The sequence below is a fragment of the Bradyrhizobium sp. USDA 4501 genome (genome assembly GCF_054062115.1).
The window spans coordinates 283,481-337,818 of record NZ_JBSSEX010000001.1; the positions used below are offsets into that span (position 1 = coordinate 283,481).

61 protein-coding genes and 2 pseudogenes (2 of these 63 running past the window's edge) are annotated in these 54,338 nt (G+C 61.3%); 24 read left to right on the plus strand and 39 right to left on the minus strand.

All coding sequences use genetic code 11. From position 1 onward, the window contains the following. From ACVWZM_RS01345 to ACVWZM_RS01360, 4 genes are all read right to left on the minus strand, one after another. A protein-coding gene (locus ACVWZM_RS01345; protein WP_456848477.1) for a nucleotidyltransferase family protein crosses the window boundary here: on the minus strand, positions 1–17 show its 5' portion. The gene continues 1,126 nt to the left of window position 1, outside the view; 17 of the gene's 1,143 nt are visible here — the first part of the coding sequence; its start codon is at positions 15–17; its stop codon lies off the left edge, out of view. A gap of 206 nt (positions 18–223) precedes the next feature. Beyond that, entirely contained in the window at positions 224–913 is a 690-nt protein-coding gene (locus ACVWZM_RS01350) for a DUF3363 domain-containing protein (protein ID WP_456856588.1), read from the minus strand. 21 nt (positions 914–934) lie between these two features. Next, positions 935–1,315 (minus strand): hypothetical protein, encoded by a 381-nt coding sequence (locus ACVWZM_RS01355; RefSeq protein ID WP_057017180.1) that lies wholly within the window; start codon positions 1,313–1,315, stop codon positions 935–937. Positions 1,316–1,331: 16 nt separating this feature from the next. Then, positions 1,332–2,090, minus strand: a complete 759-nt coding sequence (locus tag ACVWZM_RS01360) for a 4-hydroxyphenylacetate 3-hydroxylase C-terminal domain-containing protein (protein ID WP_456851527.1) — start codon at positions 2,088–2,090, stop codon at positions 1,332–1,334. Positions 2,091–2,130: 40 nt separating this feature from the next. Between ACVWZM_RS01360 and ACVWZM_RS01365 the strand changes: the two genes are divergently transcribed. Further along, positions 2,131–2,487 (plus strand): MarR family transcriptional regulator, encoded by a 357-nt coding sequence (locus ACVWZM_RS01365; RefSeq protein ID WP_456851529.1) that lies wholly within the window; start codon positions 2,131–2,133, stop codon positions 2,485–2,487. Beyond that, positions 2,484–2,735 (plus strand): hypothetical protein, encoded by a 252-nt coding sequence (locus ACVWZM_RS01370; RefSeq protein ID WP_456848473.1) that lies wholly within the window; start codon positions 2,484–2,486, stop codon positions 2,733–2,735. Before ACVWZM_RS01365 ends, ACVWZM_RS01370 begins: the two co-directional genes overlap by 4 nt. Positions 2,736–3,372: 637 nt before the next feature. Here ACVWZM_RS01370 and ACVWZM_RS01375 read toward each other — a convergent pair. Further along, a complete protein-coding gene (locus tag ACVWZM_RS01375) occupies positions 3,373–3,738 on the minus strand; it encodes a helix-turn-helix transcriptional regulator (protein ID WP_082653779.1) in 366 nt (121 codons plus the stop codon). Between the two features lie 473 nt (positions 3,739–4,211). Between ACVWZM_RS01375 and ACVWZM_RS01380 the strand changes: the two genes are divergently transcribed. Continuing rightward, positions 4,212–5,246, plus strand: coding sequence for a helix-turn-helix transcriptional regulator (locus ACVWZM_RS01380; protein ID WP_246786823.1), 1,035 nt, complete (start codon positions 4,212–4,214; stop codon positions 5,244–5,246). A gap of 224 nt (positions 5,247–5,470) precedes the next feature. Here ACVWZM_RS01380 and ACVWZM_RS01385 read toward each other — a convergent pair whose 3' ends face one another. The 3 genes from ACVWZM_RS01385 to ACVWZM_RS01395 form a co-directional block, all read right to left on the minus strand. Next, entirely contained in the window at positions 5,471–5,902 is a 432-nt protein-coding gene (locus ACVWZM_RS01385) for a hypothetical protein (RefSeq protein WP_168857393.1), read from the minus strand. A 61-nt stretch (positions 5,903–5,963) separates the two neighbouring features. Further along, a complete protein-coding gene (locus ACVWZM_RS01390) occupies positions 5,964–7,088 on the minus strand; it encodes an HlyD family secretion protein (protein ID WP_456815996.1) in 1,125 nt (374 codons plus the stop codon). Positions 7,089–7,199: 111 nt separating this feature from the next. Beyond that, complete coding sequence (locus tag ACVWZM_RS01395; protein ID WP_456856590.1) at positions 7,200–8,639, minus strand: DUF1254 domain-containing protein; 1,440 nt, start codon at positions 8,637–8,639, stop codon at positions 7,200–7,202. Positions 8,640–9,021: 382 nt separating this feature from the next. On the opposite strand from ACVWZM_RS01395, the gene ACVWZM_RS01400 reads away from it, so the two are divergent. Further along, positions 9,022–10,452 carry a DUF1254 domain-containing protein gene (locus tag ACVWZM_RS01400; protein WP_456851531.1) on the plus strand — a complete coding sequence of 477 codons (1,431 nt, stop codon included), beginning with the start codon at positions 9,022–9,024 and terminating at the stop codon, positions 10,450–10,452. Positions 10,453–10,650: 198 nt separating this feature from the next. Further along, positions 10,651–11,088, plus strand: a complete 438-nt coding sequence (locus ACVWZM_RS01405; RefSeq protein ID WP_076826362.1) for a DUF2721 domain-containing protein — start codon at positions 10,651–10,653, stop codon at positions 11,086–11,088. Positions 11,089–11,283: 195 nt separating this feature from the next. On the opposite strand, the gene ACVWZM_RS01410 is transcribed toward ACVWZM_RS01405, so the two are convergent. The 5 genes from ACVWZM_RS01410 to ACVWZM_RS01430 all read right to left on the minus strand — a co-directional run bounded on the left by ACVWZM_RS01410 (position 11,284) and on the right by ACVWZM_RS01430 (position 15,255). Next, positions 11,284–11,940 carry a hypothetical protein gene (locus ACVWZM_RS01410; RefSeq protein ID WP_194295334.1) on the minus strand — a complete coding sequence of 219 codons (657 nt, stop codon included), beginning with the start codon at positions 11,938–11,940 and terminating at the stop codon, positions 11,284–11,286. Positions 11,941–12,028: 88 nt separating this feature from the next. Continuing rightward, positions 12,029–12,775 carry an outer membrane protein gene (locus ACVWZM_RS01415; RefSeq protein WP_076826360.1) on the minus strand — a complete coding sequence of 249 codons (747 nt, stop codon included), beginning with the start codon at positions 12,773–12,775 and terminating at the stop codon, positions 12,029–12,031. A 129-nt stretch (positions 12,776–12,904) separates the two neighbouring features. Next, positions 12,905–13,813 (minus strand): helix-turn-helix domain-containing protein, encoded by a 909-nt coding sequence (locus ACVWZM_RS01420; RefSeq protein WP_456851533.1) that lies wholly within the window; start codon positions 13,811–13,813, stop codon positions 12,905–12,907. Between the two features lie 169 nt (positions 13,814–13,982). Continuing rightward, the gene (locus tag ACVWZM_RS01425) at positions 13,983–14,336 is read right to left on the minus strand and encodes an HdeA/HdeB family chaperone (RefSeq protein WP_076826357.1); all 354 of its coding nucleotides are present in this window, start codon (positions 14,334–14,336) and stop codon (positions 13,983–13,985) included. A 199-nt stretch (positions 14,337–14,535) separates the two neighbouring features. Continuing rightward, positions 14,536–15,255 carry an outer membrane protein gene (locus ACVWZM_RS01430; protein ID WP_456851535.1) on the minus strand — a complete coding sequence of 240 codons (720 nt, stop codon included), beginning with the start codon at positions 15,253–15,255 and terminating at the stop codon, positions 14,536–14,538. A gap of 48 nt (positions 15,256–15,303) precedes the next feature. Between ACVWZM_RS01430 and ACVWZM_RS01435 the strand changes: the two genes are divergently transcribed. Next, positions 15,304–15,531, plus strand: a complete 228-nt coding sequence (locus ACVWZM_RS01435; RefSeq protein WP_141340145.1) for a hypothetical protein — start codon at positions 15,304–15,306, stop codon at positions 15,529–15,531. 10 nt (positions 15,532–15,541) lie between these two features. Here the strand turns inward: ACVWZM_RS01435 and ACVWZM_RS01440 are convergent, their stop codons facing one another. The 4 genes from ACVWZM_RS01440 to ACVWZM_RS01455 all read right to left on the minus strand — a co-directional run bounded on the left by ACVWZM_RS01440 (position 15,542) and on the right by ACVWZM_RS01455 (position 18,372). Further along, entirely contained in the window at positions 15,542–16,483 is a 942-nt protein-coding gene (locus ACVWZM_RS01440; protein WP_456851537.1) for a hypothetical protein, read from the minus strand. Between the two features lie 228 nt (positions 16,484–16,711). Further along, entirely contained in the window at positions 16,712–17,014 is a 303-nt protein-coding gene (locus ACVWZM_RS01445; RefSeq protein WP_063790084.1) for a hypothetical protein, read from the minus strand. Between the two features lie 59 nt (positions 17,015–17,073). Continuing rightward, the gene (locus ACVWZM_RS01450) at positions 17,074–17,559 is read right to left on the minus strand and encodes a helix-turn-helix domain-containing protein (protein ID WP_316398792.1); all 486 of its coding nucleotides are present in this window, start codon (positions 17,557–17,559) and stop codon (positions 17,074–17,076) included. 402 nt (positions 17,560–17,961) lie between these two features. Beyond that, a complete protein-coding gene (locus ACVWZM_RS01455; protein WP_233475606.1) occupies positions 17,962–18,372 on the minus strand; it encodes a helix-turn-helix domain-containing protein in 411 nt (136 codons plus the stop codon). A 235-nt stretch (positions 18,373–18,607) separates the two neighbouring features. Here ACVWZM_RS01455 and ACVWZM_RS01460 point away from each other — a divergent pair, with 235 nt between their 5' ends. The 3 genes from ACVWZM_RS01460 to ACVWZM_RS01470 all read left to right on the plus strand — a co-directional run bounded on the left by ACVWZM_RS01460 (position 18,608) and on the right by ACVWZM_RS01470 (position 19,597). Then, positions 18,608–18,859 carry a hypothetical protein gene (locus tag ACVWZM_RS01460; RefSeq protein WP_456851539.1) on the plus strand — a complete coding sequence of 84 codons (252 nt, stop codon included), beginning with the start codon at positions 18,608–18,610 and terminating at the stop codon, positions 18,857–18,859. 338 nt (positions 18,860–19,197) lie between these two features. Further along, complete coding sequence (locus ACVWZM_RS01465) at positions 19,198–19,365, plus strand: hypothetical protein (RefSeq protein WP_456851541.1); 168 nt, start codon at positions 19,198–19,200, stop codon at positions 19,363–19,365. Between the two features lies 1 nt (position 19,366). After that, entirely contained in the window at positions 19,367–19,597 is a 231-nt protein-coding gene (locus ACVWZM_RS01470; RefSeq protein ID WP_316398789.1) for a helix-turn-helix transcriptional regulator, read from the plus strand. A 107-nt stretch (positions 19,598–19,704) separates the two neighbouring features. Here ACVWZM_RS01470 and ACVWZM_RS01475 read toward each other — a convergent pair whose 3' ends face one another. Then, entirely contained in the window at positions 19,705–20,190 is a 486-nt protein-coding gene (locus ACVWZM_RS01475) for a DUF992 domain-containing protein (RefSeq protein WP_256527889.1), read from the minus strand. A gap of 426 nt (positions 20,191–20,616) precedes the next feature. On the opposite strand from ACVWZM_RS01475, the gene ACVWZM_RS01480 reads away from it, so the two are divergent. Then, positions 20,617–21,399: a hypothetical protein gene (locus tag ACVWZM_RS01480; protein WP_456851543.1), complete on the plus strand. Its 783-nt coding sequence runs from the start codon at positions 20,617–20,619 to the stop codon at positions 21,397–21,399. A 735-nt stretch (positions 21,400–22,134) separates the two neighbouring features. Here ACVWZM_RS01480 and ACVWZM_RS01485 read toward each other — a convergent pair. From ACVWZM_RS01485 to ACVWZM_RS01495, 3 genes are all read right to left on the minus strand, one after another. Then, entirely contained in the window at positions 22,135–22,524 is a 390-nt protein-coding gene (locus ACVWZM_RS01485) for a cupin domain-containing protein (RefSeq protein WP_316398787.1), read from the minus strand. A 62-nt stretch (positions 22,525–22,586) separates the two neighbouring features. After that, positions 22,587–23,339, minus strand: a complete 753-nt coding sequence (locus tag ACVWZM_RS01490) for an SDR family oxidoreductase (protein WP_456851545.1) — start codon at positions 23,337–23,339, stop codon at positions 22,587–22,589. Positions 23,340–23,546: 207 nt separating this feature from the next. Continuing rightward, the gene (locus tag ACVWZM_RS01495; RefSeq protein WP_456851547.1) at positions 23,547–24,125 is read right to left on the minus strand and encodes a hypothetical protein; all 579 of its coding nucleotides are present in this window, start codon (positions 24,123–24,125) and stop codon (positions 23,547–23,549) included. A gap of 483 nt (positions 24,126–24,608) precedes the next feature. Here ACVWZM_RS01495 and ACVWZM_RS01500 point away from each other — a divergent pair, with 483 nt between their 5' ends. Next, entirely contained in the window at positions 24,609–25,472 is an 864-nt protein-coding gene (locus tag ACVWZM_RS01500) for a catalase (protein WP_456851549.1), read from the plus strand. 5 nt (positions 25,473–25,477) lie between these two features. Here the strand turns inward: ACVWZM_RS01500 and ACVWZM_RS01505 are convergent, their stop codons facing one another. Further along, positions 25,478–26,164 carry a helix-turn-helix domain-containing protein gene (locus tag ACVWZM_RS01505; protein WP_456851551.1) on the minus strand — a complete coding sequence of 229 codons (687 nt, stop codon included), beginning with the start codon at positions 26,162–26,164 and terminating at the stop codon, positions 25,478–25,480. A gap of 572 nt (positions 26,165–26,736) precedes the next feature. Here ACVWZM_RS01505 and ACVWZM_RS01510 point away from each other — a divergent pair. From ACVWZM_RS01510 to ACVWZM_RS01555, 10 genes and pseudogenes are all read left to right on the plus strand, one after another. Beyond that, on the plus strand, positions 26,737–27,690 hold the full coding sequence (locus tag ACVWZM_RS01510) for a helix-turn-helix transcriptional regulator (RefSeq protein WP_456848452.1): 954 nt from the start codon (positions 26,737–26,739) through the stop codon (positions 27,688–27,690). A gap of 56 nt (positions 27,691–27,746) precedes the next feature. After that, entirely contained in the window at positions 27,747–28,421 is a 675-nt protein-coding gene (locus tag ACVWZM_RS01515) for an SDR family NAD(P)-dependent oxidoreductase (RefSeq protein ID WP_456851553.1), read from the plus strand. 212 nt (positions 28,422–28,633) lie between these two features. Further along, positions 28,634–28,897, plus strand: coding sequence for a hypothetical protein (locus ACVWZM_RS01520; RefSeq protein ID WP_316398780.1), 264 nt, complete (start codon positions 28,634–28,636; stop codon positions 28,895–28,897). Between the two features lie 97 nt (positions 28,898–28,994). Next, positions 28,995–29,297 (plus strand): hypothetical protein, encoded by a 303-nt coding sequence (locus ACVWZM_RS01525; protein WP_456848448.1) that lies wholly within the window; start codon positions 28,995–28,997, stop codon positions 29,295–29,297. Between the two features lie 112 nt (positions 29,298–29,409). After that, a complete protein-coding gene (locus ACVWZM_RS01530) occupies positions 29,410–30,627 on the plus strand; it encodes an NAD(P)/FAD-dependent oxidoreductase (RefSeq protein WP_456851555.1) in 1,218 nt (405 codons plus the stop codon). A gap of 94 nt (positions 30,628–30,721) precedes the next feature. Further along, a complete protein-coding gene (locus tag ACVWZM_RS01535; protein ID WP_456851557.1) occupies positions 30,722–31,636 on the plus strand; it encodes an MBL fold metallo-hydrolase in 915 nt (304 codons plus the stop codon). 70 nt (positions 31,637–31,706) lie between these two features. Next, positions 31,707–32,507, plus strand: coding sequence for an acetoacetate decarboxylase (locus ACVWZM_RS01540; RefSeq protein ID WP_456851559.1), 801 nt, complete (start codon positions 31,707–31,709; stop codon positions 32,505–32,507). A 29-nt stretch (positions 32,508–32,536) separates the two neighbouring features. Further along, positions 32,537–33,712, plus strand: a complete 1,176-nt coding sequence (locus ACVWZM_RS01545) for a DUF3734 domain-containing protein (RefSeq protein WP_456851561.1) — start codon at positions 32,537–32,539, stop codon at positions 33,710–33,712. 27 nt (positions 33,713–33,739) lie between these two features. After that, a complete protein-coding gene (locus ACVWZM_RS01550; RefSeq protein WP_456851563.1) occupies positions 33,740–34,144 on the plus strand; it encodes a hypothetical protein in 405 nt (134 codons plus the stop codon). A 12-nt stretch (positions 34,145–34,156) separates the two neighbouring features. After that, positions 34,157–34,937, plus strand: a pseudogene (locus tag ACVWZM_RS01555) (3-hydroxybutyrate dehydrogenase). A 404-nt stretch (positions 34,938–35,341) separates the two neighbouring features. Here ACVWZM_RS01555 and ACVWZM_RS01560 read toward each other — a convergent pair. Further along, on the minus strand, positions 35,342–37,018 hold the full coding sequence (locus ACVWZM_RS01560; RefSeq protein WP_456851565.1) for a winged helix-turn-helix domain-containing tetratricopeptide repeat protein: 1,677 nt from the start codon (positions 37,016–37,018) through the stop codon (positions 35,342–35,344). A 223-nt stretch (positions 37,019–37,241) separates the two neighbouring features. Here ACVWZM_RS01560 and ACVWZM_RS01565 point away from each other — a divergent pair, with 223 nt between their 5' ends. Beyond that, positions 37,242–38,189 (plus strand): helix-turn-helix domain-containing protein, encoded by a 948-nt coding sequence (locus ACVWZM_RS01565; RefSeq protein ID WP_456848437.1) that lies wholly within the window; start codon positions 37,242–37,244, stop codon positions 38,187–38,189. A gap of 390 nt (positions 38,190–38,579) precedes the next feature. Continuing rightward, complete coding sequence (gene poxB / locus ACVWZM_RS01570) at positions 38,580–40,319, plus strand: ubiquinone-dependent pyruvate dehydrogenase (RefSeq protein ID WP_456848435.1); 1,740 nt, start codon at positions 38,580–38,582, stop codon at positions 40,317–40,319. Positions 40,320–40,833: 514 nt separating this feature from the next. Here the strand turns inward: poxB and ACVWZM_RS01575 are convergent. Further along, positions 40,834–41,832: a helix-turn-helix domain-containing protein gene (locus ACVWZM_RS01575; protein WP_456851567.1), complete on the minus strand. Its 999-nt coding sequence runs from the start codon at positions 41,830–41,832 to the stop codon at positions 40,834–40,836. 167 nt (positions 41,833–41,999) lie between these two features. After that, positions 42,000–42,602, minus strand: a complete 603-nt coding sequence (locus tag ACVWZM_RS01580; RefSeq protein ID WP_456848431.1) for a glutathione S-transferase — start codon at positions 42,600–42,602, stop codon at positions 42,000–42,002. A gap of 122 nt (positions 42,603–42,724) precedes the next feature. On the opposite strand from ACVWZM_RS01580, the gene ACVWZM_RS01585 reads away from it, so the two are divergent. Then, on the plus strand, positions 42,725–43,630 hold the full coding sequence (locus ACVWZM_RS01585; protein WP_229193104.1) for a LysR family transcriptional regulator: 906 nt from the start codon (positions 42,725–42,727) through the stop codon (positions 43,628–43,630). Between the two features lie 175 nt (positions 43,631–43,805). On the opposite strand, the pseudogene ACVWZM_RS01590 reads toward ACVWZM_RS01585, so the two are convergent. From ACVWZM_RS01590 to ACVWZM_RS01655, 14 genes and pseudogenes are all read right to left on the minus strand, one after another. Continuing rightward, a pseudogene (locus ACVWZM_RS01590) lies at positions 43,806–43,925 on the minus strand (nitronate monooxygenase); the annotation flags it as partial. A gap of 40 nt (positions 43,926–43,965) precedes the next feature. Further along, positions 43,966–44,325: a hypothetical protein gene (locus ACVWZM_RS01595; protein WP_456851570.1), complete on the minus strand. Its 360-nt coding sequence runs from the start codon at positions 44,323–44,325 to the stop codon at positions 43,966–43,968. A gap of 191 nt (positions 44,326–44,516) precedes the next feature. Next, entirely contained in the window at positions 44,517–44,750 is a 234-nt protein-coding gene (locus tag ACVWZM_RS01600; RefSeq protein ID WP_141340152.1) for a DUF6894 family protein, read from the minus strand. Beyond that, entirely contained in the window at positions 44,747–44,977 is a 231-nt protein-coding gene (locus ACVWZM_RS01605; protein ID WP_456851572.1) for a hypothetical protein, read from the minus strand. The genes ACVWZM_RS01600 and ACVWZM_RS01605 overlap by 4 nt, the downstream gene beginning before the upstream one ends. Positions 44,978–45,571: 594 nt before the next feature. Beyond that, positions 45,572–46,027 (minus strand): hypothetical protein, encoded by a 456-nt coding sequence (locus ACVWZM_RS01610; RefSeq protein WP_141340154.1) that lies wholly within the window; start codon positions 46,025–46,027, stop codon positions 45,572–45,574. Positions 46,028–46,032: 5 nt separating this feature from the next. After that, entirely contained in the window at positions 46,033–46,428 is a 396-nt protein-coding gene (locus tag ACVWZM_RS01615) for a cytochrome o ubiquinol oxidase subunit IV (protein WP_168857402.1), read from the minus strand. After that, positions 46,425–47,057 carry a cytochrome c oxidase subunit 3 gene (locus ACVWZM_RS01620; RefSeq protein WP_456851573.1) on the minus strand — a complete coding sequence of 211 codons (633 nt, stop codon included), beginning with the start codon at positions 47,055–47,057 and terminating at the stop codon, positions 46,425–46,427. Before ACVWZM_RS01620 ends, ACVWZM_RS01615 begins: the two co-directional genes overlap by 4 nt. Then, a complete protein-coding gene (cyoB, locus tag ACVWZM_RS01625) occupies positions 47,054–48,985 on the minus strand; it encodes a cytochrome o ubiquinol oxidase subunit I (RefSeq protein WP_456851575.1) in 1,932 nt (643 codons plus the stop codon). The genes ACVWZM_RS01620 and cyoB overlap by 4 nt, the downstream gene beginning before the upstream one ends. A gap of 54 nt (positions 48,986–49,039) precedes the next feature. Further along, on the minus strand, positions 49,040–49,915 hold the full coding sequence (cyoA, locus tag ACVWZM_RS01630; protein WP_229189007.1) for a ubiquinol oxidase subunit II: 876 nt from the start codon (positions 49,913–49,915) through the stop codon (positions 49,040–49,042). Position 49,916: 1 nt separating this feature from the next. Further along, entirely contained in the window at positions 49,917–50,948 is a 1,032-nt protein-coding gene (locus ACVWZM_RS01635) for a heme o synthase (RefSeq protein ID WP_456851577.1), read from the minus strand. Positions 50,949–50,993: 45 nt separating this feature from the next. Next, the gene (locus ACVWZM_RS01640) at positions 50,994–52,013 is read right to left on the minus strand and encodes a 3-hydroxyacyl-CoA dehydrogenase NAD-binding domain-containing protein (protein WP_456851579.1); all 1,020 of its coding nucleotides are present in this window, start codon (positions 52,011–52,013) and stop codon (positions 50,994–50,996) included. Between the two features lie 21 nt (positions 52,014–52,034). Continuing rightward, the gene (locus ACVWZM_RS01645) at positions 52,035–52,958 is read right to left on the minus strand and encodes a 3-hydroxyacyl-CoA dehydrogenase (RefSeq protein WP_456851581.1); all 924 of its coding nucleotides are present in this window, start codon (positions 52,956–52,958) and stop codon (positions 52,035–52,037) included. 53 nt (positions 52,959–53,011) lie between these two features. Beyond that, positions 53,012–53,794 carry an enoyl-CoA hydratase gene (locus ACVWZM_RS01650; protein WP_456851583.1) on the minus strand — a complete coding sequence of 261 codons (783 nt, stop codon included), beginning with the start codon at positions 53,792–53,794 and terminating at the stop codon, positions 53,012–53,014. Between the two features lie 30 nt (positions 53,795–53,824). Continuing rightward, positions 53,825–54,338 carry the end of a CaiB/BaiF CoA transferase family protein gene (locus ACVWZM_RS01655; protein WP_456851585.1) on the minus strand. 728 nt of this gene lie beyond the right edge of the window, so 514 of the gene's 1,242 nt are visible here — the last part of the coding sequence; the start codon falls outside the window, past its right edge — the gene reads right to left on this strand; its stop codon occupies positions 53,825–53,827.

The following is a 54,338-nucleotide window of genomic DNA, read 5'->3' on the forward strand; positions in this document are numbered from 1 at the left end:
GCTTGGTTCGACGGCATCTCGGAACCTCGCTATACTATTTTCGCGAGAATAGTATAACCACCGGTATTCTGGAACATTTCAGCTATACTATTCTCGCAAAAATAGTATAATACTCATTAATTTCAATTCCTTGGACACACAAAAGATGAATTCCACGAACGCTCCTGGATGGAACACGAACGCTCCTGGACGGAAACTGACTGACTTTCCGAGCATCCGGCCACTAGCGTCCAATTCCGCGCTTGATGCCGATCGACCAGGAAATGCCCTCCCCGCCGACCTGACCGGTGACCAATTGCCCGCGCGCCCGGTCCAGCACCGGCCGCCAGGGCACCAGCGCGAACTCATGCGATCGCTCGATCAAGGCGAACCGCCCACTGTGCAGCGTGAGCACGCGCCGGTAGACGCCCTCAACCTTGTCGCCGGCCTTGACGTCGACATGCTCAAGCCCGGTGCGCGCGGATATGTCGGCCGCAGTCCTTGCCAGCTCACGGGCCTCGAGCGTCTCGAGCATGTTCAGCGCGTACCGCGCTTGCCCCCCTTGCTCTCGCGCCAGCCCCTGCTCGATCAGCCATTGCCGCCTGGTTCGCAATGCGGTCTCGACTTCCGCCCCGAAGCCAGCCGACACGAACCCATCGGGCTCCTTGCCAATCAGCTTGCGATCAAGCCACGTTGCTCCCAGCGCCTGCGGCAGATCTTCGAGTCCCTGCCATGACAACACCGCGACGCGTACCGGATTGCGCGAGCGCTGCAGCTTCTCGTATCGGAGCGCCCGGTCGAGATAGTCGTCGCCGACATTCCAGCTCCCGTCGGCAAGACGGCTTACCATTGCCTCACGCCGCATCGCCTCCAGACGCCGTACGTGCGATCCGACATATTCGCTCGATGCCTGCGGGTCGAACTCCCGGTGCAGGCGGTCGCTAGCGAACCGGAATCAAACCGGATCGAAGTAGTGCATCTCCAGGAGCAGACAGCCGCCGACGGATTTGAACGGACCGTGCGGCGCGTGCGGAGGCCGGCAGGCGTAAGTGTTCGGCGGGAAGCTCACGCCGCCCTCGCCCTTGTCATCGTTGCCGACGATCAGGTCGCCCGAGACGAGATAGACCTCTTCCCAATACTCGTGCGAGAACGGCGCCGTCGTATAGACGTCGGGCGCAAAACGGAGCAGCCGGGTTCTCGTACCGTGCCGATTCTCCTCATCTCGGCCGCCGGCGATGATCTTCTGCTGGATGCCGGCCGGATAGCCCGCGGGCGTTTCCCACCCGGTGGTCTTAACGAGCGTGTAGAATTCGTCGTGCTTCTTGTTGACGGGCATGTGTTTGCTCCCTGATTCAGGCGGCTTTGCTGGAGGTCGAGACGCCGTTGAGGTCGTAGGAATCGAGCATCGTCTGCACCAACCGATCGGCGCCGGTCCAGTCGTAGGTGCGATAGGAATGGCCCTTGGTAACGAAAGTCGCGCCGGCGTAGAACATCTCGTATTGCTGATGGTGCGACCCGAACTCGGAGCCGACGGCGTCCCAAGCGAGCTTGTAGAATTTCACGCGGTCGTGCGAATTGGCCTTCGGCGACTGCTGCGTCTGGTCGATCAGGGCAGCAATCTCCGGGTTGCCGAAGTCCGCCACCGACGAAGGCAGCATGATCATGCCGCCGCCGGCGAGCTCGCGCAGCGTATTGATGATGTGGGCGTAGAGCTGCTGCGTCAGGACCTGTGCGGAATAGAGCGTGTGCCGATCCGGGATGAAGTAGGGACCGACCTGCGTGCCCTTTGCCTCCATCGCAGCCACCAGCGCATCGACCATGCCGGTCTCGGCTGCGAGCTGACCGAGCATTTCGCGAACCTGCGGGAATTGCGTGACGCCGTTCATTTCGGCGATCCGATGCGCAAGGCCACTCAGGAACGTGAGCTTCACGCTGAGAGGGACCATCGCCTGGTAGTTTTGGTAGACGTGACAAGGCATGGCGTGGAACTGCTTCTGGCACATCTCGACGTTGCCCTCGATGAAGACGCGATCCCAAGGCACCTTCACGTCGTCGAAGCAGAGAACTGAGTCATCCTCGTCGAAGCGGCTCGACAGGGGATTGTCGAACACCGCGCTCGCAATGCCATGATTTGGCGAGGAGATTGACCGCGTGAACGATGTACTCCTGACGGCGTCGAAACCCGAACTGCTCGACAAGGAAGGAGACCGCACGCTTCGCGGCCTGCTCTACGATTATTTCGCGTTCGGACGCAGTCTTGAGGCCTGCCGCGAAATATTCGCGGGCTTCGTCGACCTGTCGCCCACCCAATATCTGATATTGATTGCGATCAAGAATTCGACTGCGGAAGAACCGATGGGCGTGAATCAGGTCGCCGAGCGGCTATATCTGAGCGGCGCCTTCGTCACTAACGAGATCAACAAGCTGGTTTCCGACGGCCTGCTCGAGAAAAGCTCCCCCCCGAAGACGGACGACGGGTGCAACTTGCGCTCACCCAACGCGGAATGAGCCTACTAATCCGCCTTGCCGCTTTGCAGCGCCCGGTCAACGACGCCTTGTTTAGCATGCTGACGCGTGAGGAGTTCAAAGTGCTGTCCCAGTTGCTGTCACGGCTCGCTTCGAACGCCGACAACGCGTTGAAACTCGCCGAACACGCCAGAGCGACGCTCAAACTGCAGGAGGATCAGAACGCCTCCCGAGCCAAGGCACCTAAGCTTCGTCAGAAGCGGCCAGCAGCACGTCATGGCCCGCTGTAATTCCCGTTCTGCGCCGTGACGGAGCAAATCGTGGCCAATGGTAGCGGGAGTCCGCTACATGAGCAGGCTAGCTGACCTAGTCAGGTCAAGGCCAATTCTTAAGTCCGACCAGATCGCGCCAGACCTCTCGCTGTCGCGACGATACCATATTCAGAAGGTCGGGGTCGATGACGCCTGGACGATCAACCTATCCCATGCGCCAGGCACACCACCGCGATCGCATCGACAATGCGCTGGTCGAGACTGGCGTAAGCGTCCAGATCGGTCTGTGCAGGCACCGACCGGACGATCTCAGGGCTCGCCGACGCCGCGACGAAGGTCGTCTGGCGGATAGCCCTAGCGCCTTCTGTTTGTCGCGAACGGATGGAGCTGATTCGGCGGCTGGCCGCTCGTGCTCGGCGACGTGATTGCATGACGCGATGCCTACCGTGCTCGCCAGCCTGCGTCGCTCTGCTTTTGCTTCGGCCGGGCCATATAGCTTCCCGTAGCGTCCCTGCGCCTCTTGAACGTCAAAAAAAGCAAAATGGCTCCTCGCGGAGCCCCGAAATCTCGCCGAACGTTTCGCTCCAATTCAAATCGTGCGTCTTGCCATTTCACGCCAATCTTGTGGAATAATTCAGCTATCGATCGCGCAAGGTCATATGCGATGGGACGCGTGCCGACGTTTACCAGCAAGTTGCTGCCGCCTGTAGACAACGGGCTGGACTTTCATCAAACGCGCGAAAGTGCGGCTGAAACTACTTGCACTGGAATAGCCGAGGAATTTTGCGACGTCGGACAGGGGCTTACTCGAGTCTACGAGCAGCCGGCAAGCCAAATTCAAGCGAACCTCCGCAAGCATTGCGCGGTAGCTTGTGCCCATACGGCCGAGATGACGCTGCAACGTCCGCGAGCTGATCTTGCATGCGCGAGCTGTGCCATTTATGGTTGCGTCACCATGTCGCAGCGACGCGACAATGGCCGCGCGGATCGCTTCGGACGAAGGCAAACGGACGGCTCTCATCTGTTGGTGTGAGGCACGAAGTCTATGCTCCGTCTAGAGAATACCAGATGCTTCGACGCCATGGGCATTCCGGGCCTCCTTCCGGCCGACTGTCCGGAAAAACTGGGGCGCCTTTCGATCACCCAGTGGCTCTCGTTCAACCATTGTCGAGCGCACGTAATGCTGCGAGGGTACGGAGAGAGAATTCATCGAAACGCAGCACGAAGGGCTCAGCTCTCCTCCATTCCGGTCGTAGTTTTGATCTCAAGTAAGCCTATGCAGCGAATTGTTGGCCGTCTGGCCATAAGCCGCCAAAAAAGCCGGCAAGACCCGCATCGAAGGAGTGGCTCGCAGCCGATCGCTGGGGTGCAGAGAAAGGTGCATGCCGGGAGGGGGCAGCGAACTCTTCCATTTTTGCCGGCCGCGCCAACGCCCGGTCCCAGCGAAACTCCCGCCGACAGGCAGCATCCATTTTACAATCGAGGGGCGGCCCGGTGGCAAATATTCATTTGACGCGCTGCCAGTTCCTCATTCCTTTCGCTGATATCCTTAGCGAAATCGGCGCGTCGACGGGTTCGTTTCTGGCAAAATTTCATCTTCCGACATCATTGGAAGAAAAGGCCAATCACTACGTTCCGATTCTGCGAGCAATCGACTTCGCGGAAATCGCCCGGAGATCACAAGGTATTCCGGATTTTGGATTCCTCGCCTCCCAACGTCTGCACTATTGTCACCTGAGCGAGAAAACCCGGACTCTGATCGGCCATGCCCCAACGCTGTTGGTCGCGCTGCAACAGGCTTGCAAATGGGCATCGATCGAGGACTCGAACTTGAAGAATTGGATCGAGCGCCACGACGGTCACGTGAAGTTTTGCAGCAGTCTCACTGGAACAAAAGGACTCCTGCATCTCGAGCATTCACAATGGCTTCAGAATATTTTCCCCATATACATTGTCCGGCAATTCGCCGGACCGGATTGGGCTCCTGCTACAATCGCGTTTGAAGCCCGGTATACGCCGAGCCCCGCGTGTCAATCATTCTGGCCAAACACGCGTTTCCTGTCGGGACAAGACGCATCGTGGATCGACGTGCCGATCTCGCTCCTCAGCCTTCCCAATCGCGCAAAGGAGCAAGTGCTCTCCTTGCAAGACGATCAGGCTGGCCCGTCAGGTCATGACATCATCGCAACGCTCAAGTTGATGTTGCCGTCCTACCTCGACCAGGGACTTCCGGCTCTCGCTCAGGTTGCGGAGATGGCTGGCGCGAGCGCGAGGAGCTTGCAACGTAAGCTGGCGTACGCCGGCATGACATACTCGGATCTGCTCGACACCATCCGGTTCGAGAATGCCAGCAAGCTCTTGCGCGACACGGATTCCAAGATCATCGAAATCGCATTCTCCTCCGGCTATACGGATCCAGCGCACTTTACGCGCGCCTTCCGCCGCATTACCGGCGTTACGCCGCGGCAGTTTCGTGCGCAATCGCGGCCGGGACAAGCGCCTGCCTTGGGCGCCATGCTGCCCGAATGATTGAAGGCATCCCTTGATTCGACACGACATCAACGTCGATCGATCGGACCCGGCTTCGCTGGATGGGAGCGCCACGACTTCGGATGGGATAGATCCCTCCTCCTTTGCGCCGAGGAGCTGAAGCGCCGGTCTCCATCAACAGAACGCCGCCGACGGTCAGGTCGGTGCGGTGCGTGTGCCGCGAACGCGCGGGGCCCTCATGCTCGAACGCACATCAGGCAAACCTAAAAGTCCGGACCAAATACGTCATCGTTGAACTGGGCCGAAGCGTCATCGTTTTCCATGCTGTTGATCAGGTTCTCTTCGGGATTCGTAAAGCCGCCTGCCGAGAGCGTAGTTGCCGGCAATGCACCATAACTGGCGCGATATTTGTCCATAGCGGCCACGCTGCCGACATACGCACAGGTACATCCGGAGGGATCCGCGTAAACGTAGTAGGAACGTCCGCTCCTCTGCCGCAGCTGAAATTGATTGGACGGGAACAACATCAGCCGATTCAACAGCTCCGGCGTGGTCGCAGCAACAGGGCTGAATCCCGATGAGATCAACAATTGACCAGTTGATTGCTGGGCGTAACCGCGAGCACCCGAGCACAACTGGACAAGAAGAGTGACCGAAACGAGGGCTGCAATACTGCCTGCAGATCGAAGACCCATTTTTTCTCCGGAGATATCTGGATGAGCTACCAATTGGAGCCGAGAGTGAAATGGAAGGCGGCTATAAATATGCCGTATACGAACCGATCCAGACCAGGATCGACATCAACAGGCCGATGACGCCGGCGTTGTCCGCGAACACGGTGGCGGTGCCCGGCATTCCGAGCCGGAGTTGGCTACGGTCGATGGTCTTCGGGATCGAAATAGCAGCCGGATAAGCCTTCGCGCCTCCGATCGAGCCGACCCGCGCCAGCGTACCTGAGACCGCGATCTGGCCCTGCCCCACGCCTTGGGGGATAGCCATGACCGTCGCTTCGTGGATGCGGCCAGGGTCGTCGTCGAAGACGAGCTTGACCCGCGCGCCGGGCTTGATGGTCCGGAATCCGTTCGGCGGGAACATGCCGGTGATGACGATATCGTTTGCGACGATGAACGACATCACCGAGCGCGCCGGCATGGCGCGGTCGCCGACCGACAGCGCCATGATCGTAACGACACCGTCGCCGATGGCGCGGATCGTCGTCTGCTCGAGCTCCCACTTCGCATGGTCGAGCTGGGCCTGGATCTGTGCGACGGTTGTGTTGACGCCGCCGATTTCCGACTCCATCGCCAATTGTGCGCTCAGCTGTGCGGCCTTGGCCGCCTGAAGCTGAAACTCGACCGTGTCGTATTGCACCTGGACGTCCTGCAGACGAAACGCGGTCTGCGCCTCCTCGCTGACGAGCTTGCGGTAATCGGAAAGCCGCTGGGTGTGAAAGGCGAGCTGCTTGGTCAGTCCATCGACATTCGCCGTCGCCTGCTCGTAACTGGCCTTCAGTTGCTTGACCTGCTGGCGTGCCTGGGCGAGCGATGCCTCGAGCTGGTTGACCTTGTACTGGAACGGTGCCGGATCAATGCGAAACAGCACCGCGCCGGCCTTCACCGGTTCGTTTGGCTTGACCGGGATTTCGATCACCTCGCCGGAGACATTGGGCGCGACCTCCATGACGCGGGAAATCACGACTAAGCTTCCCGACGGGGTCAGGTAGTTGAACATCGCGAGGAATATCGCGAGGATGAACGCGCCAAGCAGCACGGTGACGGTGCCGGACGCCCAGCCCCATCGGACCAGCTTGAGCCTCGAGAAGACGAGCCAGACCAGGACCAAATAGAGCGTCAGGATGATGAGCACGATGATCTCCTGCATCTGTCGTGCACCGGGATTGAACACTCACAAGGGCGGTGCCATGCCCGTGCCGGCCGGATGCGTGCAATTGCGACTCTGTCGCCGCGCATCCGGCCGATAAAAATTCGATCTCTAGGACGCGCGCTTGAAGCCGGGAGGCTTCCACGTCCCTTCACCAGCTGGCAGAATCGATGGCGGCGTGGTTTCCGGCCAGTACAGTCGCATCACCACATAGATCGGGCCATCCGGCGCCGGCAGCCAGTTTGCCTCCTTGTCGGCTCCCGGAGACTTGTTCTGGACGTAGATCGTCAGCGAGCCGTCGGAACCGCACTTCATGTGCGGCAGCATCGGCGAGTTGATCAGGTAGCGGTTGATCGGGTTCTTCACCAAAAGCTGCGTCTTGCCGTCATACATCGTCACCGACCAGAAGGCGTTGACCGGCGGCAGCTGCTCCGCCGGGAAGGTAAGCGTGTAGCTCGACTTCGAGCAGTCGAGTTCTTTGCCATCGACATCCACTTTGCCCAAAGGATACATGGCCTCCACCGCGTCGTTGCCATAGATGCCGGCCTTCGCGGCTGCCGCGCGCATAAGCCAGTCGCCGTGGAAGAATGCGGCATCGCCGAACGGCGCGCCGACGCGCCAGCCGTTGATGTCCTTGCCGAGGGTCGCAACGGCCTCGCTGACCTTGCGCTCGCCCTCCTTCATGCCAAGCAGGATCTCCGCCTTGTCTTCCAGCGACAGGCTGCGGAAATCGAAGCTCTTCCCTGGCCCCACGCCGATCCGCGCCAGCTGCTCGCGGATCCAGCGATCTTCCGGCAGCGCCGGCGCGAATTGAAGCGCGAAATCAAGGTATTCGAAGAACTCGGTGCGGACGAGGTCCTTCTCGAATTTGGGGAAAGAAGGCGCCGGCGCCGGCGCAGGCGCCGGCTGATTCAGGAAGCTGGAAAGCGGCTGCGCCTTGTAGCCGGCCTGAATCTTCTTGACGGCCTCGATATCGGCCGGGTCGAACAGCTGCGTGCGTAAGAGCCCCAGGCAAAAATCGGTGGTCGACCGGAATACCTTCTTGATGCCGGCCGGTGTCACGCCGGTCCATCGCGGGCCGACGATCATATAGCTTCCGGCATCGCTGCCGGTGGCGCGCGTCCCGACATAGCCGAAATTATACGTGTTGAGGTCGTTCAACTGCAGCGAATAGTAGCGCTTGGGGTCGATCGCCGGCACCGAAAAGACAAGCGGTTCGGCCCGCAGGTCCAGCCAAGCGAACGAATACGGCGTGTCGCTGTTGGGGGTGATCACGGCGGTATCTTCGTATGTGAAGACGCGCGCCTCGTTGAACAGTGTATTGAACGGCGCCTTGTACTGGCCCGACGACTTGTCGACAGCGTACTCGTTCATGACGCCGTAGGCCATCACCATCGGCAGACCATAGATGAAGCCGGCCTCTGCGATGTCCTTGGCCTTGAAGAATCCCGGACGTTCCGACCACTGGGCCCAAGCTTGGCTTGATTGGGCGCCAGCAGCGGCGACGCCTGCCAGCGCGGCAGATCTCAGCAAATCGCGCTTCGTCAGCATGTTCGGGCTCGATCGCTTTTGCATCAACCTACTCCGTTTCCGTGGTGGACGGGCCTGACACGCCAAGCGTCTTTTCGTCCGCTCGCCAACCTAACGAAAAAGCGGCCACCCACTATGCAAATTCGGCAATCTCCAGCCCCGCGCGAAGCAATGGTCTGAAATCGCGCTCAGTTATTGCCAGCGCGGGGTCTTCGACTTCGGCGTGCGCCCGCTCGGATCCCCGGCTCGCCAAGCGATTGGTCGGATGGGCCCCCGATCAAGGTCAGAAACTGCATAGCCGATGCTGGGAAGTACGGGCTAGCCTGCCTTGCGCGGCACGAGATGGAGCGCCGCAACGCTGCCAAAAAGCCGCCTTGAACGAAACCAATCCCAGGAAACAACGATGGACATCACCCGCCGTTTTGCGCTGAAGACCGGACTTGCCGCCGCTTCCACTGCACTGACCCCGTCGATCCTCCGAGCGCACGAAGGCCCAGTATTTGATATCGTTGAAGGGGCGGAAGATTTTTGGCTCGCCACCGACGCCTATGTGTTCGGTTATCCACTTGTCACAATCGAGATGACCCGCCGGGTCTTCACCAACGTCGTCAAAGCGGAGGGCACGCGTGCCCCCATGGGTCAAATCATCAAGCTGCGTCAGTATCCGGATGCCTCGTTTCGCGATGTGACAGCACCGAACGCCGATACGCTCTACACCACTGCATTTTTCGACGTCGGCAAGGAGCCATGGGTGTTGAGCGTTCCCGACATGAAGGACCGGTATTTCCTGCTGCCGATGCTCGACGGCTGGACCAATGTGTTCGCCGTGCCCGGAAAACGCACAACCGGCACCGGGGCGCAGACCTATGCAATCACGGGTCCCGGCTGGAGCGGCACGCTTCCGTCCGGCGTCAAGGAATTGAAGGCCCCAACCAACATCGTCTGGTTGCTCGGCCGGATCTACTGCACGGGCACTCCGGAAGACTACGCAGCCGTCCACGCCTTGCAGGACCAGTTCAAGCTGGTGCCGCTGAGTTCCTACGGAAAGGACTACACGCCGCCCTCGGGCAAGGTCGATCCGTCCATCGACATGAAGACGGCCGTGCGCGAACAGGTCAACCGCATGGATGCGGCTGAATACTTCAGCCTGCTCGCCCAGCTGATGAAAGTGAACCCTCCCTCTGCTGCTGACACGCCCGAACTCGCGCGGTTCGCCAAGATCGGTCTTGTCCCGGGCCAGGACTTCGATGCCAGCAAGCTGGACGCGGATTTCGTCAAGCGCATTCCCCGCGCCGCTTTCGATCGCATCATGCTCCAGCTCAAGGTCAACGACGCCATCAAGAAGGTCAACGGATGGATCTACGACACCAAGACCGGCGTCTACGGGACCGACTATCTCAACCGTGCGCTGGTCACCGCGATCGGGCTCGGCGCGAACCGCAACAGAGACGCGGTTTATCCGCTTTCGCTAAAGGATGCGGACGGTAGCGACTATCACGGCTCGAACAAATACGTCATGCGTTTTCCAAAGGGCCAATTGCCGCCGGTGAGCGGCTTCTGGTCCGTTACCATGTACGATGCCAACTACTTTTTCGTCTCCAACCCGATCAATCGGTACTCGATCAGCCCGCGACAGAACCTCAAGGTCAATCCGGACGGCTCAACGGACCTGTACATCCAGAATCAATCCCCGGGGGCCGACAAGGAGTCGAACTGGTTGCCTGCACCGACCGGCAAGTTCATCCTGATGCTGCGCATGTATTGGCCGAACGAGGACGACCCGTCGATCCTCGACGGCACTTGGTCGATCCCGGCGGCCAAAAAAGCGACGTAAGTTTAAGCGACGGGCAAGGGGACGCTTCGCGGCGTCCCCTTGCCCGTCACGCTACGCAGCGATTATCTTGAGCAAACGATCTCACATCGTTGTAAAAAGCTCCCCGTGACCAACGATGCGCTAAGCTTTCGTTGCGAGCGCTCGCCCTGACTCCAATGTAGGCGGCGGCGCAGGTACCGGTCGCGGAGAAAAGTAGCCATGCTGATCGACACACCGACCGCCGCGCACCTGTCGCAGGTCATTTCGCAAGTAGCGGCGCCCGCATTTCTCCTTGGCGCAGTTGCGGCCTTCGTGTCGCTTTTGATAGGGCGCATGAATCGCGTCGTCGACAGGCTACAGGCATTGCACGCTACGGCCGACGACGACCGTTCCGGAACGCACCCTGATATCCCACACCTCAGGCGTCGCGCTGTGCTTCTGAACAAGGCAATCGTTCTCGCGACGGTCAGCGCAATCGTCACCTCGCTGCTGGTGATCCTGGCGTTCGTGTGTACCTTCTTTCGATTCCAGCATGAGTACGGCGTTGCACTGCTCTTTGTTGTCGCTCTCAGCTTCTTCACGCTCTCGCTTGTAGATCTGGTGCGCGAGGCCCGCCTTTCACTGCATGACCTCAGTCATCACAAGCCCAATCCGTAGCAAGCGGCGGCTCAGCCGGGCTCTTTCGCGTTGTAGCGCCAAGACTCGAAATCGGCTCGTTTCTGGACGGGCCGGCGCTTCCTCGAGTCGAGAGAATCATCGTCCTGTGCCGGCTGGACGCAAATGGTACACAAGGCGCATCAGCCAGAGGCTGGGCCGGCGCAAGGACGCCAGGCCAAACTCCGCGCGGTCCCGCTAGTAGCACGGGGGATAGGGATAGTATCCGCAAACCGGCGGCCGATAGTAATACGGGTGGTACGCGTAGGCAGCCGCAGCGCCAGCCGCCGCAGCGGCTCCGGCATAATACGCACCTCGATAGGCCGTGCGTCGCGCAACGCCCGCGAATGAAAGCGGCGTAAACGGAAGGCCGATGATGTCGATGAAGACAGAGGCAGGACCGTCGGCGCCCTTGATGTCACCTTCGAGAATATCGACATCGAAGGCAAGGTTATCACCTTCGAGCTTGGGATTCTTCAGTGTGACAACGACATCGCGCACGGTGCTGCCGTCCTTCTGGAATACGGACACTGTGGCGTTGGGCGGATTCTTTGCAAAATTGTCGCTGCCGGTTCCCCAGTCTTCGACGATATGGCTGGTCAGATCGTGACCGGCCGAGCGAACCGGCCGATCCGCAAATATGATCGCATTTGGCGCGACGCCAGTGAGGACCAGCTTGCCGGGCTGCACGTTCGCGCCCCTGGAGTTGAAGACGATCAGTGATGGAACGACCTGGGGTTTGTTGGCCCCGATCGTCTTCAGCGGCGCATGGGACGCCGTGTCTTGCGCCAAGACCATGTTTGTGGCCGCCAAAGCACCGAGAAAAGCAATCGCACGCATCGTATTCGACAGCATGATCAACTCCGGAATAGTGGATTACCTGGACCCAGGCATGATGAAACAAGAATGGAGGCCGGCCGAATTGGACGACCTCCTTTCTTCACTAGTAACCGAACTTATAGTTGAGGCGGAGCGCCAGCAGACTCGCGTCCGTCTTGGTGTTGGCGGTGATCGACGTGATGCGCCCGAGTGACGGCGTCAGAAACGTGTTGCTCTCGTTTACCCGCCACAGATAGTCGTACTCGATGCCGGCCGTCCAATTCGGAGAGAAGCCGTACTCGAAGCCGACACCCACGACGCCACCCCAGCGGGTCCGGTTCGCGAAGGCGAGGCCCGTGCCGCTCACATTGTCGATGATGGCAAAGTCCTGGCTGCCAACCGCGCCGCCACCCTTGACGTAGAACAAGGCCTCGTTGGCCGCGTAGCCCAGTTGAGCCGTGAAGAGGCCCAGGCCGGCGAGGGTCGACTTGTAAGTACGTGTCGGATCCTGCGCACTGATGCGCGTGTTGCGGATGTTGGCCCAGTCGCCCTGCGCTTCCAGACCGTACACCAATTGTCCGGCCTGCCAACGATAGCCAAGCTGGCCACCGATGATGCCGCCGCCCTTGCTATTGCAGCCTTCCGCGAAGACGCCGCCAATTCCATTGATTGCGGTGATATCGATGCACTGGTTGCTCCAGCCATATCCGCCGTTGATACCGAGATAGAAGCCGGACCAGTTGTACATCATGGGCGCGGCGATCGGCGCCGCCTTGTACGCCGGCCGCTGCGGAAGATCGGCGGCCTTTGCAATACCCGTGAACGCAACGGACATCACCGCCGCTGCGGTAAGTAAACTGATTTTCTTCATCGCCTGCAAGCCTCATTGAACGTGGAAAACACATGAGCCACTTGCCATCGACCTTGTCTCAGTCGGTATGCAGAAACTGTCACCGCCGACCAATTCTTAGCGGTGTTGCACCAAAACCCCACTTCGAGGTCACGGCACGTTGCCAGACCTCAATGCGCGAGACCGGCGATATGTCTCGGATGGCAACTCGCCGAACAGCGACCGGTAGTGGCCGGCAAATCTGCCGAACTCGGTGACGCCGTGTGCCGACAGGATATCGACGACTCCGACCGATGCACCGTTGTCGCGACTGATCTCGTGATAAACCAGGTTTAGCTGCCGAAGCCTCAGATAGAGCTTTGGCGAGAAGCCGAGATAGCGCTCGAAAGCACGCAGCAAGGTGCGGTATTCCACCTTGGTCGCTTTCACGATGTCCTTGATATGGACGATGCTTTCCGACCTGGTCCCAACGAACTCAAGCGCCTCCAGAACGATTCGCTCGTACGAGAGGGTGTACTTGTTGGGCAGGAAGCTTTGGCTCAGGCGATTATCCCGGATGCAAGCCAGCTGATCCATCAGGGCGTCCTCTGCCTCCCGCGCCATCATAGGCCGGTCAACGAAGGCAGAACCGGAGAAGGAACGCAGAGCCTGCCTCGACACCTCGATCAGCTTCGATTTGATCGGCTCTGGCAACCGGACGAGATGCTTGGCGGTCTTCGGCGAAGCCTGAGTTGTGGCCGCAGGGAGCATGTTCCTCGCGATGCTCTCCTCATTGGGCAGCGACCACGCCACCCATTCGACATGACCGGAACGGACAAAGGTGAAGTGACAGTTCGGAGGGAAAATGACCAGGTCAGAGGCCTGGCATGGCACACCATCGAGCACGACGCGATCGTCGAAGTTGGAGGACTGGACGATCAACGTCGTAAAATTCGGGTCGGTGACGCCATGCGCAATCCCGGGGCCGCCGTCGGTGCCAAACTGAAGGATCGTGCGATTCAATGCGAGAGACTTCACGCCCCAATCGTGAGAGGACGGAGCGGATTTCAGAAATGTCACCCTCGCGCCTCTAACGGCGTCGGTGTATTGCCCGAAATCATTCAATTCAAAATATCCCGCCCGTCTGAGCGGCAATTCAAGAGAAAAATAGAACAGGCGATGCCGCTCTTAGTAACACTGCGCACAGCGGATCGGTCGGCAACGTGCGACCGATCCGCCCTCTGACAATCTACTTCATCTGGATTCCCATCATCTCCCGCTCCGCCTTGAACACGACGGCAATAGCGTCGATGATGAGCTTTTCGGGATGTGCCTTGCAGTAGACGATGACTTCGTGCTCCACGAGCTTGCCCTTGCGCAGGTCGAGGAAATGCTTCTTGGCAAGGCCGTTGTACCAGCCGCTGTACCAGGCCGTCAGCGCATCGGCGTCCTCCTGGTAGGTCCCGGCGAGTTGCGCGCAGGTCAGCTTCTGAACATCGATGAATCCATTCGCGTCGACATAGGCCGACAGCGGGGTCTGGGCCCTGGCAGACACCATTGTGGCAACCAGCAGAGCTACGGAAAGCAGCAGTCTCGAACGCATTGGGGATCCCATTGTGATGAATCGGATGTAGAAAGATCTCAGACGACTTTCAGAGGCCGGGCGCCTTCGCCCGCGACTGGCATCCGAGCTGAAAAGCATCGGCTCGGATGCACGATCAGGATCAAGACAGTCCTATCGGACGTTCGAGGCGGCGCATCGTCCGTCGAACGGGACCGAATATGTGATCGATGTCCCTTGTTCAGAACCGGTAGTTGATGCCGCCACGCACGACATTCAATTCATCCGTGCTGACTCCGGTGCCGACGACTTTCGTGTAGAGATACTCGGCCTTCACGGACCAGTTCGGTGTAAAGCCGTATTCCACGCCGAAACCCGCGGAGATGCCCGGACGCCAGGACGAGGCTGAGCAATCCGGCAAGACGCCAACCGTGCCGCAGGGCACGCCGGCGATGGTTGATGCGCTGGCGGTCGACTTGACGAAGGCTCCGCCGCCGGTGGCGTAGATCAGGACGTTGTTCATGGCGATACCGACCCGGGCCCTCACCGTCGCCAGCGCGCTGATGTTTGACGAGGTGTTCAGCGTGACGCCCTGTCCGATGCCGAGAATGCTCGGCGTTACGACGGAGGACCCGCTGATGTTGGCCCAGTCGATGTCACCTTCCAGGCCGAGCACGACGTATCCCTGCTGAATCTGCCCACCAAACGTGCCGCCGATCATGCCGCCACTGATGTCAAAACCGGCTCGATCGAACCTGTTGGCGAACAGCACCATCGGGTCCTGGTTGCCCCAGCCGTACCCGCCGTTGCCGCCGACATAGAATCCCGTCCAGTTGTAGACGGCGGCAACCGGAGCCTGCGCCTTGTAGGCGGGCGCCGCCGGCAAATCCGCCGCGGCCGCATAACCACCCATCATTAGCGAGGCCGCGATCGCAACCCCAAACTTTCCAATCTTATTCATTGCCGCACCTGATTGATTGAAGAAATCGTGTAGCGGTGATCGCATCGAATGCGCGCAACCCACTATGCAGAATCTGACGCGCGCGTTCTGTTTTCCCGACTGTGGCCAAGTTGCCGCAGCGAAAGCATCGGCGCGCAGTCGGTGTTGAGCGCCAATGGTCTCTCGGTGTCAGGCGAGCAGGCTGACGAATATGCAAATTCTGACAATCCGGTGGTGTCGAGCGATGACCGGGCGCTCCTGGCCTGGTTCAACCTTGCCGAAACTCCGTCATGCTGACCCGGAAGCCCTAGTTGCGTGCGAAATAGAGCGGCGTCCTGAGCGTGATCTGGTAAGCAGGCTTTGGTACCCACATGATCTGCGCGGTCACGCCAAACAGTCGGTTGTCATTGTCGTCCATCCGGTCAAGGTCCAGTCGCACGATCGGCTGGGTAAAGGAGGAGACCGACGCGCGGCCCAAGAGCTCGGCGCCGCCGAAAACCTGCACGCCCGCGCGGCTCGTAAGCTTCCAATTGTTCGGCCATTGGTAGTAACCGCCGACATAGCCCATGATATCGGAATGGATGGTCGCGAGTTGACTGCCGATGACAACCCGTGTGTCCTGCACACCCGCGAGCAACCCACGAGTCTCGTCCTGGTCGAACGCATAGTCGAACTCGAAAACATTTGTAAAACTCGTGGTAGCAAACGGTCCATTCGGAATCGTCTGGGTAATGGTCGATTGCCAACTCAGGGTCGGAATCGAGCCGCCGTTCTGATTGTAGAGATCGGCCTGAAATCCAAGATTCCAGCTCGTAATCGCCACGGACGACCAGCCGGTCATCGGAGTGCTGGTCGAGCTGGCTGATACGCCGGCATAGAGCGAGACATTATCGTTCACGTCGATCGTCATGGGAAGATCGACCACGACGCTCTGGGCGCCCGGCATCGCCGCACCGCCCGCAATCGCAGCCAGGCTGCCGGCGTTCGAGATGGCAGCGGATTGCAACGCCGCGAGCAAGGACGAATTGCCGAAGCCGACCGCCAGCGCACCGGCGGGCACCCTCGCGTAGGTGGTTCTCATGTCCAGGTAGACGTTCGGCGCGCTCGACACCCCGTTCGCAGAATCATCGTCTTCATCTCCAGCACGGGCAATTCCGCTGGAGAGGCAAATCAAGACGGCCAGCACCAATCCCGGGAAACCAACGCAATTGCGCGCGTTCAGCGCTCCAACCTTCCCCGTAACCTGCAAAACACTCTCCTCGAACGGGGTCCTTATCGGCGATGTCTGACAGTAGTGATGCGGCCAAGCTGATCGATCGAGGGAGCGACAGTCACTATCTCGGTCATCGCCCACCATGCGCCATCCGGTGAACCCGGCACATTCCGGGAAAAGATCGTTGAAACGATATCGGCAATTCGTCGGAACGGTCTATGCAAATTCTGCCAATGCACGGGCGCACCGTATCGCGGCAGGCTCCTACGGCAGATCCGGCTCCTTGGTGTCCTCGAATAAGGCCGGTTCGCCCAACGGCGGTTCGGACGTTTCCGCAAGCCAATGGTGAATGACCGCCGAAGGTATCGCCCGTCGCGGTGTGCAGGGGTTGATGGTGCCCGCGGTCACGATGTATCCTTGCTCGAACTTCTGGCGGGCAAACCTCTGGGCGTCGAGTTCTGTCGGAAAGCTCTCACTCTGTCTCGGCTGTCGTTGCGTGGATGTCTTGCGCATCCTTTTCGGCACCTCGAACGAAACATACCAGGCCTTCGTCAGGTCAATCGACACGGCGCCCTTCCGGTTGGTTTTCCCTGCGGGTTCGCCTCGTCTCGGCTAGCCCGCTGTAGCTATACGCTTTCGACATCACGATCTTGAGTCGCGTCCATCACGCCCGCGCTGAAAGCCCTCGACAAAGGATTCTGGTAATCGATCCTGGCGTTGCGCAGTCCAGCTCTGCCACCGTGCGACATATCGCTGTCCCGGCCCGCCGCTCGAAGCGTCTGCGAAGGGCTCTCGCCGAACAGCTTGCGATACTCAACCGAAAACCGTCCAAGCTCGAAAAAGCCGAAGCAGATCGCAATTTCCGTCACCTTTGCTGTCTCGCCGTCCACCGCGAGAAGTGCCTGCCTCGCCTGATTCAGTCGGAGCACACGAATTCGACGGCACGGCGACTGGCCGTAAACGCTCCTGAACGCTTTTCGTAGAGTACGCTGGCTCACTGAGAGCCGGTGGCATATCGCGGGGATGCGAGGCGTTTCTTCAACGTTCCCCGCAGCGATGGCCTCGGCCCGCGCGACAAGAACGCGATATCGATCGCTGGCACCGCCAATCATTGGTCGGTGCCTTTCGATCGCATCCAAAAAGCCGATGAAGTGAGGAAGGTACCCCGAATATGGGCACGCAACCCGTTTGCATGGCCCCCTGACTGACCGCTTCGCGCGGATGTGCAGATCAGATCGGCAATGGCAATAGGAGCGGCGCAGTACATAATAATTGACCTCAACGTCTGGCTTTACCTCTGCATCTCGCGTCTTTCAGCGCGAAGCGTCTTGCCATTTCGCGCCAATCATTGATGCATGGTCTTCCGGGCCGCCTTGCCGCCGAAAAAACACAGCTCGAATACTGGTAATATGCTAGCGCGACGCTCGTTCGCGGGGCGATGCGGGGCCGCTACCTGCGTCGTGGCCTTGCGTTTTCGCGCCTTCCGCGTCCACTCAGTGCAAGCCGCCCATGCGCTAACTTTTGCTGGCGCGGGCCTTGCCATTCCCTTTGGCGGCCTGCTGCTGCCGATATGCAATCGGCGGCATTTTCATCAAACGCGCAAAGCTTCGGCTGAAACTGCTCGCTCCGGTGTAGCCAAGACGTAAGGCGATGTCCGAAATGCGCTCGTTGGACTCCGCAAGGAGGCGGCAGGCCGTATCGAGGCGGACTTCGGTGACCAATTCGCTGTAACTTGTCCCCATACCAGCGAGGTGTCGCTGCAATGAGCGCACGCTCACGCCCAGTTGGCGCGCAGTGCACTGCACAGATGCGTCATCCTGACGCAGCAACACCGAAATCGCCGCGCGGACAGAGTGTCGGGATGGCGAAGAGACGGGTTTCATGTGCACGTCATGAAAGATTGCAAGCGTGATCTCCTTACTCAAACCGCTGCTTACGATCTTCTTATAATGTGATCGAATTGGTAGGCCCGTCTGGCCATGAGCCGCCTAAATTGCAATTCTGGCATTAAGATCAATTGCACACGTCCCAGCCTCGCATGCACCGCTGCGACGCGACACCCAATGCACCCGGCGAGCAAATCTCGAGATCGCTCCTCATAGTGCCGCGACGACAAAGTACGACCGTAAAAATGAACGCCGGAGGCAGGAGACGAGCAACATGAGCGGAATTCCCCTAACCCGCTGCCAATTCGTGATTCCGTTTGCAGACATTCATAACGAGCTGGGAGCTCCCACTGCGACGCTCCTGTCGAAATTTGGTCTCCCGACAGCGCTGCAAGAAAAAGCCGATCATTATGTTCCGATATTGCCTGCCATATTGTTTGCACAAGCCGCGCAGAGATCGCAGGGCATCACGGATATTGGCTTTCCCCGCTTCGCGGCGGCTGCAGTTCTGCCACCGGAGCGATAAGCTGCGAACCATCATCAGCTACTCTCCGACGCTGTACGTCGCCCTGCAGCAAGTGTGCAAATGGGCATCGCTCGAAGACACGAACCTGTACATGTGGCTGGAGCGCCGCGATGATCGTGTAAGAATTTGCAGCAAGCTGGGCGGGACTGCCGGCATGCTCCATCTTGAACACTCACAATGGCTGCAGAACGTCTTTGTCGTCCACATCGTTCGACAGTTAGCCGGATCGGAGTGGACTCCCTCAACGATGGCCTTCGAGGCAAATTATGCGCCAGGCTCGGAGGCTCGGGCATTCTGGCCGAATACGCGCTTTCTGTCTTGCCAGGAAGCCTCCTGGATTGATGCACCCGTTGCGCCTCTGGACCTCCAGCCTGACACACAATAAGGTGCCGAATCTCTCCGAGGACGAGCCTCAGCCGTTCGCCGACGAATTTGTCCGCGCACTTAAGCTGATGCTGCCTTCTTACCTGGATGAGGGAATCCCGGCGGTCGCGAAAAATCGCTGAGATGGCCGGCACGAGCGTCAGGAGTTTTCAACGCAAACTCTCGAACGTCGGCCTGACATATTCGAGCTTGCTCGAATTGATCCGTTTTGAGAATACCGCCAAGCTGCTATGTGAGACGGACGCCAAGATCATCGAAATCGCGTTTTCTTCCGGCTATGCCGATCCGACGCATTTTCCGCGTGCATTTCGCCGTATTTCCGGCGCTGCGCCACGCGAATTTCGGGAGAAATGAAGACCGCCGTAGGCGCAGGCGCAAGCTCGCTATGAAAAGTGCCTCACGCGTGCTCGTCAATGTCGAGCAATTCGGGTCTGCACGAGCGGCGGTCGGACGGCGGCGCGTCAATAGATCGGACGCAGTTGGAGCCCGGAAAGGCCGAGGGTCACATTGACGGCTACCGAGCCCTCTACCGAAACGGGCTGCAACGCAAATGACCGCCCCGAGCCACCGACAAGAACGTTGACGCCGGCGCCTAAACCGAGGCCGATGTCGCCTGACGCCCCGACATATTCGCCGGCGAGGGCACCGGGCGGAGGGCCTGCCGTCGGGGCAAGGACCGCCCAGGCGAGTGCGCCGCCGGCTGAAACGCCGATATCGATTCCGACGGTATTGAGGGCGCCTTCATAGAGTTGAGTCGGCAATGGCGGGTTCTGTGTAAAGCGACATGACATCGATTGATGGCCAAATATGACAAACCCGACGCTAGGGTCGAGCTTGCAAGCCAGCATGCCGATCTGGGTCCACGATGCCTGTTGGGCGCCTGCGGAGGACACAGAGCCGGACCATGCGCAGAGAACGCAGAGGACGGCCAGAATTGGTGCACGCATTCGCTTCCCGATCATCTCGCAAAGACTAGTTAATCGCGGGCCGGCGCTTGGTCCTGACCGCGTTCTGTTTTCGTAGAGGAGCATGTGAGAGCCGACGAGGCTATGCAAAATCGGACAGCCGAACCCGTCGTCAGGCCTTTCTGTCGCGTCGATCCGACGCGGTTTGCGACATCAGAAGCTTGGACCTCAGTTACTTTTTGAAGACGGCGTTACTTGCGAAACCGCGCGAAAGCTATTTGCAAGAACATCCCAACACCTGACGCATGTCGGGCCGTCAGCTCAATGCGCGCCGGGCCATGCTGAAAACGTCGTAACTGGACCGCCCTCCATTTCTGCCGATTTTGCACAGGCGGCCAGTTTTGCGCTGTCTAGGGTCCGCACCGACCAACCTGCCGGACGCTTCCGGCCGATCGTAAGGAGAACGAGATGCGTAACAAGAAGGCCTGCAGATTTGCATGGCATTGCTGGCGGCGACATTGGTGCTCGACACCGGGACCGCGTGCTACGCACGGAGACCTGAAGACGATCGGCACGCCTTCTGCTGCACAAGCCCAAATTGTGCCATCGCTCATCGTTCTCAATTCGCGGGGCGCAACGTTGCAGGGCGATAGCCTTGTCCTCACAGGGATCACGCCGAACTCGATCATATTCGCTGACCGACCTGTGCGCGCCGCGGGCCATCAGCTCACGGCTGATATCATTGCGGACTGGGGCGCGGGCAAGGACAGCTTTGCCAGCGATCCTCCGCACGCGACCGTTTCGGCTTTCAACAGCAAGGACGGCTCCGTCAAGGACGCTGTCGTCGTCCTGAAGAATCCGAAGCTGGACGGGGACGAGCTGATCTTCACCGTTCAGACACTCGAGCGCGATCTCACCGGCGCGGACGGCGCAGCCTCGATCTTCATCGATATCATCGGCCGCCCTTTACAACGCTTTCCTTTGCGGGCGTCACGCGGCGCACGGCATACCGGGGCGCAATGTATGCCGGTGCTGCTGCTATCGGAGCTGCCGCCGTCGGAGCCGCCTACGCCCGGCCCCATTGCGGCTATCATCCCTATCCTCCTTGTTACTGAACAGGTCTCGCGCCGGGCGGCGCCTAGCGGCCGCCCGTGGAAGGACCAGCGATCACTCTGCGTGTCAGCAGCCGCCCCTTTTGGCCTTCACATTGGCACAGTTCGCGGAACCGCGTCGTTGACGCGTCCCTCTTAGCTAGTGTCCCGAATCCAAAGTTCGCATCATTTGCCGCACCTTCGGAGCGAACTTCGGATTCGATAAGGACACTAGCAAACCTATGATTCTAGTGTGCTTTATGAGTGCGAAGTTCGTGAAAGCAGTTGCCGCGAATACCCTGCAGCACAACCGACGACTGATAGGGTTTTGTATGAAAGCTTATCAGTGAAAGATCGCCCATTAGTCAGGAAAGCCAAATTACCTTTCAAATGCCCGTCACTCTTTTCTAGCTTTCAATCAATCACCGCCGAAACGATCGCGTCCGATAGCTCTTTTCGGAAGCTACCGAAGCGGTGTCAAGCGAGAGCCCTAACGGGCTCAAGGAGCGTTGCTCTCCGAAGGTAAAGGTCACACGTTCGAATCGTGTCGGGTGCGCCAACTATCCTTATCGTCCAAAATGATGCGCGGGTTCTATCTCGATCTACAGCGCGCACGGGATTGTCTGAGTAAGCAACCTGATCAAAATCGCCGCTGCTAGGCGACGCCGATCGGGCCGAACTGCGAGTCGTCTGGTGCACGCCCTGATCGGAGTATGGACAGGCTGTCTGTTCTCCCGTCACAAGCCAACTTCAGCCGACTAGGCCAAGTCCCCTCCACGTCTAGGTGTAGGCATCTGAGCAGGCGACGCCAGTGTTCCGTAAGGGCAACAAGCTGACCATGCGGGGCAGCAAACAACGGGCGCAGCGCCAGTGGCGTACTTGGGTTGCATCTAGATCACTTTGCGGGCACGAGCGCCGGGGCGCCCTTGTCCTTGATCAGGAGCACCAGGAATTTCGCCGGCTGAGTGGCGCTCGCGTTCCGGTCGACGACATGAACGTCGGCAGGGCCTTCATAGAAGGACTGTCCCGGCGTCAGTGTCACCTCTTGTCCGCCCTTCAGCTGCATCACGACGGAGCCTTCCAGCACGTAAACAAACGCATGTGCATTGTGCCGATGGATGGCGCTCGAGCCGCCGGGTGCATGCTCGACCGAGATCATCAGAGCTTCGCGGCCGGGACTCTCCGCAAGGTCCTTGGACATCAGTGGCGTGACCTTCGGCTGCTGAGCCACCGCCGTGCCGGCCGTGAGGCACAGAAGAATCAATGCCGCGAGTTTGATCGTCATGGTCGCCTCCTTAGTTCGCCCGGGATCCGCCCCTGAGAGACCGGGCGTACCTCCCGTGGAGATCAGGCCGCTGCCTTTGAGCGGCGGATCCATTCGTCCAAACCGATGCGGCCGAGGCGCGCCTCGCCGAGCGGCACGAGCGAGTGCTCGCTGACCCGGCCGCCCCAGTATCGGGCCTCGGGATCGCTCACGACCTCGCGCGGATCGCCAACCGCCTTGAGATAGCGGGCGATGATTTCGTTGAACGGGGCGCGTTCCGGCCCTGCGATCTCGACGAAGCCGCCACGCGGCGGCGCGAGTGCCACATCGGCAACGATGGCGGCAACGTCGTCCGACGCGATCGGCTGGAACAGGATGGGCGGGAGCCTGACTTTGTTGCCGTCCACGCTTGAATCGGCGATGCCGCCGAGGAACTCCATGAACTGCGTTGCGCGGACGATGGTGTACGTGATGCTGGAGGTCTCGATCAGTTTCTCCTGGGCGACCTTGGCGCGGAAATAGCCGTTGTCGGTCCGGTCGGTCGCGACGATCGACAGGGCGACATGGTGCCGGACGTTCGCTGCGGCCTCGGCCGCGAGAAGGTTGCGGCCGGAGGTCTCGAAGAATTCCAGCACCGCCTTGTCTTCGAATGAGGGCGAGTTGGCGAGGTCGATCACCACCTGCGTGCCCGCCATGGCCTCCTTGAGTCCTTCGCCGGTGATGGTGTTGATACCGCTTCGGGGCGAGGCGGCCACGACCTCGTGCCCGCCTTGGCGCAGATTGGCGACGGTCTTCGAACCGATCAGGCCGGTACCGCCGATCACAACGATCTTCATGGTGATCCTCCGTTGTCGTTAGACGTGCTCAGGTTCTAGCTTCAAGGGATCATGAGCGCATCACTCTACGGTCGTTCGAGCGATGTTGGGGCGGGCGAGAAGCGAGATAAACTCACCCGGCCGCATTCAACGATACCATACGCGAGGCTTTGCCGGCGGTCCGTGATCGGTCAACGGGGTTGATCGATCTGCAGCCGCCCGAACGACTCATTTGCGCGTTGAGAGGGAGCGTGTGCCCCAGGCTGCCGGGTTCAGGTCTTGTTGGGGACGCATGTCGGCGGCGGCCGACGCCGGGCGGTAGCGCCGGATCGCGCCGATGATCACGACCACGAAGGATACCAGCACGATACCTTGGACGATGGCGAACGGCGGCTCGGCCGGCGGCACGCTTGGGGCCAGCGCATGCAATGCCGGCACTTTCAGGAAGGACTGAATCACCAGCACGAAGACGTTGAGATACAGCGAGAGGAGCGCAGTGAGCACGTAGATCCAGCGCCAAGATCCGGCGAGCCTCCGGCCGTAAAGCCCAAAACAGGCGATCCCCAGCAGAACCAGCGAGAGGATGGAAATCATGTGGGACGGCAACAACTTATCGATCAGCAGCGGGGGAATCAGAAGCCCCGAAGCGCTGGTCAGGATGGTGGATGCAAGGAAAACGGCGGTGAGGTTCGGCATCCGCTTCGAGCCGAGCATCCCGAACATCACGACCAGGCCCGCCCCGATTGCAACCAGGCTGATGATCACGTGGACTATCGTGAACGTCGCCAAGCTCATACCCAGCATCATGATGCGCCTCCGAATTCGATCCAAGCCATTGTCGCCTCCATCTGTTTCGTAGCCCCACCGTTTAACGGATCGAGCGTACGCGTGCCCCAGAGGGATTGAGGCGGTTGTAGAGATATTGCTGCTTAGTGGACGCCCTCGACAATTTCCGGGAGTTATGCGTACGCGAGGGTCCGCAGCGGACGCTGCAAGTGACCGGGTGCGATCGAATCCGGGCAGCCAGGCCGGGGCCGCTAACCGGTGCAGCCGATAGGCGGACGCGCAAGAAAGGCAGCAATCGCTCTACAGCCAGGGCAATCGCTCTGGCGCGGCGGCACCATCGGTCCGCTAAATCATCTCCGTGCCCATATTGACGCACGGATGAAAGATGATCCGAAAAGCATCATCGTACCCCGCAAGCCGCGCCACAGACGCGGTAACGGCCGGCCCGGGCAGCACTACCCGCCCGCGTGAGCGGCCCGAACCTAGCTTCAGGTCGAAACTGCCGTGACCAAGCGTTCAGCAAAACGACCGACAGGTTTTACGGAGGGCCGATGCGTCCGCGGGACGTATATTCCCTCGGATCGGGCGGCGGAGATCACCAGATCGCTGAGCTTCACCAGCCCATCGCGCGTGCTGGCGCAATTCTCCGCGGACGATGGTTTTCCCGGCACGGCGGCTGCCGAGAGCGGAGTGCTGCGGCACTTTGCTTTCAGGCTCGGAGACGTTGACGGGCGTTCCGACATTCTCACGCAGAGCGCCCCGATACACGATGCGAGAATGCTCGAACATATGCTGCCTTTCGTAGACACGCGCATGTCCAATGGCGGGCCGGGCGCGAAGAGCAACGCTTTAACCTCCGCCAATCGTGAAAAGCCGCGTCAAGCGAACTTTCCCACCGCCGGGGGCCAGCGAGGGAGCTTTGCCCGCACCATCTTCTGGGGCGTCCACGCGTTTCCTGCGACGAATGTCAGAGGCGAAACACGGTTCATCAAATTCAAGGTCGAGCCGGTCGGCGGGGAGGTCATGCTGTCCGAGGACGAAGCTAGGACAAAGTCCGCCGACGTCTGGAACGATGACCTCGAGTTGCGGATCGCGGCACGCGATGTCCGCTTTAGCGTGATGGCGGTGCTCGATTGTCCCGGCGACCCGATCATGGACGTCACAATCCGCTGGCCGGACGAGGACAAGCGCGAAGCGGTGCGGCTGGGCACGATCGTCATCACCGGTTTGGAGACGAATGAGGTGTGGAACGGGCTGGCCTTCGATCCGGCAAATCTTGCCGAAGGCATCGGGCATCCGCCGGACGAGGTATTTGCGGCCCGCTGCGCCGCCTACGCCGCATCATGGACCCGGGGGGCGCTGACCTGACTTTCTCATGCTTCTGCTTCCGTCGAACCCAGTTTTTTGCGGCGCCACGTGCCGGGACTCACACCGACGGCGGACGAAAACACCCGCGTGAAATGACTTCGATTGGCGAAGCCGGCGGATATCGCGATTTCCGATAGCGGCAACTCGCGAATGGCCATCAACTGCTTGGCCACCTTGACGCGCTGCCGAAGCAGACACCGGTGTGGCGGCAGACCGGTGGAGACACGGAACGCGCGGGAGAAATAGCTGACCGAGAGGTCGAACTCGGCCGCGATCTGCTGCAGCGAAACCGTTCCTGCGAGATTGGCTTCGAGCCTTTCGCAAGCTCGCCGGACCTGCCACGGAGCAAGGGCGCCGCGTGCGGGCTTGCTGACATGCAGGCCACCATAGGCCTCGGCGACGTGCACCGTGAGCGCAAGCATCATGTGATCGACGAAAAGCTGGTTCGCTTCGGATGGCCGGCGCAATGCCTGCATGAGCGAAGCCCCGATATTGCGAACGATTTTGTCGCGGAAGCCGGTGCCGAACTGGCAGTCGAGTTGGCCCACGCGCCGCGCGCCGGCCTCTTGCGCGACACCGTTAAGCGCCAGCGCCGGCAGGTAGAAGTGAAGGGAGTGGAACGGCCTTTCGATCACGAAGCGCGGATTGTACTTCAGGTCGTAAAGGTACGTCGTGCCCGCCTTCAAACGCACTTGCCCCGCTCCAATATTCGCAGTTGGGATAGTCGCGAAGTTTCAAGCTGACGATGTACGCGTCTTCGAGGGGAATTTCGCCGCAGAGACCGTGAACGGGATTGTCGTCCCGAGTTTCGGTGACGGCGACGTTGACACCTCGGATGGACCGAGTGGTCAGCGATGACGGTGCCTCTCGAAGGCGAAGAAATTCGCTGTACTTCTGACCGTGGAAGCCACTCTGCGCCATGGGCCGGTCCTGCTGGCCGTGCCGGGCGGCGGATGTCGTCATCCCCGCACGGTGCGTGGACTATCGGACGCCAGAAAGCGGTCGTCCAGCTTTCGTCGAAGCTTCACTGCCCTCTCCGACACGCAAGAACGTCAGTGGTGCTGACCATCTCATGTGCGGCGCCTCGTGCACGGACCATGGCCCGGTGCGGCAACGGAATGCGATTTCGGGCGCCTGACAGCACATCGGCGGTTCAGCATTGGACAATCCGGGGCGAATTTGGGCAAGACGCCGCATCGGACTGCGGCTAGAACGGATAGCTCGAAAGCTCGATCCGGGTGCGCCTCAACGACGAGGACGGTCCATGAGCAGTCCACGCTTGAAAGATACTTCGCACAATCAGCGGGACGCGACTCCGGCACCGCCGCGCGATTTTCCGATCGGCGAGCAGCGCCCGCACGCCGACGAGGAAATGACGCGCGTGCTGAAGATGGCGCCGCTGCAGATGGCATCGGATCCGTCCAGCGGCGTGATCACCTTCTGGAGGCATGATCCCCTGCACGACGTGGTCAAGCCGATGGTCGATCATGTGATCATGGCTTTTCCCGCCGAGCCGGTTCGATTCGAACGCCGCGACGGAAAAGCGTTTTTGAACGGAATGACGCGTCCCGGGACCGTAACGGTCATTCCGGCGGGTTCATCCTCGCGCTGGGATATCTACCAGCCCTTGAGCGTCGTCCACCTCTACCTTCCGCAGACAACGCTAGAACGCGTTGCCCACGAAGCCGGAACGGCCGCTCCCGGCGACCTTGTGGAACGAACGGCGCATCCCGACCCCATTACAGCCCGATTGCTGCTGAGCGCGGCGGACGCCCTGGAAGGCTGCGCCGCGCTGGATTCGTTGTTCAGGCACCAACTGAGCGATCTTCTGGCCACGCGATTGCTCGCCGCGCACGCCGGCTCGCCGGCAACGTTCCAGCCGGTCATCGGCGGGCTGTCGCCCAAGGTACTCAGTCGCGCCATCGAACGTCTGCGTTCGGATAGCGATGCGGACGTCTCGCTTGCGGCGCTTGCTGCCGACGCCGGCTTGTCGCGCTTCCACTTCTGCCGCGCCTTCAAAGAAAGCACCGGGCTCTCGCCGCATGCCTGGCTGCGGCAGCGCCGGCTCGAGCAAGCCATGAACATGCTGCGCGATACCGACGTGTCGGTCGTCTCGGTCGCAGCCGCGCTCGGTTATTCCACCCAGACCGCCTTCGCCGCAGCGTTCAGGAAACTGACCGGCGAAACCCCCAGCGATTGGCGGAGACGCATATCGTGATGGTTTCGGCGACCGTGGTTTAACGTTTCAAGTACAGCGTCGAAAGGAGAGAGGCAATGAAGACATTTCTTAGCATCGGCGCGGGCCCGGGGATGGGTTTCGCGACCGCCGAACGGTTCGCCAAAGAAGGTTTCCAGGTGGTTTTGGCCGCCCGCAGTCTCGCCAGGACCAAAGAGCTGGCCGAGAGATTGACAAGAAAAGGATACAAGGCGGACGCACGACGGGTAGACTCAAGCGATCCGAATGGCATCGCGGAGCTGGTCGCTGAAGTTCAGAAACAGCGCGGCTCGATCGACGTCCTGCACTACAACGCCGCATCCGCGCGCAGGGCGGCTCTGTCTGAACAGCCTCGCGATAGCTTCAACGAGGATCTCGCCGTGAACATCGGAGGAGCGCTCGTGGCAGCGCAGGCTGTCGCTCCGATGATGGAAGAGCAAGGATCGGGTGCGATCCTGTTGACGGGAGGCGGCTTCGCACTCGCTCCCAGCGCGGACTTTCTTTCGATCAGCATCGGCAAGGCCGGCATTCGCGCCCTGGCCCACGCACTTTTCGAGCCGCTCCGGGACAAGGGAATTCACGTCGCGACGGTGACCGTCTGCACCCTCGTGTCTCCGGAATCGAAGGAGGCCTCGGCGGTGGCCGAGCAGTTCTGGCATCTCTACAGCCAGCCCAAGGACTCCTGGACCGTCGAAACCAGCTACGCCCCTGCGGCACATGAAAATGCTGCGTGATACGGACGAGACGTCCTCCTAACGCAGCCGCACTGGGGCCGTTCCTCGCCGGCCACATTCGTCACAGGAGGTGACCGCAATCCCGAGCGATTGCCGCACCCGCATGAGTTGGCAGCAATCGCTCTACAGGTAGGGCAATCGCTCTGGGGCGACCGCAGCTCAGATACGCTAGATCATCGCAATGCCCACATCCAACCGGATGGAGAAGAAAGATGATCCGCAAGAGCACCGTCGATTCCCGTGCGATCGCACTGCATTTTTCGAACTGGTCCACAATTTCCGTCTTCGCCAGCAAGACGGCCGAGACCGTATCCGACTTCGCCGTCGTGGTGCGCAACCTGGTCATGGACATTCGCGACAGCTACCGGCCCGAGCTGCACTACATGCGCGGCCCCGGCCCCAAGTGGCGCGCCAAACATCAGCCCTGGCTGGCGTTCGACGCTGTCCCGAGCGACCGGCGCAAACGCGTTCACTAGCAGCAATCGCGCGACAGGTACGGCCATCCCTCTGGGGCAGCGCTACGCGGGGCGGACTAGACCATCACCGTCCAACGAACGCCATTGGAGATCGACGATGATCCGGAAAACCTTCGTCAACCAGCTTGCAATCACATCGCGCCGGCGCGGCCTTGCCAAAGCGGTCGTGTACGGACTTTCGCTGTCCGTGCGCTTCACCTCGGCAACCGGCGAAGAGGTGGAGATCCCGGTGCAATCCCTGCAGAGAACCTATACCGCGATCTCCATCACGACTCGGGACCGCCCTTGGCTGCCCTACCAGGATTGGGTTCTGGGCTCGGCTCAGCCCGTCGTTCTTCGACAAGGCTGGTCGCTGAAGTCTCCGATGTCCGCGCGCTCGCCGGAGTGCCTCCCCCCATAACGGGCTGACGCCCTCGTTTAACGCCTTCGCGTCGTCGTCGATCGCCGCCCTTGGTGAAGGGTGGCGGCGGTAGCGCGCGGACTTTCGGAAGTCCAAACCAAGGAGCAAAGACATGAGATTAGTCATCATCGGCGCCGGCTTCGCCGGCATGTACGCCGCCCTCTCCGCCGCCCGCCTGCGCGACATCCGGGGCGTTTCGCCGGAAGAGCTCGAGATCGCGCTGGTTTCGCCGGAACCGACGCTCGTCGTGCGCCCCCGGCTGTACGAGCCGAAGCCCGAGACCCTGACGGCGCCGCTGCTCGATGTCCTCAACGCCATCGACGTCAACTACGTGCAGGGCAGCGCCGAGACGATCGACACCAAGTCCCGCTCGGTGCAGATCGCAACTGGCAAAGGACCCCGGAAGACGCTGTCCTACGACCGCTTGGTCGTAGCCACCGGCAGCAAACTGTTCCGTCCGAAGATTCCGGGCCTCGCCGAGCACGGGTTTGCCGTCGACTCGCTCGATGACGCGGTGGCGCTCGACAAGCACCTGAAAGGCCTCGCCAAGCGGCCGGCTGTGAACGGCCGCGACACCGTCGTCGTGGCGGGCGGCGGTTTCACAGGCATCGAGGCCGCAACCGAAATGCCGGCGCGGCTGCGCGAGATCTTCGGCAAAGGGGCCAAGCCGCGCGTCATCATCGTCGACCGCAATCCTGCGATCGCCCCCGACATGGGCGAAGGGCCCCGCCCCGTCATCGAGGACGCCTTGCGCAAGCTCGGCGTGGAAACCCGGCTCGGCGCCGGAGTCGCCTCGCTCGACGAGTCCGGCGTCACGCTCTCCAGCGGCGAGCACATCGAAAGCGAGACCGTGATCTGGGCAGCCGGTATTCGCGCCGCGCCCTTGACCCAGCAGATCCCCGCCGAACGCGACAATTTCGGCCGGCTGCTGGTCGACCGCGATCTGCGCGTGCCGGGAGTTGACGGCGTCTTCGCCACCGGCGACGCCGCGCGCGCCGCCTGCGACAGCGACGGCAATTACGCGCTGATGTCCTGCCAGCACGCCACGCGGATGGGCGCGTTCGCAGGCAACAACGCTACCGCGGAGCTGCTGGGGGTACCGACCAAACGCTACCACCAGGAGGGTTACGTGACCTGCCTGGACCTTGGCGAGGCCGGTGCGCTCTTCACGACTGGCTGGGAACGCAAGGTGGCCATGGTTGGCGACGTAGCCAAGAAGACCAAGCAGGAGATCAACACCGTTTGGATTTATCCGCCGAAGGCCCAGCGCGCCGCCGCGCTCGCCTCGGCGGATCCGGAGCGTGTGACCGACGTGACTGGCTTCCTCTAGACCCCTTCGCGCGAAACGGGTCGCGCTCCGTGCTGGCTGCGCGGCCTGCTCCAGTGAAACCAGCCAGCAGCCATACTTGAAACGGGAGACGAACATGAACCTGCACATGACTTCACCCTCCGCTGGACCAAAGGTCGACGAGTTGGTCCCGTCGCGCTACGCGCTGACGATCGGCAACATCGACGTGATGGTGGTCAGCGACGGCGTGCTGCTATTGCCGGGTGCGATGCTGGCCCACAACGCCGAACCGGCGGTGCGGGCGGCCTGGCTGAAGGAGAATTTCCTGCCGCCGGACGCGTTCGATTGGGCGCTGAACGTGGTCGTGGTGAAGAGTGGCGGCCGGACCATCCTCGTCGACGCCGGGGTGGGGACGGAGTTTCCGGACCTGGAGAAGGCCGGGCACGTGATCCCTCGGCTCGAGGCAGCCGGTGTCGAGCTCACGTCCGTGACCGATGTGGTGCTGACGCACATGCACATGGATCACATCGGCGGACTACTCATGGACTGTGTGAAGGAGGCGCTGCGTCCTGACCTTCGCATCCACGTGGCGGCTGCCGAGGTCAAGTTCTGGGAGGATCCCGATTTCTCCAAGGTCGCCATGCCGGACGGATTTCCGGACGCGCTTCGCAAGACGGCCAAGAAGTTCGCGGCTGAGTATCGCGACCAGTTGCGGACGTTCGAGGATGAGTGCGAGGTCGCCCCTGGCGTGCTCGTCACGCGTACAGGTGGCCACACGCCGGGGCACAGCATCGTTCGCGTGACGTCCGGCGGCGAGCAACTGACATTCGCCGGCGACCTTGTCTTCACGGTCGGGTTCGAGCACCCCGACTGGTTCAACGGCTTCGAGCACGACCCCGAGGAAGCGGTTCGCGTTCGTATCAAGCTGTTGCGGGAAGTGGCTGAAACCGGCGGTCTGCTGGTGGCCACGCACATGCCGTTCCCATCCATCGGACATGTGGCGGTTGCGGGCAATGCTTTCCGCTGGGTGCCGGCCGTCTGGGACTACTGACCGCTATCGGGCCGCGCTTCGACGGCGGGGCGCGGCCCTTTCACCTGGATCAATCTGGAGCTCGACGACGATGAAACTTGAGACCGTGCGCGCGAGCGCGTTCGCCACGCCGCTGACGAACCCGGCCTTTCCGCCCGGCCCCTACCGGTTCGCCAACCGCGAATACTTCATCATCCAATACCGCACCGATCCGGAGGCATTGCGCCGCATCGTGCCCGAGCCGCTGGAAGTGACCGAGCCGGTGGTGAACTACGAATTCATCCGGATGCCCGACTCCACCGGGTTCGGCGACTACACCGAAAGCGGCCAGGTCATCCCCGTGTCGTTTCGCGGCCAGGCAGGCGGCTTCGTCCACCAGATGTTCCTCAACGATCATCCACCGATCGCCGGCGGGCGCGAGTTGTGGGGCTTTCCCAAGAAGCTGGCGCAGCCGAAGCTCGCCGTCGAGATCGACACGCTGGTCGGCACGCTGAACTACGGCTCGGTGCGCATCGCCACCGGCACCATGGGCTACAAGCATCGCGCCCTCGATATCGAAGCCGAAGCGAAAAAACTCGCTGCGCCGAATTTCCTGCTCAAGATCATCCCGCATGTCGACGGCACCGCGCGCATCTGCGAGCTGGTCCGCTACCACTGCGAGGATATCGCCGTGAAGGGCGCGTGGACCGGGCCGGCTGCGCTCGACCTCTACTCGCATGCGCTTGCGCCCGTCGCCGAGCTGCCGGTGCTGCAGGTGCTGTCGGCCAAGCACGTCGTTGCCGATCTTACGCTCGGGCTAGGCGCCGTGGTCCACGACTATCTCAGTCCGGCCGTGGTGGCGCGCTCGCGGGAGACCGTTTCCGAAATCCCGATCGGAGCCGACGCCGGTTGAACCGTCAACACCATCCAAGGAGCCCTGCAATGTTGAACGTGATGCGCGAACAGACCCATCCGGTAGCGCAGCAGACCCGGTCGCTGCCCTACGACGTCGTGGCGTTGGTCCTGCAGGGCGGCGGCGCGCTCGGCGCCTATCAGGCCGGCGTCTATGAGGGCTTGCATGAGGCCGGGATCCGGCCGAACTGGCTGGCCGGCATTTCGATCGGCGCACTCAACGCTGCCATCATCGCCGGCGCCCCGGAAGAAGAGCGCGTGGAACGGCTGCGCGAGTTTTGGGAGATCATCTGCGCCCAGTCGATCGAATGGCCGGCGGGAGAAGGACTGGCCAATGCCCTGCCTTTTGCCTTCGACATACACTCGATCCGCAGTGCGCTGGCGGCGATGCGGGCCCTGGTTCAGGGTCAGCCGGGCTTCTTTCGGCCGCGCTTCCCTTCCCCGCTTTTCTCGCCGTTCTCTGGCGATGCGGCGACCAGCTTCTACGACACCGCGCCCCTGCACCGGACGCTGGAGAGGCTCGTCGATTTCGACCGGCTGAATTCCGGCGAGGTGCGCGTCAGCGTCGGCGCGGTCAACGTCCGCACCGGCAACCTGACGTATTTCGACACCGCCGAACGCCGGCTCTGCCCGAAACACTTCATGGCCTCGGGCGCCCTGCCGCCTGGGTTTCCTGCCGTCGAGATCGAAGGCGAGCACTACTGGGATGGCGGGGTGGTCTCCAACACCCCCTTGTCACGCGTGCTGTCCGGCGAGCCGCGGGACACTCTGACGTTCCAGATCGACCTTTGGTCGGCCAGAGGCCGCGTTCCCTACGACATGATGGAGGTGTCGAGCCGTCAGAAGGACATTCAATATTCGAGCCGCACGCGCGCTGTCACCGACCAGGCGCTGCGCATGCAGAAAATGCGTCAGGTGCTGCAGCGGGTGATCGAGCGACTGCCCGAGGCCGCAAAAAGGGATCCGGAAATCCGCGCGATCGCGGATATGGCCCGCCATCGCTCCCACAACATCATCCACCTGATCTACCAGACCAAGCTCCACGAAGGTCATTCGAGGGACTACGAATTCGGACTGAGCGCGATGCGCGCCCACTGGCAGAGCGGGTTGGAAGACATCCGCCGCACGCTTGCGAACGGACGGCGCCTCGATCCGCCGCCGCCCGAGCTCGGCATCGTCACCCACGACATCCATCGCCGCGATTGATCGTCGCCCTTTGATCAGGAGAACACCATGCCGACCCTCTCCGACGCTCCCGAGCAGAACGTCACGACGGAGCTTCGTCTACCGCCGGGGCGATCTGCGCCGGCACGTTCCGGCGCCGCCTCGTGGACGATCATCCTGGTGCTCGTCCTGCTCCTGGTGGCCACCGATTTCGTCGCCTACGTCAGCTGGACCCTTGCTGACGGGATCGAGGTTTCGGCAACCGGCTACGTCGCCATGGCTGCCGGCGTGCTGTTCTCGCTCGTCGTCGGATGCGGGCTCACGGCCCTCATCTTCTGCAGCAGTCGGAACGGGTACGACAAACCTCCCGTGCTGATCGGCTCGGACGCGAGTCAGAAGCGAACGAATCGACCGACGATTGAATTGCAGGCCATTCGGACGGACCGCAAGCGTCCACTGCAAGATCGACGTTGAAAGGAATCTGCCATGTTGAAGGGCAAAGTAGCCATCGTCACTGGATCGACCAGTGGCATCGGACTTGGAATCGCCAGGGAGCTCGCCAGGCTCGGTGCCGATATCGTGCTCAACGGTTTCGGCGACGCGAATGAGATCGAAAACATCCGCAGCGGCATGGAGCGCGATCACGGCGTGCGCTGCATCTACGATGGCGCCGACATGTCGAAGGGCGAGTCCCTGCGGGGATTGATCCATGCGACCGTCGAAAAAAAATTCGGACGTCTTGACATCCTCGTCAACAATGCCGGCATCCAGTTTACCGCACCGGTTGATGATTCCCGGCCGCCAAGTGGCAGGCCATCCTCGATATCTGTCGGCGGCATTCCATGGAATCTCGGCCGCCGTGCCGCAGATGAAGCAGCAGCGTTGGGGGCGGGTTGTCAACATCGCCTCTGCGCACGGCCTCGTCGCCTCGACCCACAAAGCTGCCTACGTGGCCGCCAAGCACGGCCTCGTCGGCCTCACCAAGGTCGTCGGCCTCGAGACCGCCGGAAGCGGCGTGACCTGCAACGCGGTCTGCCCCGGCTGGGTGCGAACGCCCCTGGTCGAGAAGCAGATCAGCGACATCGCCACGCAGCGGGGCATCAGTCAGAAGCAAGCTACCGAGGAGCTTCTCGCGGAGAAGCAACCGTCCCTTGATTTCGCATCTCCCGAGCAACTTGGCGGCACCGTCGCCTTCCTGTGCTCGGCCGCGGCAGACCAGATCACAGGCACGGCAATCTCCGTCGATGGCGGTTGGACCGCGCGATAGGCGCGAGTGAACCGGCACGGGCTTCAAACATAGCGGGACCTGCCCACGCAGCAGCATTCCAGCGTGAAGATGCGCTTCGCGCTTCTCCGCCGACAATAGCCCTTTTTTGGAAACTCATGATGAACGTGGATCCATCAAGATGTTGATAACCATCCTCGCAATGGTCAGCACAAGTATCTTCGCGGCGCATGCTATCGACGCCTTGCAAACGAGCCACCCCGCGGAGGAACCCGACTTCTCGAAAGCGGACTTGCCGCGGCGCTAACAGACGCCAGTTGGCTCACACGGCTTGACGTTAGCCACGACATGAGGCGCGCCTCACCTCACGGCCGAGTCTGAAGAAACGGCAACCCGAGCGCATCCGCTCGGGGCCATTGGCGGCGCGAGCATCTTGGCTGGGATGATCATTCGGGCAGCCCTGCTTGCCGCAGCCCTTCTTCATATCGCGCGACGTCCTTGGCGCGTCGATAAGGGCCAAGGACGTCTTTGAGATTAGAAAGGCGCAGCGTTGGACTGAGTTCTCGCAGCCGAGCCACTGCCTTGCGTGCCTGCTCCTGGCGGCCGGCCATTGCGTTGCTGGCGGCGGTGATACGCAAGCCAGGTCGGTAGTCCGGGCTGCACTGCAATGCCATTTCCGCCCACGATGCCGCTTCGTCATAACGGTCCGAAAAAAAATGTGCGTACGCGGTCCCGGCCCGCATGCCCATCAGCCACGGATCGAGTGGGCTCAGACGAATGGCGCGTGCGAAGCGCTCGATCGCCGCTTCCGGCTCGCCGAGCCAGATTTTTATCCATCCGCCGAAATTCCATCCTTCGCCCAGGTTGGAATTGAGCGCCAGCGCGCGGTCGACCAAGCCGGCACCTACTCCGAGCTCCCCAACGACAAACGCCAACGCATTCCCGCCGGTGGAGAGCGCAATGGGGTCATTCTTGCCCAACTCGACGGCCCGCTGAGTGAGCGTCTTTACTTCTGCAATTGCATTCGCCGTGTCCGTGATCCAGCCGTTGATTTTAGCGATGAGGTAGCAAGAGGCTGCACGACCGTAGGCGGTCGCAAATTCCGGGTCGAGCTCGATTGCCCGTTTGAAAAGACGCAATGCCTCCTCGTTCGCTTGCCGGTTGCCAAACTGATGGAGACCGGCCAGACCGCGCAAATAGATGGCGTAGGCATCGAGACTGGCGATCGGCTTGCGTTTGGCGCGCTCGATCTCAGCCTTTTCCACCGCGGGCGCGATCGCCCCGACAACGCTCTCGGTCACCCGGTCCTGCAACTCGAAGATGTCGCCGAGCTCGCCATCGAAACGGTCCGCCCAAATATGCGCTCCGGTGGCGGCATCGACGAGCTGTCCCGTGATGCGCACCCGGTTTGCCACCTTGCGAACGCTCCCCTCCAACACGTAGCGTACCCCGAGCTCACGCCCCACCTGTTTCACGTCGACGGCCCGCGCCTTGTAGGTGAAGCTTGAGTTTCGGGCGATGACGAATGGCTCCTTGAAACGGGACAGCGCCGTGATGATGTCTTCGGCCATTCCATCGGCAAAGTATTCCTGTTCGACATCGCCCGACATGTTCTGAAACGGAAGCACCGCAATGGAAGGCTTGTCCGGCAGCGGAGGCGGGCTCTCTGCCGCGGCAGCAAAAAATGGCGCAGCCTCTCGCGCTCCAGTAGGCGCATCGACCTCAAAGGCCCTGATTGTCTCCTGGATGTTCTCTACACGTGGGACGCCAACCTTCCGACCCGGGTCCGCGACCAAGGTTCGTGTCGGCAATTCTTCCTCGGTGATCTGGCCAACAAAGCGGAGGCCTCTGCGAGAAACCGTCCGGATCAGACGTTGCTCTTTGCCGGTGTCCCCTACTGCCTTGCGCACGGCATTGACGTGGCTGGTCAGCGTGGATTCGGACACGATCCGTCCGTCCCACACCGCCTTCAAAAGATCGTCCCTTGTCACGACCTGTTCGCGGTTTTCAACCAGGAAGAGCAGCAGGTCGAACACCTTCGGTCCAACGGGGACGAGTTCGGAGCCTCGCCTGAGCTCGCGCCGCCCGGCATCCAGGCGATAATCTTCAAACAGAAACGGCACTTGTGATCCTTCTTGGACAAGAAGCCAAGGAAAACTCAATCGCAATTCGGGCCGGCTACAAGGTCTTTTCCGCTGAAAACTGTACACATTTTCATATCCTTCGGGAACAAGGGTTCTGCCCGCCCTGCACCCGACGCGCACTGACGTGCGCATCCCCCCTACGAACCCAGCCAGGCCAGGTCACGGCCACAACCTGCATTCCCGCTGAGGCGAGCATACGTTCATGAACAAGCACATCTCGCGCGATGCCTTGGAGGACGCGTCAGGTGCGCCTGAGGCGTGCCAAGTCACTCCGGCCCATGTCGAGCGACCTCACCCTAGTGCAGAAATGGCGCGGGTGGTCGGGACCACCCCACTTCACATGGCTTTGGATTCCTGCGGCGCCGGCATCGCCCATTGGAAGCATGACCCGCTGCACGACGTCGTCGCGCCCATGAGCCATCACGTGATCATGGCGTACAACGGCACGGTGCAGCGCATAGTGCGGCGGACGGGAAGCGCGGTCGCTATCGGTACGCTTCGCCCCGGAGCCGTGATCATCATTCCCGAAGGATCGAGCTCTCGGTGGGACATTCCGAAGCCTGTCGACGTCGTCCAACTCTATCTTCCGCACACCACGCTCGAGCGGGTTGCAGGTGAGCTCGACAGCACCACCTCAACCGATCTCCTGGAGCGGACGGCACAGCCCGATCCCATTACATCTCGATTGCTCCTGACAGCGGCCGGTGCCATGGACGGCAACGGCCTGGATACCCTTTTCAGGCATCAGCTGATGGACCTCGTGACCACGCGCCTGCTGGCTGCGCATGTCGGTGTGCCGACCACGTTCCAGCCGACGCTGGGCGGCCTCTCACCGATAGTGTTGCGCCGCGCCATCGAGCGCCTGCGTTCGGATAACGATGCGGACGTATCGCTCGCGGCGCTCGCTTCTGATGCCGGTCTTTCGCGATTTCACTTCTGCCGCGCCTTCAAGGAAAGCACCGGGCTCTCCCCGCATGCTTGGCGACGCCAGCAACGGCTGGAGGAAGCTAAAAATATGCTACGCGACACCGACGCGTCGGTGCTCTCAATCGCGGTCGCGCTCGGCTATTCTTCCCAAACCGCGTTCGCCGCGGCGTTCAGGAAGCTAACGGGCGATACCCCGAGCAATTGGCGACGGCGTGCGCGTTAGCGCGCCGCCTATGGCACCTGCAGGCCTGAATGTCAGGTGCTTTCCGGTCCGCAGCGCCACCTTCGTGCGCCCACCCCGCAGACTCACGAGGTAGGAATGCAAGAGCATGCCTGCTGGCGCTGAGAAGGCGCGGATGACTTGCGTAGTTGACACCCGGCGGCGTGCGCAAGTCTGGCCGCGAACTCGGTTGCAAATTAGGAGAAAGCCGCTGGCGGGAATGTAGCTTCATTCTCAGTCGTCATCCTCGTGTTTTCAGCAACTCCTGACAAAACAGCGGCAACCGAAGAAAAGCCACTGTCCGATGCATCGGTATCCTGAGCGCTCCGAGAAAGGACCCGTGCTGACAGCCTTTTGGCCGAACGCGGCTTGCTCAACATTCGAGGACGCGCCATGCCTGCCAAAACCGTTGCTGACCAATTCGTTGAGACGCTGGCGGCGGCCGGCATTAAGCGCATCTACGGCGTGGTTGGGGACAGTCTCAACGGCTTGACGGATGCGATCCGGCGTCATGGCGGGATCGACTGGGTCCACGTTCGTCACGAGGAGGTCGCCGCTTTCGCCGCGGGCGCCGAGGCCCATCTGACGGGCGAGCTCGCAGTCTGCGCCGGAAGCTGCGGGCCGGGTAATCTGCACCTCATTAATGGTCTGTTCGATTGTCATCGATCCCGCGTTCCTGTACTCGCAATCGCTGCGCATATTCCCTCCGCCGAGATCGGCAGCGGCTATTTTCAGGAAACCCACCCGGAGAACCTGTTCAAGGAATGCAGCCACTATTGCGAGCTCGTGTCAGGAGCAGATCAGATGCCGCGAGCGTTGCAGGTCGCGATCAAGGAAGCAGTCGGCAAGCGAGGCGCGTCGGTGCTTGTCATTCCTGGCAACGTCGCGCTGCAGGCGGCTATGACTGCACCAGCCCCAAAAGCCGATAGCTTGCTGCCGCCGATGCCGGTCGTAACGCCGGCAACCGACGACCTCGAAAAGCTTGCTAGACTGCTCAATGGCACGAGCCGCGTGACCGTCCTCTGCGGCTCCGGCTGCGCGGGAGCGCATGACGAACTTCTAGCCCTGGGCGAACGGCTCCAGGCGCCCATGGTGCACGCCCTGCGGGGGAAGGAACATGTCGAATGGGAAAACCCATACGACGTGGGCATGACGGGTTTGATTGGCTTTTCCTCCGGCTATTACGCCATGCGCGACTGCGACCTCTTGCTCATGCTCGGGACCGATTTTCCCTATCGGCAATTCTATCCAGACAACCGCGATGCCCGTATCGTGCAGGTCGATTTGAGGCCGGAGAATATCGGCCGCCGTGCCACTGTCGATCTCGGTGTGGTGGGTGATGTCCGGGCGACGCTTGCGGCATTGCTTCCCTTGCTCAAGACAAAAGCCGACGGCACACATCTGGCACAGGCGCAGCGCCACTACACCAAGGCGCGCAAGGCGCTGGACGAGCTTGCCGTGGCCATGCCGGGCAAGGCACTGATTCATCCACAACAGGTCGCAAAGACGATCAACGACCAGGCTGCAGATGACGCGGTGTTCACCTGCGACGTCGGCCTGCCAACGGTTTGGGCTGCCCGCTACCTGGCGATGAACGGAAAGCGCCGTCTGCTCGGCTCGTTCTGGCACGGCTCCATGGCCAATGCCATGGCGCAGGCCGTGGGGGCGCAGGCCGCCTATCCCGGCCGCCAGGTAATCTCGCTCTCGGGTGATGGCGGCTTCACCATGCTGATGGGCGATCTTCTCACCCTTGCCCAACAAAGGCTGCCCGTAAAGGTCGTCGTGTTCAACAATGGTGCCCTGGGCTTCATCGAGCTGGAGCAGAAGTCGACGGGAATTCTCAACTACGGCACCGAGCTCAAGAATCCGAATTTCGCAGCGATGGCCGAAGCCGCGGGCATACGCGGCATCCGCCTCGAGCATTCATCCGACGTCACGGAAGGAATTGCTGCGGCGCTCGCGCACGACGGTCCAGTGCTGATCGATGCGGTCGTGAACCGGAGCGAACTCGCCATGCCGCCCTCGGTCACACTGGAAATGGCCAAGGGTTTCACCATGTACATGATCAAGGCCGTGATCAGCGGCCGCGGCGACGAGTTGATCGACCTGGCCAAAACGAACCTCTGGAGATGAGGAGGCCAGCATCTTCAGCTCAAGCAACGGTCATGTACATTACTGGCGAACGGATGCCGGCGCGCACATATCCTCCTCGCATGCGGCCTACGACCTGCTGCTTGCAAGTTTCTCGAAGTATTTAGAAACTGGGTGGTGTGGATTGGCAGAGAGTAACGGTTCCTTTAGACGGCGCTTCCTGCGTTTATTCGTTCCGGCCGAGACAAAGGGTCCTGCACCTGTCATGGCGCATTTCAACGGTTTGGACGGACTGAAGGAGTTTCTTTTTCTCTCGGGCTTTCCAAACGCTCTTGCCAGGCGCGGGGTCTCGGCGTTGGTGGTTGATAAACCGGGAGTTGGCGAACCGTTGCGCAAACATGGCTTGCATATTTTTGCCGAAGTCGAGGTGCCTGCAAGCGCGTGTATCGATTTATCTCGAAACGTGCCCGGAAGGTCCAATCACTCATAAAAACTGAATCATCAAATACCAGGTCACAATGCCGACCGCGCTGACGCGGCCGCCTCGCGCCCGCGATCACGCCAGAATCGGAAGAGCCCGACTGATATCGTCCACCGACGGGTCGCGTTCCCACGATCCAAGCCCCCGACGATACTGGCCGGGCGCCAGACCGGTCGCCTGCCGGAACGCGCGTGAAAAATTGGCTTGGCTGGAAAAGCCGAGTGCCAGTGCAATCTCGACCAAGGGGAGATCACCTTCGATCAGCAGGAGTTTCGCGCGCTCGAGGCGCTTGGTACTCACATAGCGATGGGGAGATTGTCCGACGGCCTGCTTGAAGGCGCGGGCAAAGTGGTAGCGGCTCAGAGCCGCCGTTGATGCCATGCGATCAAGAGTGAGATCGCCTTCGAGGTTTGCTTCGATATAATCCAGCACGCGGAAGAGCCTGCGGCGATCGAGCCCTTCTCTCGCTAAGCGGGTAACAAAGGAGGCAGTTGGCGTACAGATGTGTTTTTGAATCAGCCTGGCGGCCATGCTGCTTGCCAGTGACTCGACCAGCAGCGTGCCTGCAGAGGTTTCGGCCTGCAGTTCCGACGCGATGGCCCGCGCCATCTCGCCTAGTAGCGGATCTTCGAAGGCGCTCTGATATCTCAGGAAGCCGAGCACCGACTCATCGACGTCGATACCGAGCTTGCTCGGGGAGAACTGGCTCGAGGGAAGATGGATATGCATGATTTCCGGCAGATCGTTGGCGATGTCGACGGAGCCGTCCCGCCAACCCGCGGGAGTTAGCCATACGGTGCCGGCGCGGGTGACCTTTTTATCCACGATCCCGGAAGCACGCCGCGTGATGAGCGACCCATTACCACGGATATCGATACAAATCTCGGTATCGGATTGCGTGCCTTGCCAGGGAATTACGCTTTTGCCATGAGTGCGCACCTCGGCCGACAGGCCAGACCAGCCTCGATTCATCGAAGACAACAATAACTTCGTCGGACCGCGACTCTGCCAACGGTCGCCGTGAGGCTGTGGTTCTACGCTCGCGCCGGCTGGCTGCTCTCGTCGAATCTCCATGATGCCCTCCCGAGGGTTGGACGTTGCTATCTTCTGAACCAGGCTTTTCGAAATTTGCCGCGATGCGACGAAACTCGAGAGGATCCTCCCAGATCATCGAAGGGCGTTCGGTGGATCGTCCCGAACCGAAGTCGCCGTCACGCGGTGATCAGGCGTCGGCGCACCGCTCATGCCCGAGGGATCGTCGCGATATAGGAAGGACGCTTGGCGAAGCCCGCATGCCAAGCTGCCAGGCCGGGATGGGTCTCGCGCCAGTCCCAGTCGGCGAAGCGCGAGTCCAGATAGCCGAGGGCGCAAGCGGCGCTGATTGTGCCGATGGTTACAGGCCCCTCGAGCTCCGCCGCCTCCGCCTCCATACGGTCGAGCGCATTCCGGATCTTGGTCGTCTGGCGCTCGATCCAGGCTTCGCTGCGTCCAGACTCCTGGCGCAGGTTCAGCTCGTAGCGGATCAGGAGCGCGGCATCCAACAGTCCATCGGCCAGGGCTTGCCAGCGCAGCGCGCGCCAGCGGGCCTCGCCCGCGGCGGGCAGCAGGTTCGGTCCGTCATGCCGCGAGTCGAGATACTCGCAGATTACAGGGCTGTCGTAGAGCGGGCCGAAATCGGCCTCCAGCACCGGGATCTTGCGCACCGGGTTGTACGCCGACAGACCGTTTGCCGGGTCCTCGGTGTTAATGAGGACCAGCTCGATCCGGTCCTGCTGGCCGGTCTCGATGGCGACGATCCGGGCCTTGCGGGAGAAGGGCGAGAACGGATTGTAAAACATTTTCATAGTCGTCTCCAGGTTGAGGAAATCAATCAGGACCAGTCCCGGAGAGATCATTCATTCGTGGTGCATTCGGTAGGTGATTGTGCCTACTATCATCCATAAGCAGCCCTTTGAGATCGGTGGCGATGGACCGTTTCATCACGATGGCAACCTTTGTGCGGGTGGCGGAGCTCGGCAGCCTGTCGGCGGCAGCGCGAGAGCTGGGGCTGACCCAGCCTGCGGTCAGCCAGCAGGTGGCAGCGCTGGAGCGGCGGCTGGGCGTGCGCCTCCTGAACCGCAGCACCCGCCGCCTTGCGCTGACCGAGGCCGGTGAGCGCTACCACATCCAGGCCCGCCGAATCCTCGAGGCGGTGACCGAGGTCGAGGACGGGGTGACCGAGGCGGCGGGCACGCTGAGCGGCATCCTGCGGGTGCATGCGCCGGTCGGGTTCGGCCAGGCGCATGTGGCGCCGATCTTGATCGGCTTCCAGCGGCTTCACCCGAAGCTGGCGGTCGAGCTGATCACCGACGACCGATACGCCGATCTCATCGGCGAGGCTGTCGACGTGGCCATCCGTCTCGGCACGCTCGCTTCCCCAGGGCTGGTGGCGCGGCGTCTGGCGATGCTACGGCGGATTTTGGTAGCTTCTCCGGAGTACGTCGCCGTCGAGGGATGCCCGCAAACGCCGGAAGATCTGGCGCGCCACCCGCATGTGCGCTTCAGCTGGTCGGCGGCGGGGGACGTCCTGTCGCTGAATGGCCCGGACGGGCCGCTGGAGGTGCGCGTGCGATCGCGCTTCCTCGCCAACAATACGTTCGTGCTGGTCGAGGCGATCCGCGCCGGCATTGGCGTCGGCGGCGCCCAAGTGCCGCTCGTACAGCCGCTGCTCGAGAACGGCGCATTGGTGCGGGTCATGGAGGACTACGCTTACGCTCCGCTGGAGCTGCATGCGATCTATCCTTCCGGCCGCTTCGTGCCGCGTCGGGTCCGCGCTTTCGTCGACTACCTCGCCGCCGCACTGCCAACCATTCCGGGTCTTGAGCGGGAATGATCCGGGCACCCTAGGCGATTAGTGGTCGACTGATTGAAGGTGCCATCAGCGCGTCGGGCCACACTTCGCCATTGAAGGGGCCCGCCGGAGAGATCCTCCGAACGCAAACTGGCACTATGCCTGCTTGAGCATGGTAATCGTTGTCTGGGGCGCCGCACGGTCTGGACTTGCCCGTCATGGCAAGGCCGCCGGCATTCGACAACGCTGATGCGAGTTCGGCAAAGCCGACATAATGCATGCCGCCCTGGATGATCGGATACCGGATACCGAACAATTCGGTGATTGCTGTCTTCAATTGGAAACTCCGCTTTCCGCCCGTTGGACGATTTCGAGCGTCAGTTTCGCTGGGCGGTCCAGTACCCCGAACAACGCGCACGTCCCGAATAGCCGCCCCATGTCCCGCGACCGGAATCGCCCGAGAGCCGGCCCGACCCGGACGCATATTTGTCCGGAACGCTCACCGAGGCGCTGACGGCGCCCGAGCGAGCAACACGGCCCTTGAACTTCACGAGGTTGGGGTGCGTGACGACGCCGTCAGTGATGTTGACAGAGAGATCATAGGTCGGGTCGCACGCGCCTCGCCGCGTCACGAAGAGAAGTTCCCAAGACCCATCATACGCCGAGCGGGCTTGTGCGACCGATGCGAAGGCGACCAGGCAACTCGCGGCTATGGCACACGTAAAGAGATTTTTCATCGTGATATCCTTTTGCTTTCCTCATTCGCGCCGTCATGCCCCGAAGGGGGCGGCCGGTCCTCGGGAGGGGGAAAGGACCGGCCGCGGGGAAGCCCGGCGAGGGACAGGGGGGAAGAAACGCGCCGGGGACCCAAGCTGCCTTTCAGCGTCGAAGGGTACTGTCGGCTATCGTCTTGCGACGCATGCTGACATCAATGCGGCTTGCCAAGTACGAAAGCGAAGGGGACGACGAACAGCTCATCGCCCTGGTCGTCACTGACATGCAGGACCCAGTCACGCCAGTCCTCGAGGCTGTGCTCGCTGGTGAAGGATCGCACGAGGCGGGTCGCATGATCGCGCGCCTCAGCGAGATCGTTCACCACGGCCCCGGAGTGATCGAGGAAAACCTTCTTCGTGGTGGAGCGGTGGAAAAATACCTGGGTCATGTCCGGTCTCCTTCAAACCGCGCCTGGCTTTCGGCATGGGTGGCCGCGCGGGCCAATGCCTTGGCCGCATCGACATGCGAAGCTTGCGCCGCTCGCCGCTCGTACAAGTCGGCCAGGGCCTTCAGCTGATGCGCAACTGCCAGATCTGTCATGGTGCTGGCGGAGTGGAGCAAGGCCTGCGCGGTTTTCAGATATTCCCTGCCTCGTCGTGAAATCTGCAACGTCATGGAACCCTCCTTCGGGCCAGCGATCAGCGGGATCGATGTGGCCTGGCTCCGTTATGCAGATTTTTCCCGGGCGCGGCTTTGCTCTGGTTGTCGCGATTTTGTCATAGGTTGCTGTCGATGGCGGCCGGTGACCCTGGCCGATCCGCCCGTGAATTTCGTAGCCAGATCTCGCATCGGCCGAGCGGGGTCGACAGCTGATCGGCGCGTCTCCTCACCGGAGTAACGCCAGACCTGCCGATGAGCTACTTAGATGCTCTATTCGGTTCCGTCGGGCTTCACTTTTGAGTCAGCAGAAAGGAGAACGCTCGATCGATCCCAGGCTCGGGCCAGATCGAATTGAATCCACTCAGGACTCAAATGGATGTCCAGTGAATCAAGTCGTCCAGGCCCAAGGTTCTGATAGCCGTACGGAATGTTTGGAGGACCAAACACAACGTCACCAGCTTCAGCATCGATAGTCCTTTCGTTCCCGTGCAACGGGACTAGTGAGGCGCATGGTCGAAGGCTTTGCTTCGAATGTTGGGATTTTGTCGCTGGTTGCTTAGAACACCGCGGCGGGCTCGTACCAAGGTCCCTGATGCCCGGCATCCGCGGTCAAAGCTGCCGGTCGCGCATCTCGTCGAATTCCTCGCGGCAGGCCTCGCTGAATTCGCGCAGCAGGTCAATGGATCCGCGTTTGGCCATGTCACGCAGTTCGCCGAAACTCTTGTCCGGCTCCAAATAGGTATCCATGATCGTCTTGGCGATGTGCTCGGCACTTCGCACGACCGGCCTGGAGGACAGCACTCGCATCCTGTTGAGCTTCGCATACAGCGCAACCAGGCCGGGGGTACCGGCACTTACCTCATGATGCTGAAGCGCATCGATGTGACATCTCGAGGCTTCCTCGATGAAATCCCTGTAGAGGATCTGCCGCCGGTTTTTCTCATGAAGCAACCATTGCGCGCGGACCTGGCTTCGGTGGTTGAGCCAATTGGCGATTCCGCTGCTCAGGCCGCCAATGGTCGCGCCGATAAGGGCGGCGAGCGCAGAAATGATGGAAGCGTCCATGTGTTTTAGCGCTGCATTTGCAAATTCATCATCTCGCCATGCGCCATCATGTTCTCATTCAGATTGGCCATAATCACGAGGGAGCCCGCGAGGACGAGGATTACGATGAGCACGCCAAACGCGAGCGCCAGGATATTGTGGGTGCTGTCCGGCCCCGTCGTAATGTGAAGAAAGAACACTAGGTGCACGCCCATCTGGGCGATGGCAAGGACCGCAAGTCCGGCCGGCACGCCAGGAGCCCAGATTGCCGACGTGTTGGCCACCCAGAACGATGTGGCTGTCAGGATCGCCGCCAGCAGCAGGCCGATCGTGTTGACGAGCAGGCCGGAAGACGCGCTTCGCTCCGAGGCCGGAATCGCCGGCCGATCTCCGGGGGCAACATCCCAACGTGTGTCGGTCATGGCAGGACTCCCATCAGGTAGACAATTGTAAAGATCAGGACCCAGATGATGTCGAGTGCGTGCCAGAACAGGGAGAAGCAGTGCAAGCGGCGCACCACGACCTGCTGGAAGCCTCGCTGCGACAGTTGAACCATCATGAGGACCAGCCAGCCCAGTCCGACCGCTACGTGCAAGCCGTGACATCCGACCAGCGTGAAAAAGGCGGAAAGAAACGCGCTGCGTTGCGCGGACGCCCCCACCGCCATCATGTTCTGGAATTCACTGAGCTCGAGATTGAGAAAGGCCGCACCCAGGAGGAACGTTACCACGGCACCGAAGAAGGTACCGAGATGATGGCGCGAATTGATGGCGAGCGACATCAGTCCGCAGCTGTAGCTGGAGAACAGGAGAAACGCAGTCTCCATCGCGGCATTGCGCAGATCGAACAACTGGGCACCGGTCGGACCACCCGCAGTCGCCTTTGCGAGCACGGCATAGCTCGCAAACAGCGCCGAGAACATCACGATGTCGCTCAGCAGGAAGATCCAGAACCCGAAGCCGGCGATGATTCGCTTGGACGCGGGACCCGCCTCGGCGACATCAAGGAGTTCGGCCCTGTGTACGGCGTCTGCCTCAACCAGGATGTTCATAGCGACACCTCCACCGGATGTGTCCGATCGAACCGGGCAAGCTGTTCCGCTGGGATCTCGACTTCGTCCTCCGTGCGGAACATGAAGGCGAGCCACGTTATGGTCGCGCCGAGAAGCCCGACGCCTGCCATCCACCAGATGTGCCAGATCAGGGCGAAGCCGATAATCACTGCGAAGAACGCGGTCACGAAACCGGCCGGACTGTTCTTGGGCATTTCGATCGGCTCGTACCTGCGCCGCCGCCCGGACAAATCCTGCTCCGCGAGCACACGCTGCTTCTTTGCCCAGAAGGCATCGATCTCATCCGCACGAGGCAGCACCGCAAAATTCCAGGCCGGCGGCGGCGACGCGATGGACCATTCCAGGGTGCGTCCGTTCCAGGGATCGCCCGTGGTGTCGCGGAGCTGCTCGCGGTCGCGAATGGACACCGCGAGCTGCACGACCTGACAGATGATTCCGGCCATGACGATGACAGCACCTGCCTCCGCGACCAGCAGCCAGGGCTGCCAGGCCAGCACATCATAGTGCTGCAGACGGCGGGTCATGCCCATCAGCCCGGTCACATAGAGCGGCATGAAAGCAAGGTGGAACCCGATAAACCAGCACCAGAACGCGGCTTTGCCCCAGCGTTCATCCAGCTTGAAGCCAAATGCCTTGGGAAACCAGTAATTGTAACCGGCAATCGCGCCGAACAGCACGCCCGGGATGATGACGTGGTGAAAATGGGCGACCAGGAAGACGGAGTTGTGCACCTGCCAGTCGACAGCCGGCAACGCCAGCAAAACTCCGGTGAGGCCGCCGAACACAAACGCCACCATAAAGCCGATCATCCAGAGTACCGGCACCGTGAAGCGGACGCGACCGCCATACATCGTGAACAACCAGTTGAAGACTTTGACGCCGGTCGGCACTCCGATGATCATGCTGGTGATGCCGAAGAAGGCGTTGACACCAGCACTTGCGCCCATTGTGAAGAAATGATGCAGCCACACGGTGTAAGACAGCACGCAGATCGCCAGCGTCGCGCCGACCATCGACCGGTAGCCGAACAGCGTCTTTTCGGAGAATGTCGCGCTCACCTCCGAATAGATGCCGAATGCCGGCAGCACGAGAATGTAGACTTCGGGGTGACCCCAGACCCAGAACAGGTTCACGTACATCATCGCGTTGCCGCCGGCATCCAGCGTAAAGAAGTGAAAGCCGAGGTAACGATCGAGCAGCAGCATTGCGAACAGCGCGGTGAGCACCGGAAATGCGGCCACGATCAGCAGATTCGAGGCGAGCGCGGTCCAGCAGAACACCGGCATGCGCATATAGCTCATGCCGGGCGCGCGCATCTTCAGGATCGTGGTGACGAAATTGACTCCGCTCAACAGGGTCCCGATGCCGGAGATCTGCAGGGACCACAGGTAATAGTCGACGCCGACACCCGGCGAGAACTGCAGCTCGCTGAGCGGCGGATAGGCAACCCAGCCGGTCTTGGCGAATTCGCCGACCAAGAGCGAGACATTGATCAGCAGGACTCCCGTTGCAGTGAGCCAGAAGCTTGCGGAATTCATCGTGGGAAACGCGACGTCGCGGACGCCGAGCTGCAGCGGCACGGCAAAATTCATCAGGCCGATCACCAACGGCATAGCTACGAAGAAAATCATGATGGTGCCATGCGCCGAGAAAATCTGGTCGAAATGCTCAGGTGGCAGATAGCCCTGCGCACCGCCGGCCGCGACGGCCTGCTGGGTACGCATCATGATGCCGTCCGCAAAGCCGCGCACCAGCATGAGCAGCGCAAGGACGATGTACATGACCCCGATGCGCTTGTGATCGACCGAGGTGATCCATTCGCGCCAGAGATACGGCCAGTATCCATTGATGGTGACCCATGCGAGAGCCGCAACGACGATGGCGCCGACGCTCGCCACCGTGCCCATGATGATGGGTTCATGGAACGGAATGGCGCTCCAATCGAGTTTTGCCCAGCAGGTTCATCGTTCTGCCCTCATGGATTTGGGATAAGGCACGCAGAGACCGGCAGTCGGTTGCATTGCGGCATCCATGATGCCGGCAAACAGGCCGCCCGCGACTGACCGGTAGGTGAAGGGCGCAACCGCCCTGCTCGGCCTGACCAGGTCGCTATAAGTCTGTGTGTCGAGCACCGGCCCGGCGCTGCGCGTTGCAGTCGCCCATTGGGCAAAGTCTTGGGACGCAACCGCATCGACCTTGAAAACCATGTCGGCAAAACCCGCCCCGCTATAATTCGCTGACATGCCGCGATATGTGCCGGGATGGTCGGCCACGAGGTTCAGCCGGGTCACCATTCCGGCCATGGTGTAGATCTGGCCGGCGAGCTGCGGCACGAAGAAACTGTTCATAACGCCGGAGGACGTCAGCTCGAAGCTGACCGGCGTGCCGACCGGGATCGTCAAATGATTGACGCTCGCCACGCCCTGCTCCGGGTAGATGAACAGCCATTTCCAGTCGAGCGAGACGACCTGGATCTTCAGCGGCTTTGTCGAGGAGGCAATTGGCTTCGGCGGATCGAGATCGTACGCGCCGATCCAGGCCACGGTGCCGACAAGCAGCACGGTCATCAGCGGGATCGACCAGACCAGCATCTCGATGCGGCCGGAATAGACGAAATCCGGCCGATAGCGCGCCCGCTCATTCGATGCCCGGAACCGGAAGGCAACGCCAAGCGTCGCAATGGCTACCGGGATCACGATCGCCAGCATGATGCCGGTCGCGTTGAACAGGATCTGCCGCTCGGCCAGCGCAATGGGACCCTTGGGATCGAGCACGCCGTCGCAGCCACCGAGTGTCGCGGCCGCCAGCAGGACCAGGGTAAGCGAAACGTATCGCATATCAGATCTCCCGAACCTTGATGCCGCATGCACTGCAGGCGGCGCGCAGCTGACGAGCGGCTGATGGCGACACGCTAATCCAGTCATCATGCGACAACCGCGTCGACGCGAAAGCACCGCCGTTGTGATCGACCAGAAAGGTTGCAAACAGCACGGTCAGATATGCGATGGAGTAGACGAACAGCCTGTGAGCCGCGCGACGATCGCCCGCGGCGCTCCGGTTCAGCTGGAGTGCAAGCAAGAGGAAAAGCACGCCACAGATGGCGACGATGCCGCCATAGATCGCGCCTGCAAACGCGAGCACCCAAGGCAACTCGGAAGCGAGAACAAGGAGACCGCTGTAGACAAGGATCCGCCGCGTCGTTGCCGCTCGTCCTGCAGCGACCGGCAGCATGGGAACGGCGGCACGCGCATAATCATCGGTGCGATTCAGCGCCAGCGCCCAGAAATGCGGCGGCGTCCAGAGAAAGATGATGAGGAAAAGAACCAGCGGCTCGAGTCCGATCTGCCCGGTCGCCGCGCCCCATCCAATCACCGGTGGAAGCGCGCCGGCCGCACCCCCGATGACGATATTCTGTGGTGTCGCTCGCTTCAGCCACGCCGTGTACACAACGACATAGAAGAGGATGGTGCCGGCGAGCAGCGCGCCCGCCACGAGATTCGTCACCAAAGTGAGGGTCGCGACTGCAATGACGCCAAGGGCGGTCCCGAAGACAAGCGCCTCGGCCTTCGAGACCTTGCCGCGTGGAATTGGTCGCGTCGCGGTGCGCGCCATGACCGCGTCGATGTCGGCGTCGTACCACATGTTCAATGCGCCGGCGGCTCCAGCGCCGGCTGCAATGGCCAGAATCGTGATGACCCCTGCAAGTGGTTCAAGGCGTATCGGCGCGATCATCAAGCCGACGAAGGCAGTGAACAGCGAGAGCGCCATCACGCGCGGCTTCGCCAAACTGATGAAGTGGCGCGGTCGCTCGGCCCAGCCGGACCGTGAGGTCAACCGAAGGCGCGATACTGACATCGCGATGCTGTTCATGGTGGATTCCTCAGGGAGAACATTTCCTGGTTGCGCCTGACGCGGTCAACACGGCGACGCACCAAACAGGTCGGGCGATGCCTTGAGGCTGACGGGCCCATCGCTCGAATCGGCGCTCGTCCCCGCACGCTTGGTGCGCAGTTCCAGCAGACCGAGCAAAATCTCGTCTCTTTCGGCCTCGAGCTCCGCGATGCTGCGCGATCCGACCTCGGCATGAACGCCGTCGATCAGCTTCTTCTGCACCTCGGGCGTGAGCACGGGCGAACCGAGTGTCTTCCACGACGCGCTCATCGGGCCGGCAAACTGGTGCAGGAAATGCTCGATGCCGCCGGGGCCGCCGCCGAGGTGATTGAGCATCATGTTGCCCATGATGCCCCAGCGCAGACCCGGCCCCCAGGACAGAGCGTCGTCGACGTCAGCAGCGCTCAGCACATCCTCGGCAATGAGGTAATAGACTTCCCGAGCCAGCGCGCCCTGCAGGCGGTTGGCGACATGGCCCGGCATTTCCTTGTTGAGCCGCACGGCTTTCTTGCCGATCGACTTATAGAAAGCGATCGCGCGCTGCACCGTCTGTTCCGAGGTCTTGCTCCCGCCAACCACCTCAACCAGCGGAATCAAGTGCGGCGGATTGAAGGGGTGACCAATGACGCAACGCTCCGGATGCAACGCTGCGCCCGACTGAATGTCACTCATCTTGATCCCGGACGAGCTCGACGCGATTATCACGTCAGGCGGCAGCAGCTCGTCTAGCTGTTTGTACAGCCTCTGCTTGAAGTCCAGCCGCTCGGGTCCGTTCTCCTGGACGAGGTCGACGCCGACAACAGCTTCGGCAAGGCCGGCGGTGAACTTCAGGTTCGACAGCGACGCGCCGGGCGACAGGCCGAGCCGTTCGAGCGCCGGCCAGGCCGACTTCACGAACTTCCGCAGCGCGGTCTCCGCATCGGGCGCGATGTCCGTTGCGACGACTTCAAGTCCCTTGGCGAGGTACTGCGCGGCCCAGCTCGCGCCGATCACGCCGGTTCCGATGATAGCGATGCAGCGAATGGGTTTGGTAGTGATGGTCATGTCAGTGCTCCGATGCGTTTTCTAGAGAGCGACGTAGGCGACGCCGGTGAGATTGCCTTGAGCCGCGAGAACCGTGCGCTTGTTGGTACCGTCGAGGTTGGCGACGTAAAGGGAGCCGGCGAGGTCTGTTGCGAACAGCCTGTTACCCGGGACATCCAAGGCGAGGCCAATGCCTTCCATCAGGTTCGACACCACGATCTGCGGCGCGTTATGCCCGGGCTTTGCGTCGATCGGCGCGCGATTCACGGTGTTACCGCGTGGAGGATTGCCGCGGTCGGTCCAGTAGAGAAGACGCCGGTCAGGATCGATCTCGAGATCGATCGGCTCGGGCAGGCCGTCGAACAGGACCTCGACATCGCTGCGGTTAGCTGGCGTTTCACCTTGCGGCATGTCGATTCCGGCGCGCAGGATGCGCCCGACTTCGGCGTTGTCGCCGCCCTTCTGCGTCCAGTAGATTTGTTGCCGTTCGGGATCGACGGCAATGCCAACGCACCAGCGCGTCTGGTCGCGCCGGTCGTCCTCGCCGTCTCCGGTCTGGATCAAGGTCTCGATCTGCGATCCGTCGAGGTTGGCGCGCATGACACGCATCCCCTCCCGGTCGGACCAGTAGAGCTTGCGGTTCGCCTTATCGAGATGGAGCTGTTTCGGCGTGAACGTGCCGCCCGGGAGGATGATGAACATCCGGTTGCTGCCATCGAAGTCGGCGCGCTCGATCGAGCCGTCGTTACGGCTGGGAACACCCATGTTGGTCCAGTAGACGTGACCGGCAGCGGCGTCGACGGCGATGCCGTCAGGATAGGGGCAGTCGGTGGCAACGACCTTGCGGTTCGTCCCGTCTGGATCCATGGAAAGGACACGCCCTCCGCTCAGGTCGAGGAGAAACAATCGGTCGGAATGGGTCGCGCCCGATGGCGCCTTTGCTCGTGTGGCCTGCAGTACGGTCATGTTCTGTCCTTTCGTGTCAGGGCTGTCTCGATGATGCATGGCGTCGCGTGGGCCTACTTGGCCGCTGCCGGAGCTGTCGAGCGGGTGAAGTTGGGCGGACGCTTCTCGAGGAACGCCGCGAATGCTTCTCGGGCCTCGGCGGAGTGCAGCCGCTCGCCAAATTCTCGGCTTTCCACTTGGATGGCCGCCTTGACCTGGTCGACGAAGCCTCGCTTGAGCAGCCGCTTGGCGGCGCGCAATGCACCGGCCGGCTTTGCCGCGAGCTTTCTAGCCGTTTCCGTCGCTGTGACGAACAACCGAGCGTCGGGGACCACGCGGGTCACAAGGCCCAGCTCCGCAGCACGCGCGGCGCCGAAAGTCTCGCCCAACAGGAACAATTCTGCCGCCCGCAGGTACCCGATGCGGGCCGGAATCGTGAAGCTCGATCCGAACTCGGGCACGAGCGCGAGGTCGATGAACGGCAGCTTGAACTTCGCACTCTCGCCTGCGAAGACGAAATCGCAGTGAGTCAGCATCGTGGTGCCGCCTCCGACAGCCGCGCCCTGCACGGCTACGACGATCGGCTTTTCGAACTTGATGAACGCATCCATCAAGCGGGACTGCGGGCTCTCGCCGGGCGCCGGAGTCTTGAGAAACTCCTTGACGTCGTTGCCGGCGCAGAAGGTGTCACCGGCGCCGTGCCAGCGCACGACACGGACGTCGTCGTCTTCGGCCGCCTCGTTGAGGATCTGCGCCAGCTGCAGATACATGCCGTTCGTCATCGCATTCTTCCGCTCGGGGCGATTGAACTCGACCCGCAGAATGCCGTCGGAACGCTCGGTAATGATGTCGCTCATGATCTGTTGCCTTTCATGCCGGCGAAGCCATCAAGTCGCGCTTTCCTGCTTGCGGGATGGCGCCGGTTTCGCAATAGCGCCGCTTTCGCGCAGGCTGTCGATGCTCCTGGGGTTGAACCCGAGTTCGGCGAGAATCTGCTCGGTATGCTCACCGAGGTCCGGTGCACGCTGCGCTGGAGCCTTGTCCACGCCGTGGATCTGGATCGGACTGGAGATCGTGGAGGTCAGCTTGCCGCCGGCGCCGTTGAGCGGAACGACGATATCGTTTGCCGTCAGTTGCGGATCGTTGACGACCTCTTGCGGTGCGCGCACTTCACCGAAGGTGACGTTGACGTCGGCAAACACCAAATGCCAATGTGCCATGGGCTCGGCGCCGAAGACCTCGTCGAAGACTTCGGTGAGCTTCGACATGTTGGCGACGAGCTGCTTGGGATCGGAGAAATGCGGGTCGATCAGCAGGTCCGGGCGGCCGATGGCGTTCGCCACAGCAGCGAACTTGTCGGGCGTCACGATCAGAACGAACCAGGTGCCGTCGGCGGAACGA

What these genes read in the sequence shown, in the direction of transcription:
- ACVWZM_RS01355 (WP_057017180.1), bottom strand. Translation starts at nt 1,315, where the DNA reads ATGCCCGTCAACAAGAAGCACGACGAATTCTACACGCTCGTTAAGACC.
- ACVWZM_RS01370 (WP_456848473.1), top strand. Translation starts at nt 2,484, where the DNA reads ATGAGCCTACTAATCCGCCTTGCCGCTTTGCAGCGCCCGGTCAACGAC.
- ACVWZM_RS01375 (WP_082653779.1), bottom strand. Translation starts at nt 3,738, where the DNA reads ATGAGAGCCGTCCGTTTGCCTTCGTCCGAAGCGATCCGCGCGGCCATT.
- ACVWZM_RS01385 (WP_168857393.1), bottom strand. Translation starts at nt 5,902, where the DNA reads ATGGGTCTTCGATCTGCAGGCAGTATTGCAGCCCTCGTTTCGGTCACT.
- ACVWZM_RS01390 (WP_456815996.1), bottom strand. Translation starts at nt 7,088, where the DNA reads ATGCAGGAGATCATCGTGCTCATCATCCTGACGCTCTATTTGGTCCTG.
- ACVWZM_RS01395 (WP_456856590.1), bottom strand. Translation starts at nt 8,639, where the DNA reads ATGCTGACGAAGCGCGATTTGCTGAGATCTGCCGCGCTGGCAGGCGTC.
- ACVWZM_RS01400 (WP_456851531.1), top strand. Translation starts at nt 9,022, where the DNA reads ATGGACATCACCCGCCGTTTTGCGCTGAAGACCGGACTTGCCGCCGCT.
- ACVWZM_RS01405 (WP_076826362.1), top strand. Translation starts at nt 10,651, where the DNA reads ATGCTGATCGACACACCGACCGCCGCGCACCTGTCGCAGGTCATTTCG.
- ACVWZM_RS01410 (WP_194295334.1), bottom strand. Translation starts at nt 11,940, where the DNA reads ATGCTGTCGAATACGATGCGTGCGATTGCTTTTCTCGGTGCTTTGGCG.
- ACVWZM_RS01415 (WP_076826360.1), bottom strand. Translation starts at nt 12,775, where the DNA reads ATGAAGAAAATCAGTTTACTTACCGCAGCGGCGGTGATGTCCGTTGCG.
- ACVWZM_RS01425 (WP_076826357.1), bottom strand. Translation starts at nt 14,336, where the DNA reads ATGCGTTCGAGACTGCTGCTTTCCGTAGCTCTGCTGGTTGCCACAATG.
- ACVWZM_RS01430 (WP_456851535.1), bottom strand. Translation starts at nt 15,255, where the DNA reads ATGAATAAGATTGGAAAGTTTGGGGTTGCGATCGCGGCCTCGCTAATG.
- ACVWZM_RS01435 (WP_141340145.1), top strand. Translation starts at nt 15,304, where the DNA reads ATGCGCGCAACCCACTATGCAGAATCTGACGCGCGCGTTCTGTTTTCC.
- ACVWZM_RS01450 (WP_316398792.1), bottom strand. Translation starts at nt 17,559, where the DNA reads ATGATTGGCGGTGCCAGCGATCGATATCGCGTTCTTGTCGCGCGGGCC.
- ACVWZM_RS01460 (WP_456851539.1), top strand. Translation starts at nt 18,608, where the DNA reads ATGAGCGGAATTCCCCTAACCCGCTGCCAATTCGTGATTCCGTTTGCA.
- ACVWZM_RS01470 (WP_316398789.1), top strand. Translation starts at nt 19,367, where the DNA reads ATGGCCGGCACGAGCGTCAGGAGTTTTCAACGCAAACTCTCGAACGTC.
- ACVWZM_RS01475 (WP_256527889.1), bottom strand. Translation starts at nt 20,190, where the DNA reads ATGCGTGCACCAATTCTGGCCGTCCTCTGCGTTCTCTGCGCATGGTCC.
- ACVWZM_RS01480 (WP_456851543.1), top strand. Translation starts at nt 20,617, where the DNA reads ATGCGTAACAAGAAGGCCTGCAGATTTGCATGGCATTGCTGGCGGCGA.
- ACVWZM_RS01485 (WP_316398787.1), bottom strand. Translation starts at nt 22,524, where the DNA reads ATGACGATCAAACTCGCGGCATTGATTCTTCTGTGCCTCACGGCCGGC.
- ACVWZM_RS01490 (WP_456851545.1), bottom strand. Translation starts at nt 23,339, where the DNA reads ATGAAGATCGTTGTGATCGGCGGTACCGGCCTGATCGGTTCGAAGACC.
- ACVWZM_RS01495 (WP_456851547.1), bottom strand. Translation starts at nt 24,125, where the DNA reads ATGATGCTGGGTATGAGCTTGGCGACGTTCACGATAGTCCACGTGATC.
- ACVWZM_RS01510 (WP_456848452.1), top strand. Translation starts at nt 26,737, where the DNA reads ATGAGCAGTCCACGCTTGAAAGATACTTCGCACAATCAGCGGGACGCG.
- ACVWZM_RS01515 (WP_456851553.1), top strand. Translation starts at nt 27,747, where the DNA reads ATGAAGACATTTCTTAGCATCGGCGCGGGCCCGGGGATGGGTTTCGCG.
- ACVWZM_RS01520 (WP_316398780.1), top strand. Translation starts at nt 28,634, where the DNA reads ATGATCCGCAAGAGCACCGTCGATTCCCGTGCGATCGCACTGCATTTT.
- ACVWZM_RS01525 (WP_456848448.1), top strand. Translation starts at nt 28,995, where the DNA reads ATGATCCGGAAAACCTTCGTCAACCAGCTTGCAATCACATCGCGCCGG.
- ACVWZM_RS01530 (WP_456851555.1), top strand. Translation starts at nt 29,410, where the DNA reads ATGAGATTAGTCATCATCGGCGCCGGCTTCGCCGGCATGTACGCCGCC.
- ACVWZM_RS01535 (WP_456851557.1), top strand. Translation starts at nt 30,722, where the DNA reads ATGAACCTGCACATGACTTCACCCTCCGCTGGACCAAAGGTCGACGAG.
- ACVWZM_RS01540 (WP_456851559.1), top strand. Translation starts at nt 31,707, where the DNA reads ATGAAACTTGAGACCGTGCGCGCGAGCGCGTTCGCCACGCCGCTGACG.
- ACVWZM_RS01545 (WP_456851561.1), top strand. Translation starts at nt 32,537, where the DNA reads ATGTTGAACGTGATGCGCGAACAGACCCATCCGGTAGCGCAGCAGACC.
- ACVWZM_RS01550 (WP_456851563.1), top strand. Translation starts at nt 33,740, where the DNA reads ATGCCGACCCTCTCCGACGCTCCCGAGCAGAACGTCACGACGGAGCTT.
- ACVWZM_RS01565 (WP_456848437.1), top strand. Translation starts at nt 37,242, where the DNA reads ATGAACAAGCACATCTCGCGCGATGCCTTGGAGGACGCGTCAGGTGCG.
- poxB (WP_456848435.1), top strand. Translation starts at nt 38,580, where the DNA reads ATGCCTGCCAAAACCGTTGCTGACCAATTCGTTGAGACGCTGGCGGCG.
- ACVWZM_RS01575 (WP_456851567.1), bottom strand. Translation starts at nt 41,832, where the DNA reads ATGGAGATTCGACGAGAGCAGCCAGCCGGCGCGAGCGTAGAACCACAG.
- ACVWZM_RS01580 (WP_456848431.1), bottom strand. Translation starts at nt 42,602, where the DNA reads ATGAAAATGTTTTACAATCCGTTCTCGCCCTTCTCCCGCAAGGCCCGG.
- ACVWZM_RS01585 (WP_229193104.1), top strand. Translation starts at nt 42,725, where the DNA reads ATGGACCGTTTCATCACGATGGCAACCTTTGTGCGGGTGGCGGAGCTC.
- ACVWZM_RS01595 (WP_456851570.1), bottom strand. Translation starts at nt 44,325, where the DNA reads ATGAAAAATCTCTTTACGTGTGCCATAGCCGCGAGTTGCCTGGTCGCC.
- ACVWZM_RS01600 (WP_141340152.1), bottom strand. Translation starts at nt 44,750, where the DNA reads ATGACCCAGGTATTTTTCCACCGCTCCACCACGAAGAAGGTTTTCCTC.
- ACVWZM_RS01605 (WP_456851572.1), bottom strand. Translation starts at nt 44,977, where the DNA reads ATGACGTTGCAGATTTCACGACGAGGCAGGGAATATCTGAAAACCGCG.
- ACVWZM_RS01610 (WP_141340154.1), bottom strand. Translation starts at nt 46,027, where the DNA reads ATGGACGCTTCCATCATTTCTGCGCTCGCCGCCCTTATCGGCGCGACC.
- ACVWZM_RS01615 (WP_168857402.1), bottom strand. Translation starts at nt 46,428, where the DNA reads ATGACCGACACACGTTGGGATGTTGCCCCCGGAGATCGGCCGGCGATT.
- ACVWZM_RS01620 (WP_456851573.1), bottom strand. Translation starts at nt 47,057, where the DNA reads ATGAACATCCTGGTTGAGGCAGACGCCGTACACAGGGCCGAACTCCTT.
- cyoB (WP_456851575.1), bottom strand. Translation starts at nt 48,985, where the DNA reads ATGGGCACGGTGGCGAGCGTCGGCGCCATCGTCGTTGCGGCTCTCGCA.
- cyoA (WP_229189007.1), bottom strand. Translation starts at nt 49,915, where the DNA reads ATGCGATACGTTTCGCTTACCCTGGTCCTGCTGGCGGCCGCGACACTC.
- ACVWZM_RS01635 (WP_456851577.1), bottom strand. Translation starts at nt 50,948, where the DNA reads ATGAACAGCATCGCGATGTCAGTATCGCGCCTTCGGTTGACCTCACGG.
- ACVWZM_RS01640 (WP_456851579.1), bottom strand. Translation starts at nt 52,013, where the DNA reads ATGACCATCACTACCAAACCCATTCGCTGCATCGCTATCATCGGAACC.
- ACVWZM_RS01645 (WP_456851581.1), bottom strand. Translation starts at nt 52,958, where the DNA reads ATGACCGTACTGCAGGCCACACGAGCAAAGGCGCCATCGGGCGCGACC.
- ACVWZM_RS01650 (WP_456851583.1), bottom strand. Translation starts at nt 53,794, where the DNA reads ATGAGCGACATCATTACCGAGCGTTCCGACGGCATTCTGCGGGTCGAG.